Origin of the sequence: Thiohalomonas denitrificans (assembly GCF_016841685.1) — a bacterium.
GTDB lineage: Bacteria > Pseudomonadota > Gammaproteobacteria > Thiohalomonadales > Thiohalomonadaceae > Thiohalomonas > Thiohalomonas denitrificans_A.
Genome location: NZ_JAENYR010000001.1, coordinates 4591 through 62261, shown reverse-complemented (window position 1 = coordinate 62261; position 57671 = coordinate 4591). Strand labels below are relative to the sequence as shown.

Annotated in this window: 51 protein-coding genes and 1 tRNA gene (1 of these 52 running past the window's edge); 20 read left to right on the top strand and 32 right to left on the bottom strand. The window is 60.1% G+C overall.

Going from position 1 to position 57671, the window contains the following annotated elements:
• Together Q7L05_RS00285 and Q7L05_RS00280 are read left to right on the top strand one after the other, a co-directional pair.
• Positions 1-215: the 3' end of a nitrous oxide reductase accessory protein NosL gene (locus Q7L05_RS00285; RefSeq protein WP_303900813.1), read on the top strand. It extends 382 nt beyond the left edge of the window; 215 of the gene's 597 nt are visible here — the last part of the coding sequence; its start codon lies off the left edge, out of view; its stop codon occupies positions 213-215.
• A gap of 45 nt (positions 216-260) precedes the next feature.
• Positions 261-749: a nitrous oxide reductase accessory protein NosL gene (locus tag Q7L05_RS00280; RefSeq protein WP_303900812.1), complete on the top strand. Its 489-nt coding sequence runs from the start codon at positions 261-263 to the stop codon at positions 747-749.
• A 26-nt stretch (positions 750-775) separates the two neighbouring features.
• On the opposite strand, the gene polX is transcribed toward Q7L05_RS00280, so the two are convergent.
• The 3 genes from polX to Q7L05_RS00265 all read right to left on the bottom strand — a co-directional run bounded on the left by polX (position 776) and on the right by Q7L05_RS00265 (position 3627).
• Positions 776-2491, bottom strand: a complete 1716-nt coding sequence (gene polX / locus Q7L05_RS00275) for a DNA polymerase/3'-5' exonuclease PolX (RefSeq protein WP_303900811.1) — start codon at positions 2489-2491, stop codon at positions 776-778.
• A gap of 327 nt (positions 2492-2818) precedes the next feature.
• A complete protein-coding gene (locus Q7L05_RS00270; protein WP_303900810.1) occupies positions 2819-3148 on the bottom strand; it encodes a hypothetical protein in 330 nt (109 codons plus the stop codon).
• A gap of 17 nt (positions 3149-3165) precedes the next feature.
• Positions 3166-3627, bottom strand: coding sequence for a hypothetical protein (locus Q7L05_RS00265; RefSeq protein WP_303900809.1), 462 nt, complete (start codon positions 3625-3627; stop codon positions 3166-3168).
• Positions 3628-3749: 122 nt separating this feature from the next.
• Between Q7L05_RS00265 and Q7L05_RS00260 the strand changes: the two genes are divergently transcribed.
• Positions 3750-4892 carry a site-2 protease family protein gene (locus Q7L05_RS00260; protein ID WP_303900808.1) on the top strand — a complete coding sequence of 381 codons (1143 nt, stop codon included), beginning with the start codon at positions 3750-3752 and terminating at the stop codon, positions 4890-4892.
• Positions 4893-5021: 129 nt separating this feature from the next.
• Entirely contained in the window at positions 5022-7397 is a 2376-nt protein-coding gene (ppsA, locus tag Q7L05_RS00255) for a phosphoenolpyruvate synthase (protein ID WP_303900807.1), read from the top strand.
• Positions 7398-7479: 82 nt separating this feature from the next.
• Here ppsA and Q7L05_RS00250 read toward each other — a convergent pair whose 3' ends face one another.
• Entirely contained in the window at positions 7480-7614 is a 135-nt protein-coding gene (locus Q7L05_RS00250; protein WP_303900806.1) for a hypothetical protein, read from the bottom strand.
• Positions 7615-8090: 476 nt separating this feature from the next.
• Here Q7L05_RS00250 and cmoB point away from each other — a divergent pair, with 476 nt between their 5' ends.
• The gene (gene cmoB / locus Q7L05_RS00245) at positions 8091-9059 is read left to right on the top strand and encodes a tRNA 5-methoxyuridine(34)/uridine 5-oxyacetic acid(34) synthase CmoB (RefSeq protein WP_317623067.1); all 969 of its coding nucleotides are present in this window, start codon (positions 8091-8093) and stop codon (positions 9057-9059) included.
• 151 nt (positions 9060-9210) lie between these two features.
• Here cmoB and guaB read toward each other — a convergent pair whose 3' ends face one another.
• Positions 9211-10671: an IMP dehydrogenase gene (gene guaB / locus Q7L05_RS00240; protein ID WP_303900858.1), complete on the bottom strand. Its 1461-nt coding sequence runs from the start codon at positions 10669-10671 to the stop codon at positions 9211-9213.
• Between the two features lie 265 nt (positions 10672-10936).
• Here guaB and Q7L05_RS00235 point away from each other — a divergent pair, with 265 nt between their 5' ends.
• The 3 genes from Q7L05_RS00235 to Q7L05_RS00225 all read left to right on the top strand — a co-directional run bounded on the left by Q7L05_RS00235 (position 10937) and on the right by Q7L05_RS00225 (position 13591).
• Positions 10937-11260, top strand: a complete 324-nt coding sequence (locus Q7L05_RS00235; RefSeq protein ID WP_303900805.1) for a hypothetical protein — start codon at positions 10937-10939, stop codon at positions 11258-11260.
• A 128-nt stretch (positions 11261-11388) separates the two neighbouring features.
• Complete coding sequence (gene xseA, locus Q7L05_RS00230; RefSeq protein ID WP_303900804.1) at positions 11389-12750, top strand: exodeoxyribonuclease VII large subunit; 1362 nt, start codon at positions 11389-11391, stop codon at positions 12748-12750.
• Positions 12743-13591 (top strand): peptidoglycan DD-metalloendopeptidase family protein, encoded by an 849-nt coding sequence (locus Q7L05_RS00225; protein ID WP_303900803.1) that lies wholly within the window; start codon positions 12743-12745, stop codon positions 13589-13591. Before xseA ends, Q7L05_RS00225 begins: the two co-directional genes overlap by 8 nt.
• A gap of 5 nt (positions 13592-13596) precedes the next feature.
• Here the strand turns inward: Q7L05_RS00225 and Q7L05_RS00220 are convergent, their stop codons facing one another.
• The 21 genes from Q7L05_RS00220 to Q7L05_RS00120 form a co-directional block, all read right to left on the bottom strand.
• Positions 13597-15393: an adenosylcobalamin-dependent ribonucleoside-diphosphate reductase gene (locus Q7L05_RS00220; protein WP_303900802.1), complete on the bottom strand. Its 1797-nt coding sequence runs from the start codon at positions 15391-15393 to the stop codon at positions 13597-13599.
• A 110-nt stretch (positions 15394-15503) separates the two neighbouring features.
• Positions 15504-16913 (bottom strand): ribosome biogenesis GTPase Der, encoded by a 1410-nt coding sequence (gene der, locus Q7L05_RS00215; RefSeq protein ID WP_303900801.1) that lies wholly within the window; start codon positions 16911-16913, stop codon positions 15504-15506.
• A gap of 166 nt (positions 16914-17079) precedes the next feature.
• A complete protein-coding gene (gene bamB / locus Q7L05_RS00210; RefSeq protein WP_303900800.1) occupies positions 17080-18225 on the bottom strand; it encodes an outer membrane protein assembly factor BamB in 1146 nt (381 codons plus the stop codon).
• Complete coding sequence (locus tag Q7L05_RS00205) at positions 18222-18860, bottom strand: YfgM family protein (protein ID WP_303900799.1); 639 nt, start codon at positions 18858-18860, stop codon at positions 18222-18224. Before Q7L05_RS00205 ends, bamB begins: the two co-directional genes overlap by 4 nt.
• A 29-nt stretch (positions 18861-18889) precedes the next feature.
• The gene (gene hisS, locus Q7L05_RS00200) at positions 18890-20170 is read right to left on the bottom strand and encodes a histidine--tRNA ligase (protein WP_303900798.1); all 1281 of its coding nucleotides are present in this window, start codon (positions 20168-20170) and stop codon (positions 18890-18892) included.
• Between the two features lie 168 nt (positions 20171-20338).
• Positions 20339-21427 carry a flavodoxin-dependent (E)-4-hydroxy-3-methylbut-2-enyl-diphosphate synthase gene (gene ispG, locus Q7L05_RS00195; protein WP_303900797.1) on the bottom strand — a complete coding sequence of 363 codons (1089 nt, stop codon included), beginning with the start codon at positions 21425-21427 and terminating at the stop codon, positions 20339-20341.
• Between the two features lie 2 nt (positions 21428-21429).
• Positions 21430-22392 (bottom strand): RodZ domain-containing protein, encoded by a 963-nt coding sequence (locus Q7L05_RS00190; protein ID WP_303900796.1) that lies wholly within the window; start codon positions 22390-22392, stop codon positions 21430-21432.
• Positions 22389-23111: a type IV pilus biogenesis/stability protein PilW gene (pilW, locus tag Q7L05_RS00185; RefSeq protein WP_303900857.1), complete on the bottom strand. Its 723-nt coding sequence runs from the start codon at positions 23109-23111 to the stop codon at positions 22389-22391. Before pilW ends, Q7L05_RS00190 begins: the two co-directional genes overlap by 4 nt.
• Before the next feature lie 20 nt (positions 23112-23131).
• Positions 23132-24247, bottom strand: coding sequence for a 23S rRNA (adenine(2503)-C(2))-methyltransferase RlmN (gene rlmN, locus Q7L05_RS00180; RefSeq protein ID WP_303900795.1), 1116 nt, complete (start codon positions 24245-24247; stop codon positions 23132-23134).
• 37 nt (positions 24248-24284) lie between these two features.
• On the bottom strand, positions 24285-24716 hold the full coding sequence (ndk, locus tag Q7L05_RS00175; RefSeq protein ID WP_303900794.1) for a nucleoside-diphosphate kinase: 432 nt from the start codon (positions 24714-24716) through the stop codon (positions 24285-24287).
• A gap of 218 nt (positions 24717-24934) precedes the next feature.
• Entirely contained in the window at positions 24935-25135 is a 201-nt protein-coding gene (gene iscX / locus Q7L05_RS00170; RefSeq protein WP_303900793.1) for a Fe-S cluster assembly protein IscX, read from the bottom strand.
• A gap of 156 nt (positions 25136-25291) precedes the next feature.
• Positions 25292-25630 carry an ISC system 2Fe-2S type ferredoxin gene (gene fdx, locus Q7L05_RS00165; protein ID WP_303900792.1) on the bottom strand — a complete coding sequence of 113 codons (339 nt, stop codon included), beginning with the start codon at positions 25628-25630 and terminating at the stop codon, positions 25292-25294.
• Positions 25631-25892: 262 nt separating this feature from the next.
• The gene (hscA, locus tag Q7L05_RS00160; protein WP_303900791.1) at positions 25893-27773 is read right to left on the bottom strand and encodes a Fe-S protein assembly chaperone HscA; all 1881 of its coding nucleotides are present in this window, start codon (positions 27771-27773) and stop codon (positions 25893-25895) included.
• Positions 27774-27788: 15 nt separating this feature from the next.
• On the bottom strand, positions 27789-28334 hold the full coding sequence (gene hscB / locus Q7L05_RS00155; protein WP_303900790.1) for a Fe-S protein assembly co-chaperone HscB: 546 nt from the start codon (positions 28332-28334) through the stop codon (positions 27789-27791).
• An 11-nt stretch (positions 28335-28345) separates the two neighbouring features.
• A complete protein-coding gene (gene iscA, locus Q7L05_RS00150) occupies positions 28346-28669 on the bottom strand; it encodes an iron-sulfur cluster assembly protein IscA (RefSeq protein WP_303900789.1) in 324 nt (107 codons plus the stop codon).
• Positions 28670-28681: 12 nt separating this feature from the next.
• The gene (iscU, locus tag Q7L05_RS00145; RefSeq protein WP_303900788.1) at positions 28682-29113 is read right to left on the bottom strand and encodes a Fe-S cluster assembly scaffold IscU; all 432 of its coding nucleotides are present in this window, start codon (positions 29111-29113) and stop codon (positions 28682-28684) included.
• A 37-nt stretch (positions 29114-29150) separates the two neighbouring features.
• Positions 29151-30368 (bottom strand): IscS subfamily cysteine desulfurase, encoded by a 1218-nt coding sequence (locus tag Q7L05_RS00140; RefSeq protein ID WP_303900787.1) that lies wholly within the window; start codon positions 30366-30368, stop codon positions 29151-29153.
• Between the two features lie 168 nt (positions 30369-30536).
• The gene (locus Q7L05_RS00135; RefSeq protein ID WP_303900786.1) at positions 30537-31679 is read right to left on the bottom strand and encodes a cysteine desulfurase family protein; all 1143 of its coding nucleotides are present in this window, start codon (positions 31677-31679) and stop codon (positions 30537-30539) included.
• 10 nt (positions 31680-31689) lie between these two features.
• Positions 31690-32166, bottom strand: coding sequence for a Fe-S cluster assembly transcriptional regulator IscR (gene iscR / locus Q7L05_RS00130; protein ID WP_303900785.1), 477 nt, complete (start codon positions 32164-32166; stop codon positions 31690-31692).
• Between the two features lie 69 nt (positions 32167-32235).
• Entirely contained in the window at positions 32236-33048 is an 813-nt protein-coding gene (cysE, locus tag Q7L05_RS00125; RefSeq protein WP_303900784.1) for a serine O-acetyltransferase, read from the bottom strand.
• Between the two features lie 93 nt (positions 33049-33141).
• Positions 33142-33858: an RNA methyltransferase gene (locus Q7L05_RS00120; RefSeq protein ID WP_303900783.1), complete on the bottom strand. Its 717-nt coding sequence runs from the start codon at positions 33856-33858 to the stop codon at positions 33142-33144.
• A 185-nt stretch (positions 33859-34043) separates the two neighbouring features.
• Between Q7L05_RS00120 and suhB the strand changes: the two genes are divergently transcribed.
• Positions 34044-34844: an inositol-1-monophosphatase gene (gene suhB, locus Q7L05_RS00115; RefSeq protein WP_303900782.1), complete on the top strand. Its 801-nt coding sequence runs from the start codon at positions 34044-34046 to the stop codon at positions 34842-34844.
• Between the two features lie 178 nt (positions 34845-35022).
• Here suhB and secF read toward each other — a convergent pair whose 3' ends face one another.
• The 5 genes from secF to queA form a co-directional block, all read right to left on the bottom strand.
• Positions 35023-35958 (bottom strand): protein translocase subunit SecF, encoded by a 936-nt coding sequence (gene secF / locus Q7L05_RS00110; protein ID WP_303900781.1) that lies wholly within the window; start codon positions 35956-35958, stop codon positions 35023-35025.
• A gap of 10 nt (positions 35959-35968) precedes the next feature.
• Complete coding sequence (secD, locus tag Q7L05_RS00105; RefSeq protein WP_303900780.1) at positions 35969-37819, bottom strand: protein translocase subunit SecD; 1851 nt, start codon at positions 37817-37819, stop codon at positions 35969-35971.
• A gap of 113 nt (positions 37820-37932) precedes the next feature.
• Positions 37933-38262 (bottom strand): preprotein translocase subunit YajC, encoded by a 330-nt coding sequence (gene yajC / locus Q7L05_RS00100; RefSeq protein ID WP_303900779.1) that lies wholly within the window; start codon positions 38260-38262, stop codon positions 37933-37935.
• Between the two features lie 473 nt (positions 38263-38735).
• Positions 38736-39842: a tRNA guanosine(34) transglycosylase Tgt gene (tgt, locus tag Q7L05_RS00095; protein WP_303900778.1), complete on the bottom strand. Its 1107-nt coding sequence runs from the start codon at positions 39840-39842 to the stop codon at positions 38736-38738.
• A gap of 39 nt (positions 39843-39881) precedes the next feature.
• Entirely contained in the window at positions 39882-40940 is a 1059-nt protein-coding gene (gene queA / locus Q7L05_RS00090) for a tRNA preQ1(34) S-adenosylmethionine ribosyltransferase-isomerase QueA (protein ID WP_303900777.1), read from the bottom strand.
• Between the two features lie 78 nt (positions 40941-41018).
• Here queA and Q7L05_RS00085 point away from each other — a divergent pair.
• Positions 41019-41105, top strand: a tRNA-Leu gene (locus Q7L05_RS00085).
• 185 nt (positions 41106-41290) lie between these two features.
• Here Q7L05_RS00085 and Q7L05_RS00080 read toward each other — a convergent pair.
• Positions 41291-44089, bottom strand: coding sequence for an SEC-C metal-binding domain-containing protein (locus Q7L05_RS00080; RefSeq protein WP_303900776.1), 2799 nt, complete (start codon positions 44087-44089; stop codon positions 41291-41293).
• Positions 44090-44673: 584 nt separating this feature from the next.
• Between Q7L05_RS00080 and Q7L05_RS00075 the strand changes: the two genes are divergently transcribed.
• The 10 genes from Q7L05_RS00075 (at position 44674) to Q7L05_RS00030 (ending at position 56917) form a co-directional block, all read left to right on the top strand.
• Positions 44674-44967: a hypothetical protein gene (locus Q7L05_RS00075; protein ID WP_303900775.1), complete on the top strand. Its 294-nt coding sequence runs from the start codon at positions 44674-44676 to the stop codon at positions 44965-44967.
• 280 nt (positions 44968-45247) lie between these two features.
• The gene (locus Q7L05_RS00070; RefSeq protein ID WP_303900774.1) at positions 45248-45454 is read left to right on the top strand and encodes a hypothetical protein; all 207 of its coding nucleotides are present in this window, start codon (positions 45248-45250) and stop codon (positions 45452-45454) included.
• A 336-nt stretch (positions 45455-45790) separates the two neighbouring features.
• Positions 45791-46138 (top strand): hypothetical protein, encoded by a 348-nt coding sequence (locus tag Q7L05_RS00065; protein WP_303900773.1) that lies wholly within the window; start codon positions 45791-45793, stop codon positions 46136-46138.
• 240 nt (positions 46139-46378) lie between these two features.
• Positions 46379-48841, top strand: coding sequence for a type I restriction-modification system subunit M (locus tag Q7L05_RS00060; RefSeq protein ID WP_303900772.1), 2463 nt, complete (start codon positions 46379-46381; stop codon positions 48839-48841).
• The gene (locus Q7L05_RS00055; RefSeq protein WP_303900771.1) at positions 48834-50141 is read left to right on the top strand and encodes a restriction endonuclease subunit S; all 1308 of its coding nucleotides are present in this window, start codon (positions 48834-48836) and stop codon (positions 50139-50141) included. Before Q7L05_RS00060 ends, Q7L05_RS00055 begins: the two co-directional genes overlap by 8 nt.
• A 14-nt stretch (positions 50142-50155) precedes the next feature.
• The gene (locus Q7L05_RS00050; RefSeq protein WP_303900770.1) at positions 50156-51148 is read left to right on the top strand and encodes a COG2958 family protein; all 993 of its coding nucleotides are present in this window, start codon (positions 50156-50158) and stop codon (positions 51146-51148) included.
• Positions 51149-51206: 58 nt separating this feature from the next.
• Positions 51207-54515 carry a type I restriction endonuclease subunit R gene (locus Q7L05_RS00045; protein WP_303900769.1) on the top strand — a complete coding sequence of 1103 codons (3309 nt, stop codon included), beginning with the start codon at positions 51207-51209 and terminating at the stop codon, positions 54513-54515.
• On the top strand, positions 54512-55210 hold the full coding sequence (locus Q7L05_RS00040) for a M48 family metallopeptidase (RefSeq protein ID WP_303900768.1): 699 nt from the start codon (positions 54512-54514) through the stop codon (positions 55208-55210). The genes Q7L05_RS00045 and Q7L05_RS00040 overlap by 4 nt, the downstream gene beginning before the upstream one ends.
• 322 nt (positions 55211-55532) lie before the next feature.
• Positions 55533-56582 (top strand): hypothetical protein, encoded by a 1050-nt coding sequence (locus tag Q7L05_RS00035; protein WP_303900767.1) that lies wholly within the window; start codon positions 55533-55535, stop codon positions 56580-56582.
• Positions 56579-56917 carry an STAS-like domain-containing protein gene (locus Q7L05_RS00030; protein WP_303900766.1) on the top strand — a complete coding sequence of 113 codons (339 nt, stop codon included), beginning with the start codon at positions 56579-56581 and terminating at the stop codon, positions 56915-56917. Before Q7L05_RS00035 ends, Q7L05_RS00030 begins: the two co-directional genes overlap by 4 nt.
• The last annotated feature ends 754 nt before the right edge of the window (positions 56918-57671 follow it).

The following is a 57671-nucleotide window of genomic DNA, read 5'->3' as shown; positions in this document are numbered from 1 at the left end:
ACCTCATCGGCAGCAGTCAGAAGGGGACGATGAGCGGACGCAGCAAGCTGGCCTACGGCCAACGCCGGCAGGCCGAAGCGGCCCAAAAGGAGCATGGCGGTGAACTGGGTGACTTCGACACAGCGTTGACCGCAGCCTACCTGGACATGGCCAAGGACACCATGATGATTCGAAAACGCCGTGCCGAACGGCGGGCAAAAATGAAAAACAAGTAGCTATCAGGAGCGAAGCCACGGCTTCGCTCCCAAGGAGACCTGTACGTGCATAGACATCCTGTAACTTTGGCAGGCGTTTTCCTGGCACTCTGCCTCACCACTCCACTCCTGCTCGCCGGGACACTGGAAGTACCTGATCCCGAGCCGACCGACACCTGCCCGGTGTGCGGTATGTTCGTGGCCAAGTACCCCGAATGGGCGGCCACTGTGGTTTACCAGGACGAGCATGCCCACCACTTCGATGGTGCCAAGGACCTGTTCAAGTACCTCCTGGACCTTCCCAAATACGCACCTGGCCATACCGCTGCAGATATCAGCGCCATTGCGGTGACCGACTACTACGATCTTGCCAGGATCGATGCCCGCAGCGCCTACTACGTCATCGGCTCCGACGTGCTTGGGCCGATGGGACACGAACTTGTCCCACACCCCAGCGAGGCCGATGCGAGGGACTTTATGGCCGACCACGGCGGTGATGCCGTTGTGCGCTTCGACCAGGTAACGACAGAGCTACTCGATCAGCTCGACAAGTGAATGAAGCCAAAAGGAGAGGAAGGAGCTTACGACTGGAGTAACTTCAACAAACCTGCAAGCGGCCGGGTATTGATCACGTCGTCCCTTTCCAGCCAGCCGCGGCGCGCCTGACCGATTCCAAAACGAAGTTTTGCAAGTCCCATATCGGAGTGAGCATCGGTGGAAATAGCCACCTTCGCGCCCTGCGCCTTTGCCAACCGGCAGGCCGTGTCGGTCAGGTCCAACCGGTCGGGCTGGGCATTCACTTCCAGAAAACGCCCACGTTCGGCAGCGCCTGCGATAATCCGCGCCAGGTCAACTTGATAAGGGTCGCGTTTGTTGAGGATGCGCCCACTGGGATGGCCCAGGATGCGGAAGTGCGGATTGTCCATCGCACGCAGGATGCGCTCCGTCTGTTTCGCCTCAGAGAGATTGAAGCGGGAGTGTACCGAGCAGACAGTGATGTCCAATTCGCGAAGGATGTCATCCGGCAGGTCGAGGCGGCCATCCTCGAGAATATCCACTTCGCTCCCCTTGAGGATCCGGATATCGTCATACTGCCGCTGAAGCCGATCGATGGCCTGAATCTGCTGCCGTAGCCGTTCGACATCCAGACCTCTGGCGACGGTCACCGCTTGGGAATGATCGGTGATCGCCAGATATTCGTATCCTCGCTCCCGGGCCGCCTGGACCATCGACTCGAGGCTACTGCGCCCGTCGCTGGCAGTGGTATGGGCGTGCAAATCGCCGCGGATGTCCTGCGTTCGAATCAGGTTTGGAAGGCCTCCGTTCCTGGCGGCTTCGATTTCGCCCCGGTCCTCCCTCAGTTCCGGTTCGATGAATGGCAGGCCGACCGATGCGAACACCTCTTTCTCGGTTCGGCCGGCGATTCGTCGATCACCCCTGAATACGCCGTATTCGTTAATCTTGAGGCCGCGCGCCACACCCAACTTTCTTATCGCGATATTGTGTGCCTTGGAACCCGTAAAGTAGTGCAGTGCAGCACCGTAACTGATCTCGGGAACCACACGCAGATCCACCTGCAGCCCGCTGCGCAGACGCACCGATGAGCGGGTTTCCCCTTGAGAGAGAATCGTCTCGACCGGCTCGAAACGGGTAAACTGTTTTCCTACCGGTACTCCCCGGCGGCAAGTCACCAGTACATCCAGGTCACCGACCGTTTCCCGGCGGCGCCGGTAACTACCGGCGACCGTCACCTGCTTCACGCCTTCCAGCTCAGACAGATACTGCTCCAGATGTACCGCGGTCTCTTCGGCATCCGCGATCAGGGTTCGCCCCTGGCTGGCTCGAAGTCGCGCCAGACCATTGCGGATAAGCTCTTCCGTACGCGCACCGAAACCTGGAAGTTCACGCACTCTCCCTTGCTCGATAGCTTTCTCCAAATCATCGAGACTATTGATCTGGAGTGACTCATGGAGCGCCTTGACCCGACGCGGGCCGAGGCCCTCGATTTGAGTGATTTGACTCAACGCCAGAGGAACCCGCTTCTCCACCTCTTCAAGCAGAGGCAGGGTCCCCGTTTCGCTCACCGTACGGATTTTTTCGGCCAGGTCCTTGCCGATACCGGGATACTGTGAAAGATCGCGCCCCTCCCGGATCATCGACGCCACATTCTGGGAAATACCGTCGAGTACGCGGGCGGCATTGCGATAGGCCCGTACCCGGAACGGATTGGCGCCTTCGATCTCCAGCAGGTCAGCCAGCGTGTCAAACGTATGGGCGATTTCCCGGTTCTCACGCATCAGCAATCACCGGACCTGTCTTGGATAGCTGGCAGAGGCCGAACGATAGAAGTGGATGATAGAGCTCCATCTGCTTCACCCTGGGAGCCTGTCCGAGAATAGCGACCGTCACGAGGGCAAGACGGATTGAGTCGGATTTTTCGGTCATTTGAGGCGAATAGTGGTTCTATTTAACGAAAATGAGCGGGAAATCTGGCCAATCAGGCTTGGCCGCACGACTCCATGGTGGAGGAGTCAGAGCGAAGCAGGATGCCCGAGCCGAGTCGGTCAGTCTGTTCTCGGACAGGCTCCCAGGTCGGCCTTCAAGCCGACGCCCGGCGCAACCTGCTAGTCCTCTGCCTGAATCGTCAGATGCGGAGCCGGACTCCGGATCGAGACCCTGGCATGGCGCTCGCGCGCAAGAGGCAGGAAGACCCGCAAGTCGGCCAGTTGTCCGATTTCCGCGATCCGTTCCAGCAGGTCCGCATCACCCTCCTGGTCAATCTGCTCCACCTGACTCTCCCGAGCCCCGGAACAGAGGTGGGAAAATACCGCATGGTGCAGTTCCGCTGGCATCTCTATCTCGACACTACCTTTTTCCTTGAACAGTTCGACCGCCGGATCCAGCGATCCCTGTCCACCCCAGAAAACCCGGTTTTCGGGATCTTGCCTTCGCATGGACTCCTCCCGGCTTATCAAAGCCCCTGGTCGATACGCTGCAAAGCGATACGGTAGATCTGTGCCTGCTCCCGATCATTCTCCTGAGCGCTCTCCGCCATTCGGATCTGCAGTCGCCGCCGCAGGATTTTGACGTAATGCCAGGAGCCTGGATGTGGGGTCAGAAACTGTGTGGCCAGTGGTAGTAAAACCAGCAGGAACAGCCCGAAGCCACCCAGAGTCCACTGCCACTCGAGAATCACCAGCCCATAGCCGAGGACGCTCAGGGTGAGGATATTTTCGACGACACCCAAGCGAGCATACCAGGGCGGCGACAGTTGCACACTTACGCCTTTCGGCAACTCGGGAGCCAGCTTGTCATTCAGCATCTGCGTCGTCTCCCGAGTATGCTTCGCGTAGGCACTAAACCACGCCACAATCAACCAGAAGGCCAGATACGCAACAGCGAACCCGTTAATGCCTTCACCGATGGGGTCCACGGCCCTGCTCCGTTGATGCTCCTACTCCAAAGATATCAGTAAAACCGGAACTTGCCGGTTCGAGGACTCCACTACACTCTGCGGTAAGAGCCGAGGGCTCATAGCCGTCACAGGATGAGGCCATGTTCGGGAAACGCATCAAGCTGTTTCGCCTGCTCGGTTTCGAGGTACGCATCGACCTGAGTTGGCTGTTTTTGGGCCTGCTCGTTGCATGGTCTCTTGCCCACGGTCTATTTCCTTTCTTTGTTCCCGACCTGACCCTGGCGCAGTACTGGACCATGGCGGTCGCCGGGGTTATCGGACTGCTGGTCTCCATCGTTCTGCACGAGTTCTGTCACTCCATCGTGGCGCGCCGTTACGGGATGCCCATCGACGGCATCACCCTATTCATCTTCGGCGGTGTCGCGGAGATGGAGGATGAACCACCGAGTGCCAAGGCGGAATTCATGATGGCGGCGGCCGGCCCGATTGCCAGTGCCGTTTTGGCTTGGGGCTTTTTCCAGCTCTCTGCGCTCAGCGGCGCCCTCGGCTTGCCGCCGACCGTCGCGGGCGTGATCCTCTATCTCGCCTATCTCAACCTGTTGTTGGCCGTATTCAACGTCATACCCGCCTTCCCCCTGGACGGAGGAAGGATCCTGCGTTCGATCTTATGGGGTGTACGCAAGGATCTGGACTGGGCTACCCGTATCGCGGTGCAGATTGGAGCGGGCTTTGGATGGGTACTGGTGGTGTTGGGAATTTGGGCGATATTGAGCGGCAATCCGGTGGGGGGAGTCTGGTGGATTCTTATCGGGTTATTTTTGCGAATGGCAGCTCATGGCTCCTATCGACAGATGAAAGTCCGTGAGCGACTGAAAGGGGTACCGGTGCAGTCCCTGATGGATCGCTATCCGGTCCGGGTTCCGGCTGATACCTCCCTTTCCGATCTCGCTAACCGTTTTTCGCAGGGGTATCCACACACGATGTTTCCGGTGGTCGAAGAGGATCGCCTGGTCGGTTGCATCGACGCAAATCTTCCCAAGCGTGTCCCGCGTGCGGAATGGAATGAGCGAACGGTAATGGACTACGCCCACGGCTGTCCGGTGGAGGAATCGCTGACGCCGGATTCCGATGCCGAAAGCGCACTGTCGGCGATGAGCCGCCGTGGCGATCAACTGCTGATGATCGTCGAACACGGCATCCTGCGCGGCACACTTTCGCTTGCCGACCTGCGGCGCCGGGTGACCCTGGATTCCGATGGTAACGAGCAACACTGGCGAGCCTGAGTAGCCCTGCATCTGCCGTGAGCGCGCTTGAGATGGAATGAGAATATCGCACCATCTTGCGGAACCCATTATTGGATTCGAATACCGTCGCGATGGTGCCGCTCATGAACAGGAACCAAGGAGATCAAAATGGCCGACGAAAATGCCCTGACGCTGCCTTTTACCGCGCTGCGCTCCACCGACACTGCCCTTGTCGGCGGTAAGAATGCTTCACTCGGAGAGATGATCGCCACTCTCAAGGAAACCGGCATTGCCGTCCCCGACGGTTTCGCAACAACCGCCCACGCCTATCGCGAATTTCTTCGACGCAATGATCTGAATGGTGCGATCGCAAGAGTGGTCGGCGCCAGGAACAGCAACAACCTGTCCGAATCCGGAAAAAAAATCCGGCACATGTTCGACAAGGCGGAGTTCCCCCCGCCACTGGAGCAGGAGATCCGCAAGGGATATCGGCAGCTGGGCAATGGTGAGGAGATATCGGTCGCGGTGCGATCGAGTGCCACGGCCGAAGATCTCCCTGCCGCCTCATTCGCCGGCCAGCAGGAGAGCTTTTTGAATATCCGTGGTGAAGAGGCACTGCTCGATGCCTGCCGAAAGTGCTACGCCTCATTGTTCACCGATCGGGCCATCAGCTATCGCGAAAACCAGGGCTTCGACCACCTCCAGGTCGCCCTCTCGATCGGCATTCAGCACATGGTTCGTTCCGACCTCGGAGGCGCCGGCGTCATGTTCTCCATCGACACTGAAACCGGCTTCTCCGAAGCGGTGCTGATCAATGCCTCCTGGGGGCTGGGCGAGCTGGTGGTACAGGGCTCGGTCGACCCTGATGAGTACCGCGTCTTTAAACCTTTGCTGGACAACCCGCAATTCCGGCCGGTCCTCGAACGGCGGCTCGGCAACAAGGGTAACAAGATGATCTATGCCGGCGGCGGAGATGAGCCCACCCGAAAGGTACCCACCGACGAGAGTGAGCGTAACGCATTCGTGCTCACTGATACCGAAACCATGCAGCTCGCGCGCTGGGCGGTGATCATCGAGCGCCATTACGACCGTCCCATGGACATCGAATGGGCCAAAGATGGGGAGACAAGGAAGCTCTGGGTGGTTCAGGCACGTCCCGAAACCGTCCAGTCGCAGCGCGGCAGCCAAATGCTCAAGAGCTATACCCTGAAAGACAAGGGTAAAGAGCTGGTACGCGGACTTTCGGTCGGTGAGGCGATTGCCACGGGAAAGGTTTGCCAGCTCGCCAGTCCCGACGAGATCGGCCAGTTCGAAGACGGGGCGATTCTCGTCACGCCCATGACCGACCCCGACTGGGTTCCGGTAATGAAAAAGGCCGCGGCAATTGTCACCGATCACGGCGGGCGGACCTCTCACGCCGCCATTGTCAGTCGTGAGCTGGGCCTGCCCGCCGTCGTCGGGACCGGAAATGCGTCCAGGGTCCTGAAGTCGGGTCAGGAGGTGACCGTCTCCTGTGCCGAAGGGGATGAAGGCTTCATCTATGAAGGCAAGGCCGACTTCGAGACGCGGGATCTGGCACTGGAAGACATTCCCGAGACCAAAACCGCGGTCATGCTGAATTTGGCCAATCCGTCAGCGGCCCTTCAGTGGTGGCGTCTGCCCGCCGACGGGGTCGGCCTTGCCCGCATGGAGTTCATCATCAACAACCTGATCAAGGTCCATCCGATGGCCCTGGTCGAGCCGGACCGGGTGACTGATGACAGCGACCGACAGAGGATCGCCGAACTGACTCGCGCCTTCGACGAACCTACAGACTACTTCGTGGAGACACTGGCGCGGGGGATCAGCCTGATAGCCGCTTCCCGCTGGCCGAATCCGGTGATTGTGCGCATGAGCGATTTCAAGACCAACGAGTATGCAGAATTACTGGGGGGACGCGCCTTCGAGCCAAAGGAGGAGAATCCCATGCTCGGCTGGCGGGGTGCGAGCCGCTACTACCACGAAGGGTATGAGAAGGGCTTCGCGCTTGAATGCCGCGCCATCAAAATGGCCCGGGAGGTACTGGGCCTATCGAATATACGGGTCATGATTCCGTTCTGCCGAACGCTGAAGGAGGCCGATCGCGTGCTGGAGACCATGGCCGAACACGGTCTGGCGCGGAGCCAGTCCGGTCTCGAGATCTACGTCATGTGCGAGATCCCCTCCAATGTGATCCTGGCCGAACAGTTCGCCCAGCGCTTCGACGGGTTTTCCATCGGCAGCAACGACCTGACCCAGCTCACGCTCGGGGTCGACCGGGACTCCGACCGGCTCGCCGGCCTGTTCGATGAACAGGATGAGGCGGTCAAGGTGCTCATCACCCAGGTGATCGAACGAGCCCACCGACACGATTGCAAGGTCGGCCTGTGCGGGCAGGCGCCCAGCGATCACCCGGAATTCGCACAGTTCCTGGTGGAGTCCGGGATCGATTCGATCTCGGTCAATCCCGACAGCTTCATTCGCGTCAAGGAGCAGGTTGCCGCCACCGAACGAAGGCTATCCTGATTCGCCCTAATCAAGCCGGACCGCAGCCTGTCGAACTCAGACGGTCTGGAATCCCCAAGTCCGACAGGCCAGACCCCGCCAATTACGTCCGGCAATCACCGCCAGTGCCGCGGACCAGGAAGCAGCGGGCATAGGGATAGAGCAGCACTACAATGGCCACGCCAACCAGCGTAAACAGAATCGCAGGAATAGCGGTAAGGATTCCGACGGTGATCATGGCGAGCTCCTCTTTGATATAAATCAAGCATTAATATCAGCATATGCTGATGCGCTTAAATATACAACCCCTGCTCAAAGTAAGGCTAATCTGACCGCTGTCAGCAGCGGTAAGCGCATACCTACAGGCTTCGTGCTTGGCGAACGATGCAAGTGCTTGATATCAGGTACGCTGTGAATACGACCTACAGGGATTTAGGAAGTGAAGATTATGCGGAGCCATCAGCTTTCATCCCTGCAGGCGTGACGGAGCATCCCTCGAGAACGGCTCACTCGACAATATGCACCATGCATTGTCTAGCACCACGCCTTCCATGGCGGCGTGCATCGTTCTACCTCCTGCGCCCATGCAGTCGTGCTGCCGACGACCCGATATCAAGCACTTGCATCACTCGCTTGAAACTAGTGGTCCATGCGGTTGCCCTGCCGCTGTCGGTGATCCGCGCTCTGGACGATATGGGTGGTAAAATCTCCGCCATGCCCGACTACGAATGCCTATACAACGCCCTTGCCAATACACCGTTGTCACACTGGCCGAGTCAGTTGCGTGGCAAGGTGAAAGCTGCGCTCGACCCGGCAAGCCACGGCGACCTCCGGTTTTGGCAGGCTGCCCTGAATGCCCTCCCCCGGATTTCACCCTCGTCGGTTGAGCTGACTGCCGACTGTCTGCGTATCGGCGATTCCACGCAGCTGTCACTCGGGCAGCGTGAACTCCTCATTGAGCGACTCAAGGCGTTTCATCCCTGGCGCAAGGGCCCATTCTGCCTTTTCGGTATTCACCTGGACACCGAATGGCGCTCGGACTGGAAGTGGAATCGACTCAGGGATGCCCTGGTTCTCAAGGGAAAGCGCATCCTCGATGTCGGGTGCGGCAACGGCTATTACGGCTGGCGCATGCTCGGTGATGGCGCCGACCTGGTGGTCGGAGTCGATCCGACCCTCCGGTTCGTGATGCAGTATGCCGCCCTGAGTCGCTTTATCGGACCCGTACCGAACTACGTTCTACCGCTCAGGCTGGAAGAGTTGCCCGAGGGCAACGGCGGCTTCGATACCGTGTTCTCTATGGGGGTGCTCTATCATCGCCGCGACCCGCTGGAGCATTTGACGCAATTAAAGGCCCATCTGGGCGAGGGCGGGCAGGTAGTGCTGGAGACCCTGGTCATCCAGGGCGAAGCGAAGGCCATACTGGCGCCGGAGGGTCGTTACGCAAAGATGCGCAATGTCTGGAATATCCCTTCGGTCACCACGCTGAAGGACTGGATGCGCAAGGCGGGACTTCGGGACGTCCGCACGATCGATGTCACGCCAACCACGGTTGAGGAGCAGCGCCCCACCGAGTGGATGACGTTCCACTCCCTGCCCCACTTCCTTGATCCCCGGGACGCGAAGCGGACCGTGGAGGGGTACCCGGCACCCATTCGGGCAGTGGTCATTGGCGATCTTTGACCCGGGATACCACAAACGACAACACCGAAGGCACACAGAAGGTGCTGCAAGGGTAACCCCCTCACCCGCACTCTCTGGTTGCCCCGGCGTCCTTCGTCTTTCGATGGTTTACCGTCGACCAACTACCCGGGAGTAGACTCAAACAGTAGATTCAAACCCGGTAGTTGGGGGCTTCCTTGGTAATCTGCACGTCGTGGACATGGCTTTCGCGCATGCCGGCACCCGTGACCTGAACGAATTCGGGTTTGGTGCGCATCTCTTCAATGGTGCAGCAGCCTGTGTAGCCCATTGAGGAGCGAAGGCCGCCGAGCAGCTGGTGAATGACGGGCTGCAACGGGCCCTTGTACGGGACGCGGCCTTCAATGCCTTCGGGTACCAGTTTGTCGGCCTCGGAGCCTTCCTGGAAGTAGCGGTCGGAGGAGCCCTGCGACCCACCCATGGCACCCAGAGAGCCCATGCCGCGATACGACTTGTAGGAGCGGCCCTGGAACAGCTCGACTTCTCCCGGAGCCTCCTCGGTGCCGGCAAACATCGAGCCCATCATCACGCAATCGGCGCCGGCCACAATGGCCTTGGACATGTCTCCGGAGTAGCGGATGCCCCCATCGGCGATGATCGGCACCCCGGTCCCCTCCAGGGCGCTGGCAACGTTGTCGATAGCCGTGATCTGCGGTACACCCACACCGGCCACGATGCGAGTGGTACAGATGGAGCCCGGACCGATACCGACCTTGACACCGTCGACGCCGGCCTCCACGAGGGCTCTGGCAGCGGCGGCTGTGGCGATATTGCCGCCGATAACCTGAACGTCGGGATAGTGTTTCTTGACCCAGGCGACCCGATCCAGCACGCCCTGGGAGTGGCCATGAGCGGTATCGATGACCAGCACATCGACACCGGCGGCGACCAGCGCTTCCACCCGTTCATCGGTACCGGCCCCGACGCTGACAGCCGCGCCACAGCGCAGACGGCCCTGATCATCCTTGCAGGCATGGGGCTTGTCGGTCGCCTTCTGGATATCCTTGACCGTGACCAGGCCACGCAGATGGAAATCATCATCGACCACCAGCACCTTCTCGACCCGGTGCTTATGGAACAGCTCGAGGATTTCGTTCGGCTCGGCGCCCTCCTTCACCGTCACCAACTTCTCCTTGCCGGTCATGATGGTGGAGACAGGGGCATCGAAATGCGTCTCGAAGCGCAGATCGCGGTTAGTGACGATGCCGACCAGCCGGTCGCCGTCGACTACCGGCACACCGGAGATGTTACTGGCGCGGGTCAACTCCAAGACATCCCGAATCGAGGTGTCCGGTGAAATCGTGATCGGGTCCTTGATGACGCCGGTCTCGTATTTCTTGACCTTGCGAACCTCGGTGGCCTGCTGTTCCACGGTCATGTTTTTGTGAATGATGCCGACCCCGCCCTCCTGGGCGAGAGCGATGGCCAGGCGACCCTCGGTCACCGTATCCATGGCCGCAGAGACCAGTGGGATATTCATGGTGATCTCACGGGTCAGCTTGGTCCGCAAGTCCACATCCTTCGGGAGGATGTTCGAGTGGGCCGGAATAAGAAGAACGTCGTCGAAGGTCAGGGCTTCCTGAGCGATGCGCATAGGTTCAATCCAGAAGCGTTGGCGATTGAATAAACGTTCCATATTACTCTTTGACTGTGTCTTAGTAAACGGTAGCCTCCGTCGGCCTATAGCATCTATGATGTTCTGTAGTCGGGGCCAAGCTGGATTCCATCCATAAACGGCACGTCGCCAGAGCGAAGTAGCGTTTTTGGAGGGGAAGCGGCAAGGCAATCCCCGGCACCAGCCGGAAATACTCCGGTGACGAAAAAACAAATAAGACCCACAGAAAGAGGAGGATGTTCCCATGAAAACGCTTGTCAGCCTCGCAGCTGCTTCCCTACTACTCACCGCCTGCGTATCGTCGCCTGCAGACGAGCCGATGACGCCAGCGACGGCGAACGACGTCTCGGCCGCCGTCGAAGCCGCTGAAGCGGCCCGCAAGCAGGCGGCCTCGGTCGGTCACGAGTGGCGCGACACGGGTGGATTCATCGACGAGGCCCGTTCTCTGATGGAGGACGGCAAGTACGACGAAGCCATGGCACTTGCGGAAAAGGCCGAAGCGCAGGGTGAACTCGGTTACCAGCAATGGAAAATCGAGACCAGCAAGCTCCAGGCCAACAACGAGTAGTCATTAGTCAAGGTGACCGGGGTCGGCCTCGTCCGGCCCCGGCATACTGCCGCCCGGAGGATCGGGAATTGCTGCTAGTCGCACCAAAGTGGCTCCTATCGGGAGAACGTGTGCGTTAGAATGTCGCCATGATATACCCGCCCCAATCCCGTCCTGAACGGGAAATCTTCACCGTCTCGCGTCTTAACCGGGAGGTGCGTTCCCTTCTCGAGCTGAGCCTACCGCTTATCTGGCTCGAGGGTGAACTGTCCAATCTGGCCCGGCCCGGCTCCGGGCACCTGTATTTCTCACTGAAGGATGAAAAGGCCCAGGTGCGCTGCGCCATGTTCCGCATGCGCAATATGCATCTCCGCTTCCGTCCGGAAAATGGCACCCACGTACTGGTACGGGCGCGCGTGGGACTCTACGAGGCACGTGGCGAGTACCAGCTCATTATCGAACATATGGAGGAGGCCGGCGACGGCGCCCTTCGTCGCCGGTTCGAAGAACTCAAGGCCCGACTGGCCAAAGAGGGGCTGTTCGACGAATCGGCAAAACGGCCCCTGCCCGTCCTGCCCCGGCAAATCGGCATCATCACCTCTCCGACCGGGGCCGCTGTCCGCGATATCCTGACGGTTCTGCGGCGACGTTTCCCCGCCATTCCCATCATCGTCTACCCGGTACCGGTCCAGGGGATCGAAGCGGGGCGGGAAATCGCCAAAATGTTTGCCAAGGCGGGTGCACGCCGCGAATGCGATGTACTCATCGTCGCTCGCGGCGGCGGTTCCCTGGAGGACCTCTGGGCCTTCAACGAAGAGGTGGTGGCCCGAGCCATCCGCGACAGCCCGATCCCGGTGGTCAGCGCGGTAGGGCATGAAATCGACTTTACCATTGCCGATTTTGCGGCGGACATGCGCGCCCCTACGCCCTCTGCTGCTGCAGAGGTGGTCAGCCCCGACCGTATCGATTGGCTGGAGCGACTGAGCACCCGAAAGGCCCAGCTGCGGCGCTGCATGAATTCACGCTTGCAGCAGAGTAGCCAGCGCCTGCACTGGCTGGAAAAGCGACTCAAGCACCCGGGACGCCGACTCACGGAGATTGCACAAAGGCTGGATGAGATGGAGCAGCGGATGCGGCGCGCCCAGCGCGGTCATCTGCGACATCTGACGGCACGCCTGGATCGGGCCCGTGCCCATCTGGCCAGGGTGGCACCGATCCACCGACTGCAGCACCTGGAAGCGCACCGCTGCGAACTGGAACGACGCCTGCACGTGGCCACCGAACACCGTCGCGAACGCGCGGCACAGCGGCTGGCATCCGCTGCCCGGGCGCTGGATTCAGTGAGCCCGCTAGCCACCCTGTCCCGTGGTTATGCCGTTATAAGTCGAGAGGACGACACCGTTGTCCGCCGAAATACCGACGTCAGAACCGGTGACCGGATTACCGCCCGCTTGCACGAGGGGCGCCTGGTCTGCCGCGTGGAGGAGACCCTTGCTAAAAACAATGACTAAACCTACTGTCCGGTTCATCGTCCTGGCCCTCATTGCCGCACCGCTGGCGGCAGTGGCCCTGCCCCGCGCCGATCCGGTTCCCGGTGGTATCGCGGTCATTCCGCTGGCCTCCAGCGATCGCGGCAAACCGGAAGTCACCTATAAGGATCGCAAGGTAATGGTGGTGCCGGATAACGGTCGCTGGACGGCGGTGGTCGGCATCGGCCTCTCTGCCAAACCGGGGCGCCATGCGATCACCATCAGGCACAAGGGCGATACCGCAACGGTCGGCTTTGGGGTCCGCGACAAGGAATACGAATCGCAGTACATCACGCTAAAGAATAAACGCCAGGTCAACCCTTACAAGGACGATCTTAAGCGCATTCGCAGCGAACAGATCCGTTCCCGCGAGGCGTTTGCCACCTGGACCAATCAGGACATGACGGCAAACCGGTTTCTGCTTCCCGTCAATGGCATCGTCACCGGTACTTTCGGAAAACGACGTTTCTTCAATAAACAGCCACGTCAGCCGCACAGTGGGCTCGACCTTGCGGCCCCCACGGGCACGCCCGTCCAGTCACCCGCCGGAGGCCGGGTGGTCGAAGTCGGGGATTATTTCTTCAACGGCAAGGTGGTGTTTATCGATCACGGCCAAGGGCTGATCACCATGTTCTGCCATATGGACAGCATCGATGTCGCGGTGGACGATATCGTCGAAGCGGGGCAGATTGTCGGGGGGGTCGGGGCGACCGGCCGCGTAACCGGCCCGCACCTGCACTGGACGGTGAGCCTTAACAACGCCCGCGTCGATCCGGCACTATTCCTTTCGGGCGATACTCTGGCGTCGCTGGACGGGATCTGAGCGATTCAATCACTTTCCCGCTCGATCCCGCAGCAGGGTGCGGCACTCTCACTTGCCTCGAGAACGGCCCCGGTTACCGGATTGGGCCGAAAGGTGGTGCAGCCCTTGAGGTCGAGGTCATGGGCGCGCCGGTAGATTTGCTTGAACCGTTCGAAAGGGAAATCCTCCGGCACATTGATGGTCTTGGAGATGGCGCTGTCGACGTAGGGCTGCAAGGCGGCCTGCATCGCAAGATGCGCCTCGGGATTGACCTCATCGACCTGAATGAACGCGGGGGAGAGGGGAGCATCACCATACTGCTCTTTCCAGATGCGCCAGGCATAATCGGTGACCGCGTGGGTTGCCCGACGGCCATCCCGCTCCAGCACATGCCGCTGGAACCAGTACCGGAAAACCGGCTCAAGACCCGAGGAAACGTTATCCGCCAGCAGACTGATGGTCCCAGTCGGCGCTATGGCAGTGAGATGGCTATTGCGGATACCGTACCGGGCAATATCATCGCGAATGTCCGGCGGCAAGGCACGGATAAACTCCCCTGCCAGATAGTCGTCGCGTTCGAATGAGGGAAACGTTCCCTTCTCTTTCGCTAGTCCGACAGAGGTCCGATAGGCCGAATGGCAGACGGCGGCCATAGCGGCTTGAGCCAGTTGTCGAGCCTCTTCCGAGTCGTACCTGAGGCCCAGCATGATGAGGGTATCGGCAAGACCGGTAATCCCCAGACCGATGCGACGGCTGCCGCGGACCTGTTCGGCTTGTGCCGCCAGCGGGAAGCGTGAGGCATCGATGACGTTATCCAGCAGCCGCACCGCCACCCCAGTGGCCTGGCCGATCCCTTCCAGATCCAGATGTGCAGTAGGCCGAAACGGCTGGCGAACGAACCGTGTCAGGTTAATCGAACCCAGATCACAGGCGCCGTAAGGCGGTAATGGAATCTCTCCACAGGGGTTGGTTGCGGTGATCCGCTCGCGATACCAGAGATTATTGGCACGGTTCACCCGATCCACAAACAGCACACCCGGTTCGGCGTTGTCGAAAGTGGCGCGCATGATCCGATTCCAGAGCTGGCGGGCCGGGACACGCCGGAGGACCCGGCAGGGCACCGGTTTTTCATACCCCGGCCACTCCCGCTGCATCACTTCGCCCGTCTCCTCATTCAGCGCCTCGGCCGGAAAGAGCAGCGGCCATTCGGCATCCGCCTGCACCGCTTCCATGAAGGTATCGGAGACCTGAATGGAAAGGTTGAAACGGGTCAGCTCGCCACTTCGGCGCTTGGCATCGATGAATTCTTCGATATCGGGATGGTCGATACGCAGCGTTGCCATCATGGCGCCGCGCCGGGCCCCGGTGGAGAGGATCGTCGCGCACATGCTGTCCCAGATGCGCATGAACGAAACCGGGCCCGAGGCAATAGTGCCACTATGATGGGCGGGGGTACCATGCGGCCGAAGGGTCGAAAAGTCATAGCCGACACCCCCGCCCTGCTGCATGGTGATGGCCCCTTCCTTGAGAGCCTCGAAAATCCCGTCCATCGAATCCTCGATGATCCCCATGACAAAGCAGTTGAAGAGCGTGACCTGCTTTTTGGTCCCGGCGCCCGCCAGGATCCGCCCGCCGGGCAGAAACCGGAAGTCCTCGATCAGGTCATAGAAGCGCTCCTCCCACTTCAGAGGCTCCTCTTCCGATTCCGACAGTGAGCGTGCGACACGTCGCCAGGTATCGGCAACGGAAGCCTCACCCGGCTGACGGTATTTGGCGTCCCAGATCGTGCGGCTGATATCCGTGGCAAAGAAATCGCTTTCCATGCCGACATCTTAGGTCAGAAGGGCAAGTAGTGGCGAGTGGCGCGGTCCGCACTGCTCACCGACCGCCGGATCGGAGGACTATTCCGACCTCGAATCCCGGGCCCTGTTTTTTATCGACGCTTGCCCTTTTTCTCTTTCTTTTTCACGTGCTGCATCAGGCGCCGCTTGCGGCCTTTCTGGCGCTCGGTAAGCTCATTCTTGCGACCGGCGTAGGGATTATCACCGGAGCGATATTCAATACGCACGGGAGTGCCATGGAGTTTCAGCTGTTCCCTGAAAAATTTTTCCAGATAGCGGCTATAGCTACCGGGTACCGAATCGGTACGGCTACCGTGAATAATAATGGTAGGCGGATTGCGCCCCCCCTGATGGGCATAACGCAACTTGATACGGAAACCCTGAACCAGCGGAGGCTGGTGGTTTGCAACTGCAGTTTCCAGCAGTTTGGTCAGCTTCGGAGTGGAAATGTCGCTGTTGGCGGCCCGATGGGCGCGGTTGACGGAGCCGAACAGATTACCGACCCCGGTACCGTGCAGGGCCGAAATATAGTGCAGCGGCGCGAAATCGAGAAACGGCAGGCGCCTATCGATATCACGGCGCACCTTGTCTTTCTGGTATTGATCCAGACCATCCCACTTATTGACCGCCACCACTAGAGCCCGCCCCGATTCCAGAGCAAAGCCGAGCAGGTGCGCATCCTGGTCGGTAATGCCATCGCGCGCATCCAGCACCATGATGACCACATGGGCATCGGCGATAGCTTGAAGGGTCTTGATGATGCTGAACTTCTCGATAGTCTCCCTAACCCGAGCGCGACGACGCACTCCGGCGGTATCAATCAATATATAGCGCTGGCCGTCCCGTTCGAAGGGGACCCGAATGCTGTCGCGGGTGGTACCGGGCATATCGAACACAATCACCCGCTCCTCCCCCATGATGCGGTTGACCAGCGTCGATTTACCCACGTTGGGTCGGCCGATAATGGCGACACGGATCCCCTCCTCCGCATCGGCCTCCTCCTCCTCCGGTGTCGGAAACATCTCCAGGACCCGGCTCATCATCGACCGCACACCGCGACCGTGAGCTGCGGCAACCTGGAACGGTTCTCCTATCCCCAGGGAGTAGAAATCGCTGGCGGCGACATCCGGGTCGATGCCGTCAACCTTGTTGACGGCAAGGTAGACCGGTTTGCCACACTGGCGCAGAAAATCGGCAATCACCTGATCCGCTGCGTTAAGCCCGGCCCGACCATCGACCAGAAATACAACGGCATCGGACTCATCGATGGCGAGCCGCGCCTGACGAGCCATAATACTGTCGATTCCCTCCTTTTCGCCGGACAGGCCGCCGGTATCCACGACCAGATAGGGACGTTCGCCCAACTGCCCGGTACCGTACTTACGATCACGGGTAAGGCCGGGGAAATCCGCCACAAGGGCATCGCGGGAACGGGTCAGACAATTGAAGAGGGTGGATTTGCCCACATTGGGGCGGCCCACCAAAGCTATCACCGGTTTCATGTTTCTAACTCGAAATCTTCACCACAAAAGCGCCAGGGACGCACGAAAGTCAGAGGTGTTTCGCGCTCGCCGCACTCCACGGCCGATTACGACTGCACCCCCCTATGCCACAGTATTTACGACGCTCCCTGCGTCTTTGTGGTGAGTTGATGAAACATTCGCCCAGCTACTTCGGTTGAACGCGGAAGGCGGCCAAGCGACCTGCGGTATCCACCACGAAGACCTGCTCACCATCAACGACAGGAGCCGCCAGGATCGGAGCGCTGCCGACCTTGTCGCGCGCGACAATGCTTCCGTCTGCCTGCGACAGCCAATGCAGATAGCCGTCCAGGTCACCGACTACCAGAAAGTCGCCTTGAGGAACCGGTGCGGTCAGACGTCGTGCATGGAGCTTGTCACTGCGCCAGAGTGAGCCGCCGTTATAGCGCGCCAACGCCCAGACATCGCTGCTGTCGTCGGTCACCAGAACGGCTTCCTGAGTCACCCCGACCGCTTCATGGGAGGGGATATCGCGCGTCCACAATAACTGTCCATTGCGCAGCGCCACAGTGGCTATGCGTCCCTGATAGGACGCCACGTGGGCAACGCCCTCACGGATCATCGGTGCGGCATCGATGTCCACCATGCGCTCCAGCTCCGTACGGCCGCGGGGCACGGATACCGTAGCCCCCCAAACCGGAGTACCGTTTTGCAAGTTCACTGCCACCAAACGTCCGCTCGCAAAGCCGGCCACGGCATGTCCGTCAAAAAAGGCCGGGGCGCCCACGCCGCGCAGGCTTAAGGTCGGGACCGGCTGGTTGTAGCTCCACCTTTGCTCACCGCTGGCGGCATCAAGACCGAACAGATTGCCGTCAACGGTGCGCACCAGGATGACATCGTCCCTTCGAATCGGAGGCGCCAGAACTTCGCTACTGACATCAGCCTGCCAGAACTGGCTGCCGTCGCTCTTCGAGACGGCGAATACCTCGGCGTCACCGCCCAGGAGAATCATCTCGCCACCGTCACCGGGCCCCCCGCTCAGCCCCGCTTCGAGCGAGGTTGCCCACAGCCGTTTGCCGCTTTCACGTTCAAAGGCCATGATCTGCCCTTCGATATCGGCCGTGTAGATAGCATTACCGGCAACCAGCGGACCCATTTTCAGATAGTGATCGCCAACCCCGCTACCCGCATTGACAGACCAGAGCTCTTCCACCTCGAGTTTGGCTTCGAAATCGGTGAGCTCCGCCGGCGATTCAGTCACCGGCAGTCCACCACCGCTGCTGCAACCGGTAGTGACCAATGCGGCCAGCATCAGCCCGAGAAAATGCTTCACTCTTCTACTTCCTTCGTGTCAGCCAGACTTTGGAGCTTCATGCTAACAATCTGTTGCTTACTCGGTGCCTGGTATGCGGCCAGGGCATCACTGTAAGCCGTGCGGGCGGCATCATGATTCCCCTGCTCCAGATAGGCATCACCGCGCAACTCATCGAAAGCGGCGCGATAGCTGGAGCCACCCTGTTCCGCCAGTGAGAGGGCCGTTTCCACATCGCCTCTGCTCAACAGAACATGCCCCAGCCGCAGCCGCGCCAACTCCTCCAGCTCCGACTGGGAAGTGCTGTCCATCACCCGCCGCAGGTGGGCTTCTGCCTGATCCGGATCGCCCTGTTCGACGGCAATACGCGCCAAGGCCATAGAAGCGAAATCAGCGTAACTCGTTGACGGGAACTCCCCGACGATCGAACGCCCAATCTCCACCGCCTGCTCGGGCTGAGTATCCAATACACTCATCATCCGTTCATACTGAAGGGATGCCGCTTCAGCACGGCTCGCCTGATTAGCGCTCCATGTCCGCCAACCAAAGACGGCCAGCAGAACAAGCGCCAAAGCGATCAACACCAGACGACCATTGTCTTTCCACCAGCGCCGTAACGCCTCGATCTGCTCTTCTTCTGTGCCGTAGACTTCCATTCGCTACTCCTCTAAACCGCCTTCGTTGCCTAAGAGTGTTCGACCCCGTCCGCCAGAAACTCCCCGATCTCATCGAGGGAAAGCGTTTTCTGCTCCACGTCCTCACGGAGGAACTTGACCGTAACCGTGCCGTTTGCGGCTTCCTCTTCTCCTAGCACCAGCGCCAGCCGGGCACCGCTCTTGTCGGCCTTTTTGAACTGACTCTTGAAACTGCCGCCGCCGCAGTGCATTTCCAGACGTAGAGCAGGAACCGCACTGCGCAGCCGCTCGGCCACGGCCAGCGCGACACGGGCCTCTACTCCACCGGCGACAACCAGATAGGCGTGAGGCCGGTATCGGTCCAGCGGCACCTCGATCTCTTCCAGCAGGGCAACCAGCCGTTCGATGCCCATGGCATAACCGACCGCTGGCGTCGGTTTGCCGCCCAGCTGTTCAACCAGTCCATCGAAGCGTCCGCCGGCACAGACCGTGCCCTGTGCCCCCAGTCTGTCCGTCACCCACTCGAAAACCGTCTTGCCGTAGTAGTCGAGTCCCCGGACCAGACAGGGATTGATCTCATACTCGATCCCGATCTGGTCGAGAATCGAGAGCAGCTCATCGAAGTGAACGCGCGACTCTTCATCCAGATGCTCGGTGAGTTTGGGCGCCGCAGCGATGAGTTCCGCCATGTCGGGATTCTTGCTATCGAGAATCCTTAACGGATTGCTATATAGGCGGCGCTTGCTGTCCTCGTCCAAGTCCTGGCTGTTTTGCTCGAAATAGACCACCAGGCGCTCACGATAAGCCGCGCGTGCTTCACTGCTGCCCAGTGAATTTACCTGTAGTTTGACCGCATCCGCCAGGCCTAATTCCCTCCATAGCCGCACGGTCATCAGGATCATCTCGGCATCGACATCCGGCCCGGTGAAACCGAACACCTCCACTCCGAACTGATGGAACTGCCGATAGCGCCCCTTCTGTGGGCGCTCGTGGCGAAACATCGGCCCCTTATACCAGAGTTTCTGCGTCTGATTGTGCAGCAGTCCGTTCTGGATGGCAGCGCGCACACAACCGGCGGTTCCCTCGGGTCGCAAGGTCAGACTGTCACCATTGCGGTCCTCGAAAGTGTACATCTCCTTCTCGACGATATCGGTCACCGCGCCGATAGAGCGTTTGAAAAGCTCCGTCTTCTCGACGATGGGCATACGGATCTCGCTGTACCCGTAGCGGGCCAGCAGTCGATAGACTGTCTCCTCGACAAACTGCCAACGCGGCGTCTCGTCCGGCAGGATGTCATTCATCCCCCGGATCGCCTGAATATTCTTACCCAACTGAACTCCCCTGAAAATCGAATTCACCGCAGAGCCGCGGAGGAACAGAGAGAAAAACAGGACCTGTCGAAACCTTACATCCGGAATCGACGCGGGATGACAGCGCCCCCAACGGCCGTGAATTCAAACTCTGCGAGCTCTGCGCCTCTGCGGCGAGCCCCTTTGTGTTTAGCTCTTTTGGTCACGCCGGCGGGCGATTTCGGCGCGAATATTGCGCTCGAGCTCATCCACCAGAGTCTTGTTGTCTACTTTGTGGTCGGGCTTCCCACCCACATAGAGCAGGTTGGGCTCACCACCGACGATACCCAGATTGGCCTCGCGGGCCTCACCTGGGCCATTGACGACGCAGCCTATCACTGCTACGTCGAGCGGCTCCAGAATGTCTTCCAGTCGCGCCTCCAGTTCATTGACGGTGCTGATGACGTCAAAGTTCTGCCGTGAACAGGAGGGACAGGCAACAAGGTTAATACCCTTGCTGCGCAGGTGCAGACTCTTCAGCATGTCGAAGCCGACCTTGATCTCCTCCACCGGATCCGCCGCGAGGGAGACCCGCAGGGTGTCGCCAATCCCCTCCGAAAGCAGCATTCCCATGCCGATGGCCGATTTTACAGTGCCGGAGCGCAGCCCCCCCGCCTCGGTAATTCCCAGGTGCAGAGGCTGCTCGATCTGACCGGCCAGTTTGCGGTAGGCCTCGACCGTCATGAAGATCTCGGAGGCCTTGAGGCTGACCTTGAAGTCTGGAAAGTCCAGCCGGTCGAGAATATCGATATGCTTGAGTGCCGATTCAACCAACGCATCGGCGGTGGGTTCGCCATATTTCTTCTGCAGTTCCTTCTCCAGCGAGCCGGCATTCACTCCGATACGGATGGGGACCTGCCGGTCACGTGCCGCCTCCACCAGCGATTTCACCCGATCTTCGCGGCCGATATTGCCCGGGTTGATGCGCAGGCAGTCCACGCCGAGTTCCAGCACGCGAAGCGCGATGCGGTAGTCGAAGTGGATGTCCGCAATCAGCGGCGCGTTCACCTGCTGGCGGATCTTTCCGAACGCCTCAGCGGCATCCATGGTCGGCACCGACACGCGCACGATATCCGCACCCGCCGCTTCCAGTGCCTTCACCTGGCCGACGGTGGCCGCGACATCGTTGGTATCGGTGTTGGTCATGCTCTGCACCGAGACCGGCGCATCGCCACCGACCGGCACGGAACCGACGTAAATCTGCCGTGTTTTGCGACGCCGAATGGGGCTGAAGGACATGTTCAGCCCTCCCCGCCCTGGTCGTCGCCGGGCGAACCGATGCTGAAGCGGGCGACATCACTTCGCATGTAAGGGGTGTGGTCGAACCGTTCCCCCTGATAGTGAATCGTAACGCCCGGCGCGTAACCCAGGATCACCCGGAATGGCGGCTTGCCCGTAAAGCGGAGTGTACGACCCGCCTTGATGACCCTTGATACCAGTTGTTGACCGTCGGCATTGGTCACCTGTATCCAGCTGTCCGCCTCGAACTCCATGCGAAGACCGGTCGCGGCCGGTTCCGCTTGTGCAACAGCTTCGGACTCTGCCGCCTGCGGCTGGGCTTCGGGTGCCGGTTCCGGTGTGGTCGGTTCCACCGGGTCGGGCTCCTCGGAGGCGGTGCCTTCGGACTCGGCAACAAAAACGGGCAGTTGAGCATCGGTTTCGGTAGCCGACTCGGGCCGCTCGGCAACCGTCTGCGCCTCTCCCTCCGGAGTCGTCGGCGTGGCTTTCAGGGCCGCTGTCGCGACTTCGGAGCTGTTACCCGGCTCTTCGAGTGCCGGCTGTTGGGCCAGCCACCACACCACGAGGAGCGCTCCCAAACCGATAAAGATCAGCCAGGTGACCATGCGAACCGGGAGATCACGGCTGGAAACCTGACTTTTCCTGACCCGCGGCACAATCTCCGGCTGAGGGCCTTCAAGATTCTGTTCATGCGCCCGGACGATCTCGTCAGCTGGCAGATCAAGCCGCCGTGCATAGCTACGGAGATACCCGACGACGAACGCCGAAGGAGGCATAGAGCTGTCATCGTCCTCTTCAAGCGCTGCCACTATCCGGGTCTGCAGACGCAACTCCGATGCCACTTCCTCGCGCGAAAGGTTCCGGGTCTCACGGGCCTCACGCAGACGGCGGCCCGGTCGTTCGGGAAGCGTTTTCTGCTTTGAGGTTCGTTGTTCGTCGACGGTATCGTTTTCAGACTCGCTCATTTTTGCTCCGACTCTTGGAGAAGACGTGCCTGCTCGGAATCGGGAAACCGATTCTTCAGATGCATTTCATAGCTGGAAAGGGCATCCCGGTCACCTAACTTCCTTTCGATCCTGATGCCCAGCCACAGCGAATTGGGAGTATATCGGGCCACCTCGAGATAGCGTTGAAAATAGGCACGTGCCGATAGGTAGTTGCCGCTCTGATAATTCAGATCGGCCATTCCGAACAGGGACTTGTGCAATTTCGGGTTCTGCGAAAGGGCTTTGCGCAGGTGGCTTTCAGCCTTTTCCAAGTCACCCTTACGCGTCATGCATAGCCCGAGGTTCTCATGAACGGCGCCGCGCTGCGGGTAAACAGGATCCTCCAGAACCTTCAGGAGGAACTTTTCCCCTTCATCATACCGGCCCGAACCACACAGAAAAGCCCCGAAGTTATTCAGAAGCGACGAATCGTCCGGCAAGGCGCGGATGGCATCGCGAAAATGTCCCTCGGCATCATCGGGCCGATCCAGCCGCTGGTAGAGGATTGCCAGATAATGGTTTGCCTCACCATGCCTACGGTCAAAAGAAAGGGCGCGCGTGAGCTTATCCATCGCGCGTTCGTTGTTGCCCTGCTGCATGTAACGCAACCCCATCTGGGCGTTCACATCAGCGCTTTTTTCAGCGTTCCGTGTCGGATTACCGGCACAGCCCACCAGCGCGAGGCCTACTCCCAGCATCAGGATGGCAGCGACTCGTCTCATGAAGCAATATCTCCTCGAAAGTTAATATGGCGTTCACTGCGGCGGGTCCGATCCAGAACCTTCCCCACCAACTGACCGCAGGCGGCGTCGATATCTTCGCCACGCGTCTTGCGCGTCACTGTGATGATACCCGCCGCCATAATGATGTCGCGGAACCGATCGATACTTTCCTGGCTTGAGCAGCGATAGGGGGCCCCCGGAAAAGCATTGAAGGGAATCAGGTTCAATTTCGATGGCACCGTGCGCAGCAGACGTGCCAACTTCCGGGCATGCTCGGGGGAATCGTTCACGCCCTCCAGCATGACATATTCAAAGGTCACGCGCCGGTGGGGCTTCCCTTCTACATAGTGTCGGCAGGCGGCCATCAGCTCCGCAATCGGGTATTTACGATTGATGGGCACCAGCTCATCGCGCAGGGCGTCCTCCGGAGCATGCAGGGAAACGGCCAGGCTGACGTCGCTGACCTCCCGCAACCGCTCAATCCGCGGCACCACGCCGGCGGTGCTGATGGTAATCCGTCGCTTGGAGACCCCGAATGCGAGGTCGTCCTGCATCAGCTCCATGGATGCCACCACCTCATCGAAGTTCATCAGCGGCTCGCCCATGCCCATCAGTACGATGTTGGTCAGCACCCGTTCACCCTTGTTTTCGGGCAAGCCCAATGCACGGGCCGCCACCACCACCTGTCCAATAATCTCGGCAGAGCTCAGGTTACGGTTGAAACCCTGACGGGCGGTCGAGCAGAAGCTGCAGGCGAGCGTGCAGCCCACCTGTGAAGAGACACAGAGCGTGCCGCGCTCCCCTTCAGGGATAAAAACCATCTCGACATGATTGTCATCCTCCAGACGCAGCACCCATTTACGGGTGCCGTCGCGGGAAGGCTGATCGAGGCTGATTTCAGGCAAACGGATCCCGGCGCGCTCCCTCAGCCGGGTGCGTAATGCCTTTCCCACGTTGCTCATGTCATCGAAATGATCCACCCCCCGGTGGTAGATCCATTTCATCACCTGAGAAGCGCGGAAGGCCTTCTCCCCCATTTCGGTGAAGAAGGCCTCCAGCTCCGGTCGCGGCATCCCGACGAGGTTCTGCTTTTTGTCACGGCTATCGGCCATAACCCTCCGCCTCACGAAGGGAATCGGCCACGCGCTTTCAACGGCTGCGCGGGCAGATTTCCTCGGGCTTGAAAAAGAATTCGATTTCCTGCTTGGCCGTCTCCGGGGCATCGGAACCATGCACTGCATTGGCGTCGATGCTGGAGGCGAAATCGGCCCGAATGGTGCCCGGTGCGGCTTCCTTGGGGTTTGTGGCACCCATGACTTCACGGTTTTTGGCTATGGCATTTTCACCCTTGAGCACCTGCACCATCACCGGACCGGACATCATGAAGTCCACCAAATCTTTGAAAAACGGGCGCTCCTTGTGGACTGCATAAAAGCCTTCGGCCTGCTCTCGGCTCAGCTGCAGCATCTTGGCGGCCACAATACTCAGGCCTGCTTTTTCGAAACGGCTGTAGATATCACCGATAACGTTTTTTGCTACCGCATCCGGCTTGATGATGGAAAGAGTGCGCTCAACTGCCATAGGGAAAATCTCCGTCATTTGTATTGGTGGGCCCCAGAGGCGGGAAAGTTTCCTACCTGTCCCCTAATACGCTAAACCCGCGATTATACGCGGGCTTAGGGGGGCGTTCCAGCACAGATCTTCAACCACGGGGAACACGGGGAGCACGGGGAGCACGGGGAGCACGGGGAACTGCAAATACCGAATGCATTCTCCCTGTGCTCCCCGTGGTTCTTTCGTCAGTCCCGTTCATCAATCCACGCCATCTGGATGGCCTCGAGGATTCCCTCGCTGGAGCTTTCCGGATCGTCCTCGAACCCGTCGATGCCACATACCCACTGGTGCAGATCGGTAAACCGTACGTATTGGGGGTCGACGTCCGGATGGGTTTCATCCAGCTCAATGGCGATATCCTGCACGTCCGTCCATCTCAGTCCCATCGTCGGGCTCCTGGTTTTGGTGAGTTGACCACGGGGAACACGGGGAGCACAGGGACTGCTTTGCAGGAACGTGAACGTCATTACCGGTTCGCCAAGACCCCCGGTTTTCCTGAAAAATCAGCGCCCCCGTGTCCCCCGTGGTTTACGGCTGTTCGGTCAGTTGCTTTCCGACACCATATTGATGGTGTATTTCGGGATCTCCACGGTCAGGTCTTCCTCGCCCACGACCGCCTGACAGGAAAGACGCGACTCCGGTTCGAGACCCCAGGCCTTGTCGAGCATGTCTTCTTCGGATTCTTCCGCCTCATTCAGCGACTCGAATCCTTCGCGGACGACGATATGACAAGTGGTGCAGGCGCAGGATTTCTCGCACGCATGCTCGATCTCGATACCGTTGGCCAGAGCCGCTTCGATCAGCACGGTACCGGGCTCGGCTTCAAACATCGCGCCTTCGGGGCAGAGTTCTTCGTGGGGCAAAACGATGATCTGGGGCATTCTCAAACTCCTACTAAGGATCTCACCGCAAAGACGCAAAGGACGCCAAGAACTGCGGACAAAGCATCGGGAAACAGAGGTGCTGCCGTTGAAAGAGCGGCACAACCCCATGCGGCGCATAAACCCGCGCCGCAATTCCCGTGCCTGGGGCGGGCTCGCAATTTGCATTGAGGCGCTTGAGGGGCAGTGCACGCCCGCTCTGTGTACTTTATGGCTTTCCTTTGCGCTCTTTGCGCCTTTGCGGTTAAGAAAATAAACGGCTCTACTTCTCGAACTCGTCCACGCTCTGACCGGACAGCGCCTCCTGGATTGAGGCGTTCATCCGGCGGGCGGCGAACTCCACGGAAAGTCGGTTAAGCTCGTCGGTCCGGCGTTTGAGCAGAGAATAATCGTTTTCACCGATGGTCTCCCGAACGACGTCCATGCTCCGCTCCAGAGCCTCACGCTCCCCGCTGGAGAGCAGGCGTTCACCGTCCACCTCTAGGGCGTGCTCCAGCGCCTCGAGGATACGCTCCGCCTCCACCTGCTGTTCGCGCAGGTTACGGGCATCCATATCCTCACGGGCGTGGTCCATGGAATCACGCAGCATCTCTTCGATTTCCGAGTCGGTCAGGCCGTACGACGGCTTCACCTGTATGCTCGATTCCAGTCCGGTGGTCTGCTCCCGGGCCGTGACCGAAAGCAGACCGTCGGCGTCCACCTGAAAGGTGACGCGAATACGGGCCGCTCCCGCCGCCAGCGGCGGAATCCCCCGAAGCTCAAAGCGGGCCAGGGAACGGCAGTCGGAAACCAGTTCACGCTCCCCCTGCACCACGTGAACCGCCATGGCGGTCTGACCATCCTTGTAGGTAGTAAAGTCCTGGGCGCGAGCCACGGGAATCGTGGTGTTCCGCGGGATGACCTTCTCTACCAAGCCGCCCATGGTTTCCAGGCCCAGCGAAAGCGGTGTGACGTCGAGCAACAGCATTTCATCATCCGGCTTGTTGCCGGCGAGCACATCGGCCTGCATTGCGGCCCCGATCGCAACGACCCGGTCCGGGTCGATGTCCACCAAGGGCTCGGTATTGAAGAATTCGCCGACCTTTTCACGCACACGCGGCACGCGGGTGGAGCCGCCGACCATGACCACACCTTTAATCTCTTCGGGTCCGACACCTGCATCACGCAGTGCGCGACGGCATGGGGCCAGGGTCTTACGGACCAGCGGATCGATGATCTTGTTGAACTGCCCGCGGTCCAGTTGTCCTTCCCAGTGGGTGCCGTCCGCAAGCTCCAGCCTGATCCCGGCCGTTTCGTTTTGGGTCAGCGTTTCCTTGGCGGCGCACGCATCGCGCATCAGGCGGCGCAGCTGCTTGTGATCGGCGTCATCGGCAATGCCGGCCTGTTTCATGATCCATTCCGCAACCAGCCGATCCATGTCGTCCCCGCCCAGAGCGGAGTCACCGGCGGTGGCCAGGACTTCGAAAACGCCTTTGTTGAGCCGCAAAATGGAGATATCAAAGGTGCCGCCGCCCAGGTCATAGACGCCGATAACCCCTTCCGAGCCGCGGTCCAGGCCATACGCGACCGCGGCGGCGGTCGGCTCACTCAGCAGCCGCAGCACATTGAGACCCGCCAACTTCGCGGCATCCTTGGAGGCCTGACGCTGGGCGTCATCAAAGTAGGCGGGGACGGTAATCACCACCCCGGTCAGGTCGCCCCCCAGGGACTTTTCCGCCCGTTCGCGCAGCGTCTTCAGGATCTGCGCGGAGACCTCCACCGGACTCACATCGCCACCCGCGGTTCGCAGGCGTGGCATGGCAGAGGCTTCGCTCTCCACGAACTCATAGGGCAGACGTGACCCCAGGCTCTTCACATCCGCAACGCCTCGCCCCATGAAGCGCTTTACCGAGGCTACGGTATTGAGCGGATCGAGCGCGGCCTGTCCCTTGGCGACCTCTCCCACTACGGTTTCGCCACCCTCCAGGTAACGTACTACGGAAGGCAATAGATGATTGCCCTGTTCATCCGGCAGGGTCTCGGCCATGCCGGAACGTACGGTCGCCACCAGGGAATTGGTGGTGCCCAGATCAATGCCCGCCGCCAACCGGTGTTGGTGAGGGGCGTCGGATTGTCCGGGTTCACTGATCTGCAGTAGTGCCATATGTACTCGGTCGTTTCAGAGCTCGTGAGTCAGCGCCTCTTCGAGCTCCTCGGTTTCACTGAGGAGTCGACGCATGAACTGGAGTTTGCGGACAGAATCCTTGGCCCTCTCAAGGACATCGCCTTCGCCATGGCCAAGGGCGACCCCCAGGTCTTCGACCAGGGCCCGTTCCCTTTGTTCGATATCGCTACGGATACGTTCCAGCGTGTCAAACGGTTCGTCACTGCCGCGGACAGCTTCCAGTGACTCCCGCAACTCCATCTGTTCCATGAGGAAGCCCGGGTCCATCGACGTGTCGGTTTCATCAATCGGGGCGCCCCGCAGCTCGAGCAGATAGCGAGCCCGAGCCATGGGGTCTTTCAGCGTCCGATAGGCTTCATTCACATGAGCGGCCTGCTGTATCGCCAGTCGCCGCTCCTGTTCAGAGGCATTGGCGAAACGATCCGGATGGGTCGTGCGTTGCAGCTCCCGATAGCGAAGTGCGAGCGCCTCGGTATCCACCTGAAAGTTCACGGGCAGGTCGAACAGCTCGAAGTAGTTTTTGGAGAGGTTCGTCTGCATTGGAGTCAACTTTAGATGTTGAAGCTTTCGCCGCAGCCGCAGGCGTCCTTCACATTGGGGTTATTGAACTGAAATCCTTCGTTCAGTCCCTCTCTGGCAAAGTCGAGTTCAGTGCCGTCGAGGTAGACAAGACTTTTCTTGTCGACGATCACCTTCACCCCATACCCTTCGAAGATCTCATCGTCATCGTCGACGACATCGGCGAATTCGATCACATAGGCCATGCCCGAGCAGCCGGAGGTTTTCACCCCAAGCCTCAGGCCAATGCCCTTGCCACGATTTGCGAGGAACGTCTTGACCCGCTCCGCCGCGGCCTCGGTCATGGTAATTCCCATCTCAATAGCCTCTTAAGCACTCTTGGCTTCGGCGCCGGCCTTCGATGCGTCCGCTCCGGGCTTTTCACCGCGCTTCGACTTGTAATCGTCGATCGCCGCCCGAATGGCATCCTCAGCCAGAACCGAACAGTGAATTTTCACCGGTGGCAGGGCCAACTCTTCAGCGATATCCTTGTTTTTAATGGTCAGGGCATCCGCCAGGGATTTACCCTTCACCCATTCGGTCACAAGTGAGCTGGAGGCGATGGCCGAACCGCAGCCGTAGGTCTTGAAACAGGCGTCTTCGATCACGCCTTCGTCGTTCACCTTGATCTGCAGACGCATGACATCGCCGCAAGCGGGTGCGCCTACCATTCCGGTGCCCACTTCGGTTTCGTCCTTTTCGAACGAACCCACGTTGCGTGGATTCTCGTAATGGTCAATTACCTTGTCGCTATATGCCATCGTCTGTACCTCTCTGGTGAGGGCGGGTAATGGTAAATCAATGAGCACTCCACTGCACCGAATCGAGATCAATACCTTCCTTGTACATCTCCCACAACGGCGACAGCGCGCGCAATTTGGCGATTTTGCCGTGGATCATTTCGATAGCCCGATCGATTTCAGCCTCTGTGGTGAAGCGGCCGAAACTGAACCGAAGGGAGCTGTGGGCCAGTTCATCGGAGCGTCCCAATGCGCGCAGCACGTAGGAAGGTTCCAGGCTGGACGAGGTGCAGGCCGAACCGCTTGAGACCGCCAGGTCCGATAGCGCCATCATCAGCGACTCGCCTTCAACATAGGCGAAACTGATGTTCAGGTTATGCGGAACCCGGTGCTCCAAGTCACCGTTAACAAAGACCTCTTCGATATCCTCGATGCCCTTGAGCAACCGATCGCGCAGCGCACGGATCCGCTGGTTTTCGCTCTCCATCTCCTCGCGAGCCAGGCGAAACGCCTCGCCCATGCCGACGATCTGGTGGGTGGGCAGTGTCCCCGAACGCATGCCGCGCTCGTGGCCGCCGCCATGCATCTGCGCCTCGAGGCGCACACGCGGCTTGCGGCGTACGTAGAGCGCACCCATCCCCTTGGGGCCGTAAACCTTGTGGGCCGAGAAGGACATCAGGTCGACCTTCATGGCCTTGAGATCGATAGGCACCTTGCCGGCGCTCTGGGCCGCGTCGACGTGGAACAGGATCTTCCGTTCCCGCATCAACTCGCCGATGGCGGCGATGTCCTGAATAACGCCGATCTCGTTGTTGACGTGCATGATCGAGACCAGGATGGTGTCGTCCCGGATGGCCTCTTCGAGACTCTTCAACGAGATCAGACCGTTCGACTGGGGATCCAGGTAGGTGACCTCGAAACCTTCCCTTTCGAGCTGCCGGCAGGTGTCCAGCACCGCCTTATGCTCGGTCTTGGAGGTGATGATGTGCTTGCCCTTCTTGGCATAAAAGTGTGCCGCACCTTTCAACGCCAGGTTGTCGGACTCCGTCGCACCGGAGGTCCAGACGATCTCCTTGGGATCGCAGTTAAGCAGTGCCGCCACATCCCGACGAGCCTTTTCAACGGCCTCTTCGGCATCCCAGCCGTATTTGTGCGAGCGGGAGGCCGGATTGCCGAAGAGGCTATCTTCGGGCCGCAGGTATTTGCACATCTGGTCGGCGACACGCGGATCCACCGGGGTGGTGGCCGAATAGTCGAAATAAATCGGTTTGCTCATGTTCTGTCGACTCCGAAGTTAACCGGATGATTCACCGCTAAGACGCAAAGAGCGCAAAGCAACCAGTACACCGTTAATCTGTAGCCTCTGCCATCAAACCGCGGCTAGCAGCCTACCTTCTACGCCCCTGAACCCTTGGCGCCTTGCGGTGAGTTCATTACGGTTTGCTCATGCCCAGGCGCTGCCTGCCATCTTCCGCAACAGCGCAGCTTCCGCTGCCAACGCGCCCACCAGGGCGTCCACATCCGCTTCCGTATTACCGATGCCGAAACTCGCCCGCACCGCGCAACTTGCCAAATCCGAAGGTACCGCCATGGCCCCCAACACCGGGCTCGGTTCATCATGCCGGCTGCCGCAGGCCGAACCGCTGGAGAGCGCCAGCCCCTGGCGATCGAGCGCCAACGCCAGCGTGCCGCCCTCAATGCCGGGGAGTGCAAAAAAGCTGGTATTCGGCAGACGTTTCGCGCCCGCTCCGAAAACCATCGCTTCGGGCATCCGCTCACTCAATCCGGCCTCGAACCGCTCTCTCAACTGTTCCAATAGGGAAGAGCGGCTCTGCAGCTCGCTGCGAGCCAATTCGGCGGCCTTCCCAAAACCGGCAATCGCGGCAACATTCTCGGTCCCGCCCCGACGACCTCGTTCCTGACCACCACCATGCACGAGCGGCTCGATATCGACCGCCTTATCCACGATCAGTGCGCCGATACCCTTCGGACCGTAGAGCTTGTGGGCGGACACGCTCATCAGGTGTGCGCCCGCTGCGGTAAAATCGATGGGCACCTTGCCGGCGGCCTGCACCGCATCGGTGTGCAGCAATGCACCCCGATCCCGTGCAGCCTCGGCCAGCGCCGAAATGTCCTGCAAGACACCGGTCTCGTTGTTGGCCCACATCACCGAAACGATAGCTGCGCTGCTGCGGCTTACCGCCTCCGTTTCAACGCGCCCCTCACTGTCCACGGGCAGCCGTTCGTGCCGCCAGCCATGGCGTGCCAAGGCCTCCACCGGTTCCCGCACCGAGGCGTGTTCTACCGCACTGATGGCCATGCCACCCGGCACCCGGCGAAACGCGGCTCCTTTAAGGGCCGCATTGTTAGCCTCTGTACCGCCGTTCGTGAATACCACTTGGGAGGGATGCGCACCGACCAGCTCGGCCAACTGCTCCCGAGCAGTGTCCAGTGCGGTGAGCGCCGAACGCCCGAAAGCGTGCGTGCTGGAAGCGTTGCCAAAACCGTCCCGAAAGTGCGGGAGCATCGCCTCGAGCACCCGCTCATCCAGCGGGGTCGTGGCATTGTGGTCGAGATAGGCTGACACCGGATCATCCCTAGTTATATTGAGGCTGTTTCTTCTCTTCGATGATCTGCGAGTGCCGGTCCTGACGGGCCGCCACATTGCGGACCTCCTTGCGCTCCACCAGGTCGCCCAGGGTGATGCTTTTAAGGAAGTCGTAAATCTGGTTACTCAGCTCGCACCAAAGTTCATGGGTAAGGCACGACCCGCCGTCCTGACAATCACCCTTCCCGCCACAGCGCATGGCGTCGACTTTTTCATCGACGGCGGTAATCACGTCGGCGACGCAAACTTCGCCGGCGGGACGGCTGAGCTTATAGCCGCCACCTGGACCGCGGGCACTATCCACGAGGCCGTTTTTGCGCAGTCGGGAAAAGAGCTGTTCAAGGTAGGACAGCGAAATACCCTGGCGCTTGGAAATGTCCGCGAGCGTAATCGGACCGTTGGTGTAGTGCAGTGCGAGATCCAGCATCGCGGTCACCGCGTAGCGGCCTTTGGTCGTCAGTCTCATTACCTTTGATCCCCAGATATCGTGTTTAACGACAATTGCCACCTAAATTAGCAATACCTAGCATTTTAGTCAACTATTGATTTCGCCCTCTTTGGACTCCCGGGCACGCTCATCAGAACTCTCCTCCTGGGTTTTGCCGTTCCCGATCTCGCAGCTCTTCAATTCCGGCAACTCCTTTTCAGGGAGTTCCGCACCCATACTGCGCATCGCCTGGCACATCTCGTCCATTTTGCTGTCCATGGCATGGATATGGTCGAGCATGCAATCGATAGCGTTGGCCACCGGGTCGGGCATATCCTCGGCAGTGCCGTAGGCATCGAAGCCGATCTTTTTAGCGATGGCGGCGCGCTGATGGTCCTTGTCGCTGCGCTTGCGCTGCACCACCCGGCCAGGGATGCCGACCATGGTCGCCCCCGCCGGAACATCCTTGACGACCACCGCATTGGAGCCGATGCGCCCGCCGTCTTTGACCGTAATCGGTCCCAGCACTTTGGCCCCCGCGCCTACCACTACGTCATTGCCGAGAGTGGGGTGGCGCTTACCCTTGTCCCAACTCGTGCCGCCCAGGGTGACGCCGTGATAAAGCGTGCAGTCATCACCGATAACCGCCGTCTCGCCGATCACCACGCCCATCCCGTGGTCGATGAAGAAGCGGCGACCGATAGTGGCTCCGGGATGGATCTCGATTCCGGTCAGCCAGCGGGAGAACACCGATACCATTCGTGCCAGCCATTTCCATCCGCGATTCCACAGCGTATGACTCATCCGATGCAGGATGATGGCGTGAATGCCTGGATAGGTGGTGACGATCTCGAAGACGTTTCGGGCCGCCGGATCGCGCTCAAAGACGCAATCGATATCCTCTCGCAGCCTTTTGAACATTCAGTTACCGTTTAATTCCTGACATTTCTGATAGGCCATATTCTGGCATACAACTTGAGGGCGGAACAGGGGAATTCAAGCCGTCCCAGGCTGCTAGTCGGAGCGAGCCGCCTTCTGGGCCGCCGTAAGGATGCCCCTGAGGATATTGACCTCAGTGGCTTCCAGGGAACTCCGGTTGAACAGGCGCCGCAGACGGCGCATGAGCTTGCGGGGGTGATCCGGATCGAGAAAGTCCAGCTCGATCAACGTCTCCTGGAGATGAAGGTAAAGTCGCTCCACATCCTCCGCCGAAGCGGCTTCATCCCGCTGTGCAGCCTGCGCTGGAGCCGGGCCCGATGCCATCATCACCTCGTAGCTGACGACCTGAATGGCGGCCGCTACGTTCAGCGAACTGAACGCCCTGTCGGTCGGGATGTGGACCAGGTAATTGCAGCGCTCCAACTCCTCATTGCTCAACCCCGAGTGCTCCCGTCCGAACACAATCGCCACCTCGCCCGGATGGGCTACCGCCTTCTCGCCGCACTGGCGAGGGTCCAACTGGGGCCAGGGGATATTTCGCAGTCGGGCGCTGGCCCCGAACACCAGGGAGCAACCGGTCAAGGCTTCATCCAGGGCGTCGCAGAGCGTCGCGCTCGCCAGGACATCGTCCGCGCCGGAGGCACGGGCGCTCGCTTCGGGACTGGGGAATTCGCAGGGCTCAACCAGATAGAGTCGCCCGATTCCCATGTTTTTCATGGCCCGGGCGGCCGCGCCGATATTTCCGGGGTGGCTGGTCCCGACCATCACAATACGCAGTTTGGGAAATTTCATGGCCGAGGAAGTTACCGTTTGGCAAGAACAAGTCAACGCTTTTACTCAAGTTTTTTGGAGACAGCCCTCATCAAAGACTCAACTTCTCTGCCCGTGGCTGTTAAAATGTCCGGCTAACCCGATGCGACGATGCTGTCGTCTACGGGGCACGCGCGTAACGTTCTTTAAAACCTGGAGATTTTCCCATGCATCCCATGCTCAACATTGCCGTGCGCGCTGCACGGCAGGCCGGCAACTTCATCGCCCGCTCGGCCGAACATGTGGATCGGCTCACGATCGAGAGCAAGGCACCCAACGACTTCGTCACCGAGGTGGACCGCGTTGCCGAACAGGAGATCATCCAGGTCATTCGCAAGGCCTACCCGGATCACGCCATCCTCGCCGAGGAGAGCGGTGTCCAGAAAGGCAAGGCGGAGTACCAGTGGATTATCGACCCACTGGACGGCACCACCAACTTCCTGCACGGCTTCCCCCAATTTGCTGTCTCTATCGCGGTCCAGCACAGGGGCCGCACCGAACAGGCGGTGGTCTACAACCCGATCTCCCAGGAGTTGTACACGGCCAGCCGGGGCTCCGGTGCGCAGCTGAATGGACGCCGCATGCGCGTCGCCCAGCGCCGGCACCTGGACGGCGCCCTGCTTGGCACCGGCTTCCCGTTCCGCCAGAAGCATCATCTCGAAACTTATCTGAACACCTTCAAAATCCTGTTCGGCGAAGTAGCAGATATCCGACGAGCGGGTTCTGCCGCCCTGGACCTGGCCTACGTCGCCGCCGGCCGCCTGGACGGGTTCTGGGAGTTTAGGCTTTCGCCTTGGGATATAGCTGCCGGCGCACTGCTCATCCAGGAGGCTGGCGGCGTGATCACTGACTTCGCCGGTGGCGACAATTACCTGGAGAGCGGTAATGTGATCGCAGGCAATATCAAACTCCATCCGGTCATTCTGCGCAAGATTCGCCCCCAGCTTCCGGAAGAAGCGCGCCGATAGCCCGTAGGAGGCGCGCCCCCGCGGCGATTGTCAATTTAACCGTGCCAAGGGCGGCCCTCCTACCCAAGCAAAGAGCGAACGCCGATCCCGGTAGGAGGCGCGCCCCCGCGGCGATTGACGCCAGGTCGATCATCGCGCCGGGGGGCCCTCCCACCGAGTAACAAAGAAAGCAGATCCGCTACGGCAGCGGCTCTTCCTGTTCCGCTCCCTCTTTTTCCACCGGCAGCAGATCTTCGCGAGAGACTCCCAGGGCCAGCAGGACGGGGCTGGCGATGTAGATTGAGGAGTAGGTACCGACCAGGACGCCGACCAGCAGGGCGGTGGCGAATCCGTGGATCAATTCACCCCCCAGGAAAAACAGCGCCAGTAGCACCAATGCTGTGGTACCGGAGGTGAGTACCGTCCGCGACAGGGTCTGGTTCAGCGATGCGTTCACCACGTCGGCCGAACTCCCCTTGCGCATCTTGCGGAAGTTCTCACGGATACGATCGAATACGACGATGGTATCGTTCAGGGAGTAGCCGATCACCGCCAGAATGGCCGCCATGATGGTCAGATCGAACTCCAGCTGCAGCAACGAGAAGAAGCCGAGCGTCAGAATCACATCATGCACCAGTGCCGCAACGGAACCGACGGCGAAGCGTTTCTCAAACCGCAGTGCCACATACACGAGGATCCCGAGCAGCGCGTAGAGAAGGGCCAGACCACCCCGCTCCACCAGCTCGTCCCCTACCTGTGGACCAACGAATTCCTGACGACGCATCTGCAGCTGATCATCGGAGGCGCGCAGCGCGGCCATGACCCTCTCGCTGAGCTGCGCGGTGCTAACCCCCTCGCGCGGCGCCAGCCGAATGAGGACGTCACGGGAGGTGCCGACATGCTGGACCACGGCCCCTTCGTAACCGGCCTCTACCAGGGTGCTACGGATCGACGACAACTCCGCCGGCTGCTCATAGCTGACCTCGAGCAGGGTACCGCCGGTGAAGTCGATCCCGAAGTTCAGCCCTCGCACCAGCAGGGAGCCCAACGCGACCACAATGAGGACGAGGGAGAGGGCGACAGCCCCCTTCCATGACCGCATGAAGTCGACTTTGGTCTGCGTAAAAATCTCCATGGTGCACTCCTCAGATCGACAGTTTCTTCAGCCGCTTGCTGCCGACGGCCAGATTGATGACGGCACGGGTCCCCATGATGGCGGTAAACATCGAAGTGATGATGCCCAGTGACAGGGTGATGGCGAAGCCCTTGATCGGCCCGGTACCGAAGCTGAACAGCACCAACGCGGCAATCAGCGTGGTGACGTTGGCGTCGGCAATGGTGGAAAGGGCCTTCTCGTAACCCGCCTTGATACTCGCGTGCGGCGTATTGCCCACCCGCAGCTCCTCGCGAATCCGTTCGAAGATCAGCACGTTGGCGTCCACCGCCATGCCGACCGTCAGCACGATACCGGCGATGCCCGGCAGAGTGAGCGTGGCCTGCAACATCGAAAGCAGTGCAACGATAAGCACCAGGTTGGCCGCCAGGGCGAGGTTCGCCACCAGGCCGAAACCCTTGTACCAGAGCACCATGAATGCCAGCACCAGCACGAAGCCAATCAACACTGAGGCAAAACCCTGATCGATATTGTCCTGACCCAGGCTTGGCCCGACGGTCCGCTCCTCCACGATATTCATTGGGGCGGCAAGGGCGCCGGCACGTAGCAGCAGCGCCAGGTTACGGGCCTCTTCGGTACTGTCCAGCCCCGTGGTCTGGAAGCGTTTCCCGAATGGCTCGCGGATCACGGCGACGCTGATCACCTCTTCGATCCGTTGGGTGACCTGCTGCGGCTCGCCGTCGACGATGCGGATCTCGGGGCGGTTTTCAATGAAAACCACCGCCATGCGCTTGCCGACGTTGGCCTGGGTGTTGTCGGCCATCTTGCGCGCACCCTGCCCATCAAGGGTCACAGTCACCATCGGACTTCCGCTTTGGGAGTCGATTCCCGAGGCCGCATCGATGATCTGGTCACCCGTAATGATGACCCGCTTCTGAAGCAGGATCGGCCGGCCGTCGCGCTCTTTATAGAGACGCGACTCGGGGGGAACGCGGCCCTGCAGTGCCGCCTCGACGTCGTGCTCCTCATCCACCATGCGATACTCCAGGGTCGCAGTGGCCCCGAGGATATCCTTGGCGCGGGCCGTGTCCTGGATACCCGGCAGCTGAACCACAATGCGCTCTTCACCCTGCTGCTGGATCACCGGCTCGGCAACGCCGAGTTCGTTCACCCGGTTCCGCAAGGTGGTGATGTTCTGCTTGATGGCAAACTTGCGCACTTCCTGAGCTTCAGCATCGTCCAGGCTGGCATACAGATAGGGCGTACCGCCCTGCTCCGCCGTATCGAGGGCCAGCGTGCGATACTCCTCGGCCACCGCCTGCTCCGCCTTGTCGCGCTCGGCGGCATCGCGGAATTTCACCGTCACCCGACCATCTTCGGCATTGATACTCAGATAGCGCACGCGATTTTCGCGCAGCAGAGTGCGAATATCGCTGACGTAGCGCTCGACCGCCTGGGTGAGCGCTGCATCCATGTCGACCTGCATCAGAAAATGCACGCCACCACGCAGATCCAGCCCGAGATACATGGGCGCCGCATTGAAGCTCCTCAGCCAGTCGGGGGTTGCCGGAGCCAGGTTAAGGGCAACCGCATACTCGGGCAGCTCCGCACGAACCAAGTCATAGGCCTTGAGCTGGGCATCGGTGTCGGCAAGACGGACCAGGAGGTTTTTCTCCTCGTACTCGATGTCCTGATAGGCGATCCCGTTTTCATTAAGGACGGCGGCCACCTGCCGGGAAGTCGAGGTGGTGACCTCCGCCATGCGGGTACCGGAAATCTGGAGGGCCGGATCGTCACCGTAAAGGTTGGGCAGGGCATAAATCACCCCGAACACCAGCACGGCGACGACCAAAAGGTATTTCCAGAGCGGATATCGATTCATGGGACATCTCAGGCATAACGCACCGGTCCCGGCCTGGTCCGAGGTTTCAATCAATCGCAGAGCGATTCATGGACCCTCGGCCCGGGCCGCGATCGGGGCATTTTCGGAATGAATTAGATGCTCTTTATGGTGCCCTTGGGCATCAGGCTGGCGACTGACTGACGCTGCAGCTTAATCTGCACGTTGTCCGCAACTTCAAGCACGAGAAAGTTCTCATCGACCTCGACGATCTTGCCGAGCACGCCACCCTGGGTCACCACCTCATCTCCCTTGGAGAGCTCCTGGACCAACTTCTTGTGCTCTTTGGCCCGTTTTGACTGCGGCCGAATGAGCAGAAAGTAAAACACCACAAAGAGAATAACAAAGGGAAACAGCGCCTCCAAAATGTTGGGCTGGGCGCCGTCGGCTGCCTGAGCAAAGGCATCAGAGATGAAAAAACTCATAAAGGGTTTCCTTCTTCTAGGTTGGTTTTATTCGTCGCCAATCATTAAGGGGCACTTCTAATAATCCAAGACGGTTCTGCTCGCGGCCGTTTTGTTCGTTGGCAAGGCGCAGCGAGCGATGTGTGGTTGTTCCACATAAGCGAGCTGCAACGCGGTCCAGCGGACAAAACGGCCCGAGCCCGAAGGGTTGGCCCCAAAATCGCCGATCCCGGCGTTGCGGACTCCATCCCTGGACGCCCTTCGGGCCGGCCTGCGGCCGTCCAAACCCGCTCCCGGCGGATTTGCGCGCTGCCTGAAAAGGGAATCACCCTTATGGCCAGGATGGCCGGTATGCAGCGAGAGGGCAGGATGCCCGTAGCTGCTGCCTGCACAACGCGCCCTGGCCCCGGCGAGTTTGGGGCCAACAGAATCCGCGTTGGATTATTAGAAGTGCCCACTGCCATTATGACATACCGACGCGCGTCATTGCCCATCTATCCAACACCTTCCGCCAGCCGGGAATAGAACTCACTCACAAAGGCCTCCAGCCGACCGGCGGCTATCGCCTCCCGGAGCCCCTTCATCAGCGCCTGGTAATGAAACAGATTGTGAATCGTATTCAGGCGCGCCCCCAGAATCTCGTTGGTCCGGTGGAGATGGCGCAGATAGGCGCGGCTGTAATTCTGGCAGGTATAGCATCCGCACTCCAAGTCCAGCGGGCGCGTATCCTTCTCATAGCGTGCGTTTCTGATGCGAATCACGCCCCGGCGGGTGAACAGGTGACCGTTGCGCGCGTTTCGGGTCGGCATCACGCAATCGAACATATCGATACCGCGAAGCACCGCCTCGACGATATCCTCCGGCCGACCCACCCCCATCAGATAACGGGGCCTGTCCTTCGGCATTTGCGGCCCGGTATGGTCCAGAATCGCGAGCATCTCCTCCTTGGGCTCACCCACCGAAAGCCCCCCGATGGCGTAGCCGTCAAAGCCGATCTCCGTCAATCCCGCCAAAGACTCATCACGAAGATGCGGGTACATACCGCCCTGGACGATGCCGAACAGGGCATTGGGATTATCCCCGTGCGCCGCCTTGCTGCGTTTGGCCCAGCGCAGGGAGAGCTCCATCGAGGAACGGGACTGGCGCTCATCCGCCGGATAGGGGGTGCACTCGTCGAAGATCATGACGATGTCCGATCCGAGTTCGCGCTGCACCGCCATCGACTCCTCCGGGCCGAGAAACACCTGCGAACCGTCCACCGGCGACTGGAAGCGAACACCCTCCTCGGTGATTTTCCTCATCTTCCCGAGCGAGAAGACCTGGAATCCACCCGAATCGGTCAGAATCGGGCCCTCCCAGTGCATGAAATCGTGCAGATCGCCATGGGCGGCGATCACCTCGGTGCCGGGCCGGAGCATCAGATGGAAAGTGTTGCCGAGGATGATTTCGGCACCGATGCCCTGCAACTCCTCAGGTGTCATCGCCTTCACCGTGCCATAGGTGCCCACCGGCATGAACGCCGGGGTCTCCACCGTACCGCGCTCGAAGTGCATTCGCCCACGCCGGGCCTCACCCTCGGTCTTCAGTAAGTCGAATTTCATTTCTCAACCACGGAGAACAAGAGAACACCCACTTTTTGTTTACCCTTCACTACTGGCACCCTCTGTGGTTTTCGCCCCAGGGCCCGGCAGGATGAACATGGCATCGCCGTAGCTGAAGAACCGATAGCACTCTTCCACCGCATGCCGGTAAGCGGCCAAGACGTTTTCCCGCCCGGCGAAGGCCGAGACTAACATCAGGAGGGTTGATTCGGGCAGGTGGAAATTGGTCAAAAGGGCATCCACCACCCGGAACCGGTATCCCGGGTAGATGAAAATGTCCGTCTCCCCCGCAAAGGGTGTCAGGACACCCTCGCGGGCGGCCGATTCCAGGCTGCGCACCACCGTGGTTCCCACCGCAACCACCCGGCCGCCGCGTTCCCGGGTACGGGCAACCGCCCGGCACACACTTTCAGGCACCTCCAGGTACTCGGAGTGCATGTGGTGTTCGTGGATGCTGTCCACGCGCACCGGCTGAAAAGTGCCGGCCCCCACGTGCAGCGTCACATGGGCGAATTCGATCCCTTTACTGCGCAGGCGCTCCAGCAGGGGCTCGTCAAAGTGCAGCCCCGCGGTCGGCGCCGCAACCGCACCCTTCTTCCGGGCAAACACCGTCTGATAGCGCTCGGCATCGGTCTCGCCCGCCTCCCTCTCGATATAGGGCGGCAGAGGCATGCGGCCGTAGGCCTCCAAAACCTCAAAAACCGGCTCGGGAAAGCTCAGTTCGAACAACTCCCCGTCGCGCCCGGCGACCGTCACCTCCACGGCATCCTCCAGCCGCAGCATCGAACCGGGCCTGGGCGACTTGCTGGCCCGCACATGAGCAAATACCCGCCGCTCGTCGATGATGCGCTCCACCAGCACCTCGACCCGTCCGCCGGAGGCCTTGCGGCCAAACAGCCGGGCCGGGATCACCCGGGTATCGTTGAACACCAGCAGATCCCCCGGGGACAAAAGAGCCTCGATCTCCGGGAAGCGCCTATCCTCCAGGCGCCCGTCACGACCATCGAGCACAAGCAGACGACTGCCCGTCCGCTGCTCGGCGGGACGCTGGGCGATCAACTCATCAGGGAGGTCGAAATGGAAGTCGGTGCGCTGCATGGGCGGCGAATATTACCAGATTCATCAGCAACCCGCCCTTGTTTACGCCGCACTAATCCCTATAATGTGGCGGTTCATGCCGGGGTGGCGAAATTGGTAGACGCGCCAGACTCAAAATCTGGTTGGGGCAACCCAGTGTCGGTTCGACTCCGACCCTCGGCACCAACCTTTTCAAGAAGTTACGCGCCTTAGCCCCTATCCTCGAATATCTCCCGCCGCCTGACGGGACACTGGTGGGACAGTTCGGAGCAACAAACCTACTTTCGGTTGTCAATTCTCACGCTTCGAAGCATGCCGCGCAGGAGCTCGCCCAGCGCTTTGCGCAAGGCGGGCGATTCAGCTCCGGCTGCCTAGGACCGTCCGTGGCATCGCTTGTATTTCAACCCGGACCCACAAGGGCATGCCTCGTTGCGCCCCACCTTGATACGGCGTAATGCACGCTTCCTCGAAATCTCGGGCATGCCAGGTCGTATGCCGATCTGGCGCAGTTGCGCCACAAGCCCACGCTGGTTGTCAATCTCGGCGCGCTGATGTTCGGTGAGTCCCGGCCGATAGGGGGCTAGCCGGTCCAGCTCCGCGTCGGCGGCATCGTATTCACCGCAATAGCCGAGAACTACGGCATATTGGCTTCGAACAGGGACAATCCTGTCCAGCATCTTGTGTTCGACAACCACCGGCAGCAGATGCTCCTCGATTACCTGCCTCGCGCCGATGCAGTCGCCGCGCCCGAGGAATTCGTCGACGAGGTCCTGATTAACATTCACGAAGGAGTCCAATGCGTTAGCCATGCCGTAGAGCTTCGCCGCATGCACCCGAGCAAGCCCTGAATCCCGCCCTTGGGCGTTGGTGACGCGAGCGAGAACATCAAGCGAGTCAGCTAGGTGCTTGATGTCATCATGCAGTGTGGGGCTTAGCCTCAGCAACTTAGCAATCTTAGCGTTGCTGGCACCGAAAATGTCCTGCTGCGTCAATCCCAGAAGGTTGAAGTACTCCTCAACCAGTTCGCGAACGATACCTTCGGCTTCCGCATGGTGCCCAAGCTGGAACAGGGCATATGCGATGTTGTAGCGCAGGATGCGCTGATGCTCAGACGAGTTAGGAGCGAACGCCATCGCCCGCTCCATGGCTTGCCTCGTTGCGGCCTCGTTGCCGCGATTGGCCTCGAACAACATACGCTTGAGCAAGACCACCAGTTCCTCGTGGGGGCCGAGGTCATGCTTGGCAACGAGAGCCTCCATGGCTCGCAGCTGCTCGTCGATATTGGCCGCATCGCCTGACTTCATTCCGGTGAACACCAACCCGTCGAGCGCATAGAACCGCTGCTCAGGGTCGATCTTCTCGTCCGAAGCTGCGGCCCCAAGCGCATCCCAGATACCGCTATTCACGCCGAGCTCATGGAACCACTCCTCGGTCGCGATATCGACCAATGGCTTAAGCTCGCCTAGCTCCACGAGGGTGCGAATGAAAAGAGGGAAGCGCGAGTATTCGCTGTCCTTCTCGAATGACTCGAGGATCAGCTCCTTCAGCGCGTGGCGGCCTGCCGTTGCTTGCGACGGTGCGATCTCGGCGTACCGGCGCAGGCCGAGCACCCGAAACGCGTCATGGATCTGCAGCCGCCGGGCGCCGTAGACGCGCACTATGCCAATAGGCTCCAGTGTCCGCACCGCAGCGGCAAGCGCTGGTGCGTCGAGGCCGAACGTGGCCTTGGCCAGTTTCGCGGATTCCTCTTCGCTCAGCGGCACGTCGCTGAGACTCAGAACTGTAGCGCAGTTGCGCGCCGATTCCGGCAGGGCGTCGAAAGAGCGACTAAGGAGCGATTCCTGCGCGGTCTCGACCAGGTTCGTGTGGGCCTCGATTGCAGTGCACATCGCCGCCACATCACCGTCGTACTGGGCTGCACTCAGCTGAGCGGCGGTCCGAACGTACAGCGGCAGGCCACCGGTCAGGGTCAACAGCCGACCGAGCTCTGTGGCCGATGCTCGCGCACCTTGGGCGTGTACTTCTGCTGCGGCCTGGTCCAACCCCCACCCGCGCAGGATTTCCTGCTGCAGGCCGATGGTGGCTTCCAACTCGGCGATCGATTGCGAGGGTTGCGCCAACAGCACGATGCGCAGATGTTGCGTGGCCTCTATCAGCATCCGCAGATCGTTGGCGGGCACCCGGTGTGCGTTGTCGAGCACAACAAGCGCCTTCGTGGCGTTTGCACCAAGGAACCTATCCAAGGCACGCAATGATTCGATGCCACTAGATCCGGGTAAAAGCACCTGACGCAAGCCACCGACGGAGGGTGCCGCCCATTGAGCGGCAAGTTCGCGTACCAGGCTTGCAGCGATCGCGGGACCCGGCACGTCACCGACGTCGTAGTAGGCGCACTCGCTTCCCAGGTGCTGGGCCGCCTGCGCTGCCCAGGCGGTCTTACCCGCGCCGGAATGCCCGCTGATGATGCGCACCCGCGCCTCGCCGTCCAAGGCCGGCTCATCCTCGAGTGGGCGGTAAACCTCCGGCGGGACGGGAAACTGCTGTAGCTGGACAATGAGCTGTTCAAAGAGCGTGGGCAGATCGGATGTATTGAAAATGTGGCTGGGTGCTTGACCAGCCGCCGCCAGAAGCGCCCGTCCCGCCAACTTCCAAACCAGCGTCTCGGGTTCGAGGGTGGCCATGGGTATCACGCGAGCTTGATCCGAGCACCAGTTGATCGCGTCGCCCACGCTGGTCCAGGCTGGTGGCAAGTACGCTGCCGGCGCTGTTTTCGCTTCGGGCGTGAGTAGGACTACGCCTGCAGGAAGGTCACCGGTATCCAGGCGTTCCTGCAGTTCGGGTCCCGGTGCCACATTGGCAACTATCGCTAGGGATGCCCCACCGGAACGTCGTCCCTTCTGGTGTTCGAGGCGAAGTCGTTCGAATCGGTCCAGCGCACCGGCGATGTCGCTGTGTATCAGCGGTGACGAGCGTGTCTTGACCTGGACGTAGACGCGATCTCCGTTGTCGAGTTCAAGCTCGATGTCTTCGTCGAATTCAATCGTGACTGATCGCACGCCGTGCCAGCCGGCCACCAGCAGGCACGCCGCCGCATACAGGTGCTGGTAGAGAAAGCCGCGGTGGACTGCCTCTATTCGTGCGACTTGGCGCAAATCCAGCGGATCAAACATGGATCGGACAGCGTCTCAAGTTTGTGAGTTGACGAAAACTATGGGTGGCGCTACTCCAGCAGAGCCACAGCCCGTCAGAATGACGCTTACGATGGCCAGCTGAGACGATACCCAACGGATGCAACCGGGATCAAATCTCACCGGCCGCTATGGAGCGGGCCACGCGAAGGTCCGCTTCTGGCCGGAGTTGCCCGTTTAACAAGGACGGGCTGAAATTGATCATAAAGTAAAATAATCCCGCCTGAGCAGAAACAGAAACGACATTTCTACGCCTTCAACGGTTGGGACCTGATGACCGGCCGACCCACCTTAAACCGCTCTTGAGGCTTTATGAGCTCGCTGGCTTGGCTTACCCCCACGACTCGCGCGCCAGGAAACAGTATTGGGAAAAACTTGAGCAGGACGCCGAGGCTGGTTTTCTCCCGACCTCTACGCGATGCACACTTTTGGGAAGCGAAGACGGCTCTGACCTCGTTGTCTATCGCTACTTTTTTCGCAAGTACTTAACGCGACTTGGCCTGACGGTCGAGGAAGCCCCCGCGGGGATACTTAACGCAGATCCTCGGCGGTCGGGTTCGGCACTTATGAATAAACCGATCCGCGGCAGGGGAGGGAAGAGAAAAAAGCGCTGGGATTCGCTACGGGAGGCCATGGAGGCGGCTGTCGACCGGTTGGAAGCCGGCTTCGGTCGTTGGCCCCGGCCGTCCGAAGTGTTCAACCTCCTCGCAACCGATGATCGAACCAGCCTTGTCATCGATGCCAACGACAAATACCTCATGTGGATCAATGAAGCCGGCGAGGAGAAGAGCTCCAGCCGCAAGGACGTTGCGGATCGCCTCGGCCGCATGAAAAAAGACCGTTTGGCTGTCACTGAATAATCTCTCTTTGGTGGCCCCGCACCGGGGCTAAATCGACTTCCTCTGAAATTCCTCCCCCGAATTGCTCTCTGATTCGGGCCGTCGCCTGATCATCCGTCCCCAACGTGTAAGTCACAAAACCCACAGCAATGCGCGCGATTAACGTGCTTAGCCGCGTTTGTCGCGCTTGCCTTCACCTCAGCGCTCATGGGCGTAATCTGCCGACCTCGACCGCATTCGAGCAGTCAAGACGAACCACGAGAGGTAAGCGCATAACGAAGAAAAAAGCCCATACGGGCGCGTGCTGAGCGTCAAACAATTCGCCGAAGCCCACCCCGCCTTCACCGAGCCGGCGCTGCGTAATCTGATCTTTGAGTCCAAACCGCGCCCCAGCAGCCGCGGCACGATCCCCGGCAACGGTTTCGGTCCGGCCCTTTTGCGTGTTGGTCGCCGTGTCCTCATCGACGAGGACAAATTCTTTGAGCTGCTTCGGCAGCACCGCCAGTAGGTGGTGCTGCCCCCTATGGCCAACCGCAAACGGGGACAGCTGATATGGCGAAAGAGACCGCAAACAAGGCCGCGCACGAATCCACCAAGAAACAAATCGACTGGGTCGAGGAACTGGACGCCTTAGCCGCGGAGGCTGTGGCTCCCAGACCTTCCAACGACTTTCGAGAGGGCATCAGCGGCGATAAGGCCGATGCTCTTTGTTCCTCCTGGAATGGGATGAATAATGGCCCAATTACGAGAACGAGTTAAGAATCGCCGGAAAGGCCCGCCGTTTTTCGCCCTCCCGCGCATCTGCACTGACCACTGGAACTATGCGCGGCTATCGAGTCAGGCCGTGAAACTGCTGGTGGATTTGGGTGCGCAATATCGGGGCACCAACAACGGCGATCTCACCGCCGCGTTTTCGATTATGGAAAGAAGGGGCTGGAAGTCCAAAAGCAGCTTGCAAAACGCCTTGGTGGAGCTGCTTGAAACCGGCTGGATCATCAAAACTCGCCAAGGCGGGCGGAATTTTCCGAGCCTCTATGCGCTGACCTTTCTGCCTATAGACGAGTGCGGCGGCAAATTGGATCGGCCGTCGACCAATGCCCCCCTGGGGTGGTGGAAATTAGGGCACAACCCGGAAGACCGTGAAATCCCTGCCCCGCATAAAGGGCAACCTACCCCGCATAGGGGGCAGTAGTCTCGAAACGACCGTTTCAGTTACCCTTTATTCGGGGTAGTACACGGCCATTTGGACCTTTTGCCTGCCCCTTATTCGGGGTGCTTCTTAGATATATACCATGTCTCCCAGTGAGGGAGCGCCCAGAGAGAGAGGGTCCATGGGAGAGTCGGCGATAGGTGATACCCTAACCATTTCCACCCGGAGACCGCTCCGGTTGAGAGCGATACCTGACAAAGAACAAAGGACGATCCAGCCTCAATGCCCCTGACCCTCAATCAGCTCGAACGCCACCTATTCCGCGCCGCCGACGTCCTCCGCGGCAAGATGGACGCCTCCGAGTTCAAGGAATACATCTTCGGCATGCTTTTTCTGAAACGCTGCTCGGACGTGTTTCAAGAGCGATACGACGAAGTGGTCGCCGATCAGGTCGCGCGCGGCGAGAGCGAGTCTCAGGCCCGCGAGATCGCCAATATGAAGAACTGGCACCGGGAGACCTTCTACGTCCCGGAGCAGTCACGGTGGGGATTCCTGCTCAACGAGGCCCATCAGAACGTCGGCGACTACCTCAACAAGGCCCTGGCCGGCCTGGAGGAGCACAACGCCAGCCTGGAGGGGGTGCTGGAGCACATCGACTTCACCAAAAAGGTGGGGGCCTCGAAGCTGGCGGATCGGAAGCTGCGCGAGCTGATCGTCCACTTCGGCACCTACCGCCTGCGAAACGAGGATTTCGAGTTCCCGGACCTGCTCGGGGCCGCCTACGAGTACCTGATCCGCGACTTCGCCGACTCCGCCGGCAAAAAGGGCGGCGAGTTCTACACCCCGCGCCCGGTGGTCCGTATGATGGTTCGGCTGATGAAGCCCCAGGAGAGCCACAGCGTCTATGACCCCTGCTGCGGCTCCGGCGGTATGCTGATCCTCTCCAAGGAGTACGTGGAGGAGCAGGGCCACAATCCGCGCCTGCTTGGGCTCTACGGGCAGGAGGCGGCCGGCTCGGTCTGGTCCATCGCCAAGATGAACATGCTGCTCCACGGTATCCCCAGCGCCGATCTTCGCAACGAGGACACCCTGGGCGAGCCCCAGCACGTCGAAGGCGGCGAGTTGATGCGCTTCGACCGCATCCTCACCAATCCGCCCTTCTCCATCGCCTACGGCCCCTCGGACAAAGAGAGCCAGAAAGACTGGCACCCGAAGTTCCCCGAGCGCTTCCGCTACGGCTCCGTCCCGCTGGGCGCCAAAAAGGCGGACCTGATGTTCCTCCAGCACATGGTCTCGGTGCTCAAGACCGACGGGATGATGGGAACCGTCATGCCCCATGGCGTGCTGTTCCGCGGCGGCGACGAGAAGCGCATTCGCGCCGGCATGATCCAGGACGATCTCATCGAGGCGGTAATCGGCCTGGCGCCTAACCTGTTTTACGGCACCGGTATCCCGGCGGCCATCCTAGTGCTGCGAGCCAAGGGAGCCAAACCCGCCGAGCGCAAGGGCAAGGTCCTGTTCATCAACGCCGACCGCGAATACTACGAGGGCCGCGCCCAGAACTACCTGCTGCCCGAGCACATCGAGAAAATCGTCCACACCTTCGACCACTTCGCCGATGTGCCCGGCTTCTCCGCCGTGGTGAGCAACGAGCAGCTCGCGGAGAACGACTACAACCTCAACATCCGCCGCTACGCGGACAACGCCCCACCCCCGGAGCCCCAGGACGTGCGGGCACATCTGAAGGGCGGCGTGCCGGTGAAGGAGATCAAGGCCCGGCGGCCCCTGTTCGACGCCCACGGCCTCGACCCCATGGAGCTATTCACTGCTAGGGTCACCCCGCGGCCGGATGACGACTACGTGGACTTCAGGCCCGAGTTCGAGGCCAAGGCCAACCTCAGGCCCGCCATTGAGGGCAACCCCGGCCTCACCGCCAAGGAGACGGCCCTCCAACAGGGCTTCGAGGGGTGGTGGACGGAGCACGGCCACAGCATTGCGGCCCTGGCCAATACCCTGGAGAGCAACGGCAGCCGCCTGAGCCAGCTCCGCGAGGAGCTGCTGGCCAGCTTCAGCGCCGCCCTGGAGCCGGTGGCCATCCTCGACCCTTATTCGGTCAGGGGCATCATCGCCGGATTCTGGGACCAGACCAAAAACGACTTCCGCGCCCTCCAGGCCCGTGGCGCCCTCGGGGTCATCGACGCCTGGCGCACCAGCATCACCACCGCCCTGGAGGACAAGCAGGACAAATCCAACCCCCTCGATCACAAATTGGTCGCCTTCCTCCTGGCCGACTACGTAGAGGAGCTGGAACAGCTCCAGGCCAAAAAGGCGGAGCTGGACAGCCAGATCAAGGCCGCCGAGGCCACTCCCGAGGAGGACGAAGAGGCCGACGTGGATGAGGCGGCGGAGGACGCGCCCACCGAAGATGAGCTGAAGGCCTGGAAGAAGGAGCGCACCCGGGTCAACAAGCAGCTCAAGGCCAGGACCGCCAGCTTCGAGGCCCACCTGAACGAGGCGGTGGACGCCCTGGACGAACCAGCGGCCACCGAGCTGCTGCTCACAATCCTGCACGACGACATGGCCGCCATTCTGGCCCGCTACACCCGCGCCCAGCGACAGGAGATGATCGCGGCCTTCGAGACCTGGTGGGGCAAGTACCAGGTGACCCTGGCCGACATCGAGTCCGAGCGGGACGCGGCAGCAGCGCAGTTGCGGGAGTTTTTGGGGGAGCTGGGGTATGTCTGAAAATTGGCCGGTGAAACCACTAGCGGAGGTGGCCAACTTTCATTCGGGTTTCGCCTTCCCCGAAGTGTTCCAAGGCCAGCAAGAAGGCGAATTACCCTTCTTCAAGGTTAGCGATATGTCCCGAGAGGGGAATGAGCGCCGTCTTTGCAGTGCCAACAACTATGTCAGTAGGCAGCTGGCAGAAAAGCTGAATTGGAAACCTGCTCCTGAGGGCGGCATTGCGTTCGCAAAGGTTGGCGCAGCTTTGCTTTTGAACCGCCGTCGCGAGCTGGGCCAAGATTCCCTATTCGACAACAATGTGGTCGCTGTCTCCGCCAAGGCAGATGTCTCGGACCAGTGGCTGTACTGGCAGCTGCTTACTGTGGATTTCGCCGATTTCGTTCAAGTCGGTGCGTTGCCTTCGATCAACCAACAACAGCTCGGGGTACTGCCTATCCCCGTGCCTGCGACGCGTGAGCAAAAGAAAATCGCCCAAATCCTCGACACCCTGGACACCCAAATCCGCCAGACCGAGGCGCTGATCGCCAAGCTGGAGCGCATCAAGCAGGGCCTGCTCACCGACCTGCTCACCCGCGGCATCGACCAAAACGGTCAACTCCGCTCCACCCCCGACCAAGCCCCGCAGCTTTACAAAGAGTCGCCCTTGGGGCGGATTCCGAGGGAGTGGGAGGTAACACCCCTTGGCAGATTGTCCGAAATCGTCAGTGGCGTCACGCTAGGCGGAGCATCTCCCGGACTCTCGGCAAAGCTTGTCCCGTACCTGCGGGTGGCGAACGTACAGGACGGCTACCTGGACCTCTCCGAGATCAAGTACATCCGAGTTACTGCCTCGGACGCCGAGAAGTACCGCCTCCAGGATGGCGATGTACTTATGAACGAGGGGGGCGATTACGACAAACTCGGGCGCGGCACCGTCTGGCGCAACGAAATCGCCGATTGCGTCCACCAAAACCACGTTTTCCGTGTGCGGCCTGACCCGAGCGTGCTTCTATCGGACTACCTAGCAGCCTACTGCGCTTCTCCAGGTGGCAAGACCTATTTTTTGCGCTCGTCCAAACAAAGTACGAATTTGGCGTCCATCAACTCCACTCAATTGAAGGCCTTTCCGATCCCGCTGGCGCCTATACACGAACAGCATACGGTCAACTCAGTCCTCTACGGCATGAATGTCAGGCTCAAAAGTGAAAACTGTTCGCTGAGCAAACTTATGACCCAGAAAATGGGCCTCATGGACGACCTCCTCACCGGCCGCGTCCGCGTCACCCCTCTACTGGAAACTGCCGAATTGGCACACGGATAAGCAGGGCGAAACAAATGGCAGGCTTGAAACTCAGAGAGAAGGTCACCCGCTTCCTCAAGGAGCACCCGGAAGAGAAGTTCACCGCAAGGGAGATCGCGACGTGGCTGTTCGAGACCTACCCCGAGGCGTGCCGGGCGAAGAAGGAGCGCAGCGATACCCTTAATAGCGACGATGAACTGCTGACCCAAATCGTGGCCGAGATCGGGGCCATTCGGCCTGACATTCAGAAGAAAACCCCGCAGGTCAAGACCACGGAAGAGCGGCCCCGAAAATACTATTTCACCTCGAAGACGGACGCCCAGGAGGTCGAGGATGTCGAGCAGCTAGGAGTGTCCGGTGCTGCGGCGGAAGATCACGGCGGGACGCCCGACGTTGAGCCCTCATATACCCAGGGGGGCAAGAAGAAGCTCCTCGAATACGAGCTCTATCCCATGCTCTCGCAGTATCTCTGGACCGAGTTCGGGATCTACTCCCGGCGCATCGACGAGAAGCGTGCCGCCAATCGCCGGGGGCCAAACGGCAACAAGTGGCTCTACCCCGACCTGGTCGCCATGGAGGATCTCAGTGCCGAGTGGCACCGGGAGGTTAAGAGCTGCGTCAACCAGTACTCGGACAAGCAAACCAAGCTCTGGTCGTTCGAGGTCAAACTGCTGCTCAACCGCTCTAATGTGCGCGAGTGCTTCTTCCAGTCCGTCTCCAACTCGTCCTGGGGCAACTACGGCTATCTGGTCGCGGCCGAAGTGGAGGGGGCGGAGACACTGAAAGAGCTGCGCATGCTCTCCGCCGCGCATGGCGTCGGCCTGATTCACCTTAACACGGGAAACCCTGCCGAAAGCCAGATCCTGGTTCCGGCCCATGAGCGAACTGAAATCGATTGGGACACCGCGAACCGGCTCGCCACCGAAAACAAGGATTTTCTGCATTACATCAAGGTAGTGCGCCAGTTCTACCAGACCGGCGATCCGCGCCCTTTAGAGTGGGACCTGCCAGAGAGCGAGCTGGATTGAACGGCTCTTCACGGGTAGGGTCATTGGCAAAATAGAACATAACAAGCAGGCCATCGTGGTGAGCGGACCGGAATATAAGGACGTAGAACTGCCCTTCATCCAGCAGCTGCAAGGGATGGGGTGGAAGACTATCGAGGGTTCAGTCGAGCACCCGGCTGTAACCTCCCGCGACAGCTTCGCCCAGATGATCCAGGAGGAGGTGCTGCGCGAGCAGGTCCGCCGCATCAATCTCCACAAGGGCGAGCCTTGGCTGGACGAGGAGCACCTCTCGCAGGCCGTCGGTGCCCTGACCCGTATTCCTGCCGCCAAGCTCATAGAGGCCAACCAGCAGGCCACCGAGCTGCTCCTAAAAGGGATCTCCGTCGAAGGTCTCCCCGAGTGGGACGGAGGCCGCGGTCAGACCATCCAGTACATCGACTGGGTTCACCCCGAGAATAATCGCTTCACCGTCATCAACCAGTACAAGGTGAAGTGCCCGCCAGGTCACGACAGCGCCAAGGGCCACATCATCCCCGACATCGTCCTGCTAGTGAACGGGATTCCGCTGGTGGTTGTCGAGTGCAAGAGCCGCATCGCACCCGAGGGCATTGCGGAGGCGGTGGACCAGTTGCGCCGCTATTCCAACCAGCGCAAAGCTGCCTTCGAGGTGGAGGAGAACGAGGGCGCCCCGGCCCTGTTCCATACCAACCAGTTTCTCATCGCCACCAACTTCGACGACGCCCGCGTCGGCACCATCAGCGCCGCCTTTGAGCACTATTTGAACTGGAAGACGGTGGAGCCCCGCACCGAGGCGGAAATTGCGGTCGAGCTGGGCGGGAGCCAGCTTTCCAGCCAGCAGCGGCTCATCGCCGGCATGCTGGACCGGGCGAACCTGCTCGACATCATCCGTCACTACGCCCTGTTCACGACCCTGGGCGGCCAGACCGTGAAGCTGGTCTGTCGCTACCAGCAGTTCCGTGCCGTCACCCGCGCCGTCGAGCGCCTCAAGCGCGGCAAGACCCGCCGGGAGGATGGCGAACATGACCGCCGGGGCGGCATCATCTGGCACACCCAAGGCAGCGGCAAGAGCCTGACCATGGTGTTTCTGGTACGAAAGCTCCGCACCGACCCGGCCCTGCGCCGCTTCAAGGTGGTGGTCATCACCGACCGCAAGGACCTCCAACAGCAGCTCTCGGAGACCGCCAGCCTGGCCGGCGAGACCGTAGAGGTGGCGAAGAAGACCAGCAAGGTGAAAGCGCTGGTCAAGCGCCCCGGACCAGGACTGGTGTTCGCCACCATCCAGAAGTACCGCGAGCACGATAAGGCCTACCCCATGAAGGAGGAGACACTGGGCTGGGGTCGCCGGGTCGCGGAGGACGCTCCGGTTAAGCCGCCCAAGGTCAGCAAGCCCTTCGATGTACTCAACGAGAGCGAGGACATCCTGGTGATGGTGGACGAGGCCCACCGCACCCAGGCCGGTGACCTACACGCCAACCTACTCCAAGCCCTGCCCAACTGTGCCCGCATCGGCTTTACCGGCACGCCCATCATCATGGGCGACAAAAAGCGCACCCACGATATCTTCGGGGAATTCATCGACCGCTACACCATCAAGGAGGCGGAGCGCGATGGCTCTACGGTGCCGATCCTCTACGAGGGCCGCACCGCAACCGGCGCCGTCAAGGAGGGCGGCAGCCTCGATGATTTGTTCGAGGACCTGTTCCGGGAGCGGACCCGCGAGGAGCTGGAGGCGATCAAGAAGAAGTACGCTACCAAGGGACAGATCCTGGAGGCGCCCAAGCTCATCGAGGAGAAGGCGGCAGACATGCTCCGCCACTACGTCACCCACATCCTGCCCAACGGCTACAAGGCCCAAGTAGTGGCCTACAGCCGCCGGGCGGCCGTTCGCTACCAGGAATACTTCGAGCAGGCCCGCAAGGCGCTGCTGGAGGAGGCGATGACCCTGAGCCCTGCCGATAAGGCCATGGACGATGAAGCACTGATGCAGCGGCCGCCACGGGTCCAGGCGGCCGTCCAGGCCTGGCGCCAGCGTGAACGGTTGGGGCGATTGGAGTTCGCCGTGGTCATCAGTGGCGGCAACAATGACGATCCGAGCTGGGCCAAGTGGAGCGACCGGGCCGCCGTGGAGGACCATATCAAGCGCTTCAAGCGGCCGATGGCCCATAAGGACCCGGAGAAGGCCGACCCGCTCGCCTTTCTCATCGTCAAATCCATGCTCCTCACCGGCTTCGACGCGCCCATCGAGGGCGTCATGTACCTGGACCGGCCCATCCGCGAGGCGGAGCTGTTGCAGGCCATTGCCCGCGTCAACCGTACCGGGCACGGCAAGCAGCACGGCATCGTGGTGGACTACTATGGTGTCGCCAACCACCTGAAGGACGCCCTGGCCGCCTACAGCGCCGAAGATGTGGAAGGGGCCCTCCAGAGCCTGAAAGACGAAATCCCGTTGCTGCGAGACCGCCATCTGCGGGCGGTGGATGTGCTGCGTGCCCACGGGGTCGAGAGCCTGGACGACATCGAGGAGGCGGTGACCGCCCTCGCCGATGAGCGGGTGCGAGCGGAGTTCACGGTCAAGCTCAAGCAGTTCACCCAGTCCCTGGACGAGGTCCTACCCCGGCCCGAGGGCCTGGAGTTCACCGCCGATGCCAGGAAGCTGGCCTATATTCACGCCGTGGCCCGCAACCGCTACAAGGACACCCCGGCGCTTGGCAAGGATGTCGGCGCCAAGGTCCGCAAGCTGATTGACGACTACGTGATCTCGCTCGGTATCGACCCGAAGATCCCGCCGGTACAGCTAACCGACGCCGAATTCGACACCCATGTACGCCGTCAGGTCAGCGACCGGGCCAAGGCCTCGGAGATGGAGCATGCCATCCGCTCTCATATTCGCAAGCACCTGGATGAGGACCCCGTAAAGTTCGGCAAGCTGAGCGAACGCCTCAACGAGCTGCTGCATAACCTGGAGGACCAGTGGGAGGCCCAGGTGGAGGCCTTCGAGGGGCTGATCCATGAACTGCGGGAGGATCAGCCGATCCCCGGCGAAGAACCATCAGGGCTGCCGCCCCACTACCTGCCCTTCCTGCGTCGGCTCACCGAAGCCAAGCTCGGCGATGAGGCCCAACCGGACGAAACCACCGCGGCGGCCCTCAATGAGGCGACAATCGAGGTCGTGGACACCATAGTCGGGGAGATTAAGATCCCGGACTTCTGGAAACCCTCTCATATCCCCGACCAGGACCGCCTGAGAGGCCGCCTATTCGAAGAACTGTTCCATCGCCGCCTGCTTCCCCTAAAAACGCTCGACGCGACCGTAGACAAGCTGATGGAACTGGCACGGGCTAACCACGAAAAGCTGATTAAGGTATGAGCGCATTCCAGGTCGACGACCTCGCCTTTGACCTGCGACTGAGCCGCCGCCGAAGGACGGTGCAGATCACCGTCGACCGCGGCGGCGAGCTGGTCCTGGCGGCGCCTCGTGGCACCGATGAGGACGAACTGCGCAGATTCGTGCGGGAGAAGCGCTACTGGATCTACACCAAGCTGGCGGAGAAGGCCCAACTCCAGCGCGCGATCCCGAAAAAGGAATTTGTCGACGGCGAGGGTTTCCTTTACCTCGGCCGCAGCTACCGCCTCAAGCTGGTGGACGATCCCGCTGCATCGCTAAAGCTAGTCGGCGGCCGCTTCCGCCTAAGCCGCGCACTCGCCGCCTCTGAGGGCCGCTCCCAGTTTATCCGCTGGTACACCGACCACGGCTACGAGTGGCTATCGCATAAGGTTGCCGAGCACGCCCCCCGCATGGAGGTACAGCCCGGCGGCATAAAGGTCCAGGACCTCGGCTACCGCTGGGGCTCCTGCGGCAGGGGCAACTGGCTCTACTTCCACTGGAAAACCATCCTGCTGCCTCGGACGGTCGCCGAGTACGTCGTGATCCATGAACTAGAGCATCTACATGAATCCCACCACACCCCCGCGTTCTGGCGGCGGGTCGAGCGTACTCTCCCCGATTTCGAGCGGCGAAAGCGTTGGCTCGCAGCGCATGGGATGGACACTGAGGGGCTTTGACCCCCACTCTCCCCCGGGCTTGCCTGGCACTTGGAGCCGTAAATTAGGACAGGCTACTTCTCCTCGTCCCAGTCTTCGTGATCCCGGCTTCACACCATCTCCTGATACTCCCGTTCCATCTCCTCCAGCTCATCCGCCTGCTCTGGGGGCACCTCCGCGTCCGGCTCCGGCGCTAGGCGAATAAACTCCTGCAGCGCCACATCCTCCGCCTCGTTGCGGTTGATAGCCCTAATGGATCAGCTCCAGCATCAGGTTCTCTGTCGCTCCGAGGGCCCGCCGTGGCAAAATGACCGAATTAGCAGGGAATAGCGGGGATAGTTTGATGAAGCGGGTCGATAGCGAGCGCCGCCAATACCTTATCCGGGTAGAAAGAAAACGAGCTCGCCGGAAACATAAACAGCAACACGGTGGTTCTCAGGGCCGCGGCACGCCAGCCAGGGCCAAAGAGAAGCGGACTGTAAAAGCCCCCGAAGAATTCGGGATATTTTTTAAGCCTCTGAGAAAAAGGGTCTGTGAATTTATCTCAGAACTCCGGGAAGCCATCGGAAAAGGAAAGCGACCGGTCGTTATCGACTTTACCGGGACCCAGCGAATGGCGGCCGAAGGCACCCTCCTATTCAAGGCGGAGCTGTGTCGCTTAATTCGTTCGTACCCGGGTACCCCCGTATCATGCCTCGCCCCTCGCGATGATAAGGTGTCGGAAGTCCTCAAGCAGGTCGGAATCTACGAGTTGCTCGGGTTTGATTCCAAAATCAAGCCAAGCCATGACGATGTTGTCAACTGGCGCCATGCTCACGGGCATGGCGCACAAGGCAAAAAATACGACGAAATCCTCGGACACTACGACGGCATTATTCCGAATCGGCTCGCAGAAGGCCTTTACGTCGGAATCACCGAGGCGATGAGCAACTGTCACCATCACGCCTATATTTGGAAGCGAAAAGACGGGCTAAACGCCGACCCAAAATCCAAGGACTGGTGGATGTTCTCCCAGGAGCGTGACGGAAAACTAACAGTCGTTTTTTGTGATCTCGGCGTCGGAATCCCAGAGACGCTGCCTGTAAAGCGCCCCGCTCTTTGGAAAAGATTGATCGCTCTGCAAAAACGGCCCAAAGACGGGAAGGCCATAGAAGCAGCATTAAAGGAAAGTCGCTCAAGGACCGAAAAACACTACCGGGGAAAGGGTCTTAAGCAGCTTGTGAACGCGATTGAGCAATTTCCGGCTGCCCGCCTGCTTATTATGAGCAACAAAAGGTGCTATGATTACATCGCCAACGGGAATACCCGAGTAGTTAACTACAGGGACTCGATCCTCGGCACATTGATCCAATGGACAGTGCCCATTAGCGATCTACCGGCCCCACCACAATGACCAAAATGATTGATATAGCAAAAGATTTCTCGCCTTACCCAGCGGGTCGTTACAATGACGATGGCCCGTTTAGTGGTGAAAAGTTCCGTGACGAATACCTCCGGCCGGTACTTGAGAGCGGTGAGAAGGCCGTGATCAATCTAGACGGCGCCCGCGGATACGGCTCCTCTTTTTTAGAGGAAGCTTTCGGTGGACTTGTTCGAGCTGGTTTCAGTCCCGAACGGATTAAAAAATCTTTCACCCTCGAGACTGCTGACGACAGCCTTATCTTTGAAATTGAAGACTATATAGAACACGGCGATGAGCCAGACAGCGGAATGTCCCTCCCTTCTTAACGCAATATCCCCGGTCGTTACGTGGTCTCTTGTCGTTCTCGGGTGGCTGATAATCAACCGACAACACAACACGAGAGAAACTAGAAAAGAACTCCGGTCGCAACTTGATCAGGTCTGCAAAGAAATAGCGGATGTAGAGCGTAAGGCTACCAACTATCACTTAGAGCTGACTTGCAACCGAGAGCTAGGCAGAGAAATCAAGATCCGACTCAAGCGACTTGGCCGTTCTTTGAAGTTGTTGAATTTTGGTGAAAAGCGGACGCAAAGTCACCGTTTCGTAAGATTCAGACAGGCGATAACCTTAAAGAACTTTGACACGGCCCATCATGAGCAACAGCAGCTCGACGGCAAACTATTAGACGAAGTCGCTGTAGAAACCGAAAACCTAGTTTTTTTCCTTGAGGAAGAGTTCGCCAAGAAATATAAAATTTTGAAGAGGTGATCGGGGATTACCTTTCGGCCGATCTCCCGCCAATCGCAATGCCTTTCTAACGCTTGTTCTTTTTACAGGGACCGAACTCGTAGAGGCCCCACTGTCCTTCACAGAATCCGACTCCTCCGCGAAAATTCGTACTCAGATAGAAGCGGCATCACGAATTGTTCACCCTCTGCTTATTAGACCACTTCACCCTTTGGGGTCTGTCCCAACTACTGTCCCCTGCTCTTGCATGGTCCGTGGTCCGTGGCCGTGGCCGTGGTCCGTGGTCCGTGGTCCGTGGTCCGTGGTCCGTGGTCCGTGGTCCGTGGTCCGTGG

Coding starts and splice junctions, on each gene's coding strand:
- ispG (WP_303900797.1), bottom strand. CDS start 21,427: ATGTCCTTCAGCCCCATTCGGCGTCGCAAAACACGGCAGATTTACGTC.
- iscX (WP_303900793.1), bottom strand. CDS start 25,135: ATGGGACTGAGATGGACGGACGTGCAGGATATCGCCATTGAGCTGGAT.
- hscA (WP_303900791.1), bottom strand. CDS start 27,773: ATGGCACTACTGCAGATCAGTGAACCCGGACAATCCGACGCCCCTCAC.
- rlmN (WP_303900795.1), bottom strand. CDS start 24,247: ATGGCCGATAGCCGTGACAAAAAGCAGAACCTCGTCGGGATGCCGCGA.
- Q7L05_RS00225 (WP_303900803.1), top strand. CDS start 12,743: ATGACTAAACCTACTGTCCGGTTCATCGTCCTGGCCCTCATTGCCGCA.
- Q7L05_RS00060 (WP_303900772.1), top strand. CDS start 46,379: ATGCCCCTGACCCTCAATCAGCTCGAACGCCACCTATTCCGCGCCGCC.
- queA (WP_303900777.1), bottom strand. CDS start 40,940: ATGCAGCGCACCGACTTCCATTTCGACCTCCCTGATGAGTTGATCGCC.
- cmoB (WP_317623067.1), top strand. CDS start 8,091: ATGCCCGACTACGAATGCCTATACAACGCCCTTGCCAATACACCGTTG.
- suhB (WP_303900782.1), top strand. CDS start 34,044: ATGCATCCCATGCTCAACATTGCCGTGCGCGCTGCACGGCAGGCCGGC.
- ppsA (WP_303900807.1), top strand. CDS start 5,022: ATGGCCGACGAAAATGCCCTGACGCTGCCTTTTACCGCGCTGCGCTCC.
- Q7L05_RS00040 (WP_303900768.1), top strand. CDS start 54,512: ATGAGCGCATTCCAGGTCGACGACCTCGCCTTTGACCTGCGACTGAGC.
- Q7L05_RS00055 (WP_303900771.1), top strand. CDS start 48,834: ATGTCTGAAAATTGGCCGGTGAAACCACTAGCGGAGGTGGCCAACTTT.
- Q7L05_RS00140 (WP_303900787.1), bottom strand. CDS start 30,368: ATGAGCAAACCGATTTATTTCGACTATTCGGCCACCACCCCGGTGGAT.
- ndk (WP_303900794.1), bottom strand. CDS start 24,716: ATGGCAGTTGAGCGCACTCTTTCCATCATCAAGCCGGATGCGGTAGCA.
- Q7L05_RS00050 (WP_303900770.1), top strand. CDS start 50,156: ATGGCAGGCTTGAAACTCAGAGAGAAGGTCACCCGCTTCCTCAAGGAG.
- secF (WP_303900781.1), bottom strand. CDS start 35,958: ATGGAGATTTTTACGCAGACCAAAGTCGACTTCATGCGGTCATGGAAG.
- Q7L05_RS00190 (WP_303900796.1), bottom strand. CDS start 22,392: ATGAGCGAGTCTGAAAACGATACCGTCGACGAACAACGAACCTCAAAG.
- pilW (WP_303900857.1), bottom strand. CDS start 23,111: ATGCTGGGAGTAGGCCTCGCGCTGGTGGGCTGTGCCGGTAATCCGACA.
- yajC (WP_303900779.1), bottom strand. CDS start 38,262: ATGAGTTTTTTCATCTCTGATGCCTTTGCTCAGGCAGCCGACGGCGCC.
- Q7L05_RS00030 (WP_303900766.1), top strand. CDS start 56,579: ATGACCAAAATGATTGATATAGCAAAAGATTTCTCGCCTTACCCAGCG.
- Q7L05_RS00270 (WP_303900810.1), bottom strand. CDS start 3,148: ATGCGAAGGCAAGATCCCGAAAACCGGGTTTTCTGGGGTGGACAGGGA.
- fdx (WP_303900792.1), bottom strand. CDS start 25,630: ATGCCCCAGATCATCGTTTTGCCCCACGAAGAACTCTGCCCCGAAGGC.
- Q7L05_RS00080 (WP_303900776.1), bottom strand. CDS start 44,089: ATGTTTGATCCGCTGGATTTGCGCCAAGTCGCACGAATAGAGGCAGTC.
- der (WP_303900801.1), bottom strand. CDS start 16,913: ATGAAACCGGTGATAGCTTTGGTGGGCCGCCCCAATGTGGGCAAATCC.
- iscU (WP_303900788.1), bottom strand. CDS start 29,113: ATGGCATATAGCGACAAGGTAATTGACCATTACGAGAATCCACGCAAC.
- cysE (WP_303900784.1), bottom strand. CDS start 33,048: ATGTTCAAAAGGCTGCGAGAGGATATCGATTGCGTCTTTGAGCGCGAT.
- Q7L05_RS00205 (WP_303900799.1), bottom strand. CDS start 18,860: ATGGAAGTCTACGGCACAGAAGAAGAGCAGATCGAGGCGTTACGGCGC.
- hscB (WP_303900790.1), bottom strand. CDS start 28,334: ATGCAGACGAACCTCTCCAAAAACTACTTCGAGCTGTTCGACCTGCCC.
- Q7L05_RS00220 (WP_303900802.1), bottom strand. CDS start 15,393: ATGGAAAGCGATTTCTTTGCCACGGATATCAGCCGCACGATCTGGGAC.
- Q7L05_RS00075 (WP_303900775.1), top strand. CDS start 44,674: ATGAATAAACCGATCCGCGGCAGGGGAGGGAAGAGAAAAAAGCGCTGG.
- guaB (WP_303900858.1), bottom strand. CDS start 10,671: ATGCGCATCGCTCAGGAAGCCCTGACCTTCGACGACGTTCTTCTTATT.
- Q7L05_RS00235 (WP_303900805.1), top strand. CDS start 10,937: ATGAAAACGCTTGTCAGCCTCGCAGCTGCTTCCCTACTACTCACCGCC.
- Q7L05_RS00035 (WP_303900767.1), top strand. CDS start 55,533: ATGAAGCGGGTCGATAGCGAGCGCCGCCAATACCTTATCCGGGTAGAA.
- iscA (WP_303900789.1), bottom strand. CDS start 28,669: ATGGGAATTACCATGACCGAGGCCGCGGCGGAGCGGGTCAAGACGTTC.
- polX (WP_303900811.1), bottom strand. CDS start 2,491: ATGCGTGAGAACCGGGAAATCGCCCATACGTTTGACACGCTGGCTGAC.
- iscR (WP_303900785.1), bottom strand. CDS start 32,166: ATGAGACTGACGACCAAAGGCCGCTACGCGGTGACCGCGATGCTGGAT.
- tgt (WP_303900778.1), bottom strand. CDS start 39,842: ATGAAATTCGACTTACTGAAGACCGAGGGTGAGGCCCGGCGTGGGCGA.
- xseA (WP_303900804.1), top strand. CDS start 11,389: ATGATATACCCGCCCCAATCCCGTCCTGAACGGGAAATCTTCACCGTC.
- secD (WP_303900780.1), bottom strand. CDS start 37,819: ATGAATCGATATCCGCTCTGGAAATACCTTTTGGTCGTCGCCGTGCTG.
- Q7L05_RS00120 (WP_303900783.1), bottom strand. CDS start 33,858: ATGAAATTTCCCAAACTGCGTATTGTGATGGTCGGGACCAGCCACCCC.
- Q7L05_RS00250 (WP_303900806.1), bottom strand. CDS start 7,614: ATGATCACCGTCGGAATCCTTACCGCTATTCCTGCGATTCTGTTTACG.
- Q7L05_RS00260 (WP_303900808.1), top strand. CDS start 3,750: ATGTTCGGGAAACGCATCAAGCTGTTTCGCCTGCTCGGTTTCGAGGTA.